Source organism: Thermoanaerobacterium sp. R66 (assembly GCF_028895185.1).
In the GTDB taxonomy this organism is placed as follows: Bacteria; Bacillota; Thermoanaerobacteria; order Thermoanaerobacterales; family Thermoanaerobacteraceae; genus Thermoanaerobacterium.
The window spans coordinates 1,612,792-1,670,462 of sequence record NZ_JAEUWW010000001.1 but is presented as its reverse complement, the minus strand read 5'-3'; the positions used below and the strand labels follow the sequence as shown (position 1 = coordinate 1,670,462).

47 protein-coding genes, 2 pseudogenes and 1 other annotated feature (2 of these 50 only partly in view) are annotated in these 57,671 nt (G+C 34.8%); of the genes and pseudogenes, 41 read left to right on the top strand and 8 right to left on the bottom strand.

The window, feature by feature from the left end; all coding sequences use genetic code 11:
* From JJQ93_RS08470 to JJQ93_RS08435, 8 genes are all read left to right on the top strand, one after another.
* On the top strand, positions 1-174 hold the end of the coding sequence (locus JJQ93_RS08470; protein WP_274893451.1) for a response regulator. 1,422 nt of this gene lie to the left of the window's left edge; 174 of the gene's 1,596 nt are visible here — the last part of the coding sequence; its start codon lies off the left edge, out of view; it ends in the stop codon at positions 172-174.
* Positions 175-244: 70 nt separating this feature from the next.
* Positions 245-1,231 carry a sugar ABC transporter substrate-binding protein gene (locus JJQ93_RS08465; RefSeq protein WP_503010261.1) on the top strand — a complete coding sequence of 329 codons (987 nt, stop codon included), beginning with the start codon at positions 245-247 and terminating at the stop codon, positions 1,229-1,231.
* A 177-nt stretch (positions 1,232-1,408) separates the two neighbouring features.
* Positions 1,409-2,584, top strand: coding sequence for a sugar ABC transporter substrate-binding protein (locus JJQ93_RS08460; RefSeq protein WP_274893450.1), 1,176 nt, complete (start codon positions 1,409-1,411; stop codon positions 2,582-2,584).
* Between the two features lie 120 nt (positions 2,585-2,704).
* Positions 2,705-4,204: an ATP-binding cassette domain-containing protein gene (locus JJQ93_RS08455; RefSeq protein ID WP_206199045.1), complete on the top strand. Its 1,500-nt coding sequence runs from the start codon at positions 2,705-2,707 to the stop codon at positions 4,202-4,204.
* Between the two features lie 19 nt (positions 4,205-4,223).
* Entirely contained in the window at positions 4,224-5,396 is a 1,173-nt protein-coding gene (locus JJQ93_RS08450; protein ID WP_085113128.1) for a sugar ABC transporter permease, read from the top strand.
* 401 nt (positions 5,397-5,797) lie between these two features.
* Positions 5,798-6,964, top strand: a complete 1,167-nt coding sequence (locus JJQ93_RS08445; RefSeq protein WP_274893449.1) for a pyridoxal phosphate-dependent aminotransferase — start codon at positions 5,798-5,800, stop codon at positions 6,962-6,964.
* Between the two features lie 137 nt (positions 6,965-7,101).
* The gene (locus JJQ93_RS08440; protein ID WP_274893448.1) at positions 7,102-9,678 is read left to right on the top strand and encodes a transglycosylase domain-containing protein; all 2,577 of its coding nucleotides are present in this window, start codon (positions 7,102-7,104) and stop codon (positions 9,676-9,678) included.
* A gap of 317 nt (positions 9,679-9,995) precedes the next feature.
* Entirely contained in the window at positions 9,996-11,189 is a 1,194-nt protein-coding gene (locus tag JJQ93_RS08435) for a M28 family peptidase (protein ID WP_274893447.1), read from the top strand.
* A gap of 14 nt (positions 11,190-11,203) precedes the next feature.
* Here JJQ93_RS08435 and JJQ93_RS08430 read toward each other — a convergent pair whose 3' ends face one another.
* Entirely contained in the window at positions 11,204-11,716 is a 513-nt protein-coding gene (locus JJQ93_RS08430) for an ECF transporter S component (RefSeq protein WP_274893446.1), read from the bottom strand.
* A gap of 188 nt (positions 11,717-11,904) precedes the next feature.
* On the opposite strand from JJQ93_RS08430, the gene JJQ93_RS08425 reads away from it, so the two are divergent.
* Together JJQ93_RS08425 and leuS are read left to right on the top strand one after the other, a co-directional pair.
* Positions 11,905-12,609 (top strand): YjgB family protein, encoded by a 705-nt coding sequence (locus JJQ93_RS08425; RefSeq protein WP_274893445.1) that lies wholly within the window; start codon positions 11,905-11,907, stop codon positions 12,607-12,609.
* Between the two features lie 55 nt (positions 12,610-12,664).
* Positions 12,665-12,858: a binding site (T-box leader), on the top strand.
* Between the two features lie 48 nt (positions 12,859-12,906).
* Positions 12,907-15,351, top strand: a complete 2,445-nt coding sequence (gene leuS, locus JJQ93_RS08420; RefSeq protein WP_274893444.1) for a leucine--tRNA ligase — start codon at positions 12,907-12,909, stop codon at positions 15,349-15,351.
* Between the two features lie 22 nt (positions 15,352-15,373).
* On the opposite strand, the gene tlp is transcribed toward leuS, so the two are convergent.
* Positions 15,374-15,643, bottom strand: coding sequence for a small acid-soluble spore protein Tlp (gene tlp / locus JJQ93_RS08415; protein WP_085111837.1), 270 nt, complete (start codon positions 15,641-15,643; stop codon positions 15,374-15,376).
* A 162-nt stretch (positions 15,644-15,805) separates the two neighbouring features.
* Between tlp and JJQ93_RS08410 the strand changes: the two genes are divergently transcribed.
* From JJQ93_RS08410 to JJQ93_RS08395, 4 genes are all read left to right on the top strand, one after another.
* Positions 15,806-16,651, top strand: coding sequence for an aldose epimerase family protein (locus JJQ93_RS08410; protein WP_274893443.1), 846 nt, complete (start codon positions 15,806-15,808; stop codon positions 16,649-16,651).
* A gap of 82 nt (positions 16,652-16,733) precedes the next feature.
* Positions 16,734-17,732 carry an inorganic phosphate transporter gene (locus JJQ93_RS08405; RefSeq protein ID WP_274893442.1) on the top strand — a complete coding sequence of 333 codons (999 nt, stop codon included), beginning with the start codon at positions 16,734-16,736 and terminating at the stop codon, positions 17,730-17,732.
* Positions 17,733-17,745: 13 nt separating this feature from the next.
* On the top strand, positions 17,746-18,360 hold the full coding sequence (locus JJQ93_RS08400) for a DUF47 domain-containing protein (protein WP_085111835.1): 615 nt from the start codon (positions 17,746-17,748) through the stop codon (positions 18,358-18,360).
* 191 nt (positions 18,361-18,551) lie between these two features.
* A complete protein-coding gene (locus JJQ93_RS08395) occupies positions 18,552-20,183 on the top strand; it encodes a peptide ABC transporter substrate-binding protein (RefSeq protein ID WP_085111834.1) in 1,632 nt (543 codons plus the stop codon).
* 31 nt (positions 20,184-20,214) lie between these two features.
* On the opposite strand, the gene JJQ93_RS08390 is transcribed toward JJQ93_RS08395, so the two are convergent.
* Entirely contained in the window at positions 20,215-21,603 is a 1,389-nt protein-coding gene (locus JJQ93_RS08390) for an APC family permease (protein WP_274893441.1), read from the bottom strand.
* A gap of 168 nt (positions 21,604-21,771) precedes the next feature.
* On the opposite strand from JJQ93_RS08390, the gene JJQ93_RS08385 reads away from it, so the two are divergent.
* From JJQ93_RS08385 to JJQ93_RS08275, 23 genes and pseudogenes are all read left to right on the top strand, one after another.
* Complete coding sequence (locus tag JJQ93_RS08385) at positions 21,772-24,474, top strand: sigma-54-dependent transcriptional regulator (protein ID WP_274893440.1); 2,703 nt, start codon at positions 21,772-21,774, stop codon at positions 24,472-24,474.
* A 166-nt stretch (positions 24,475-24,640) separates the two neighbouring features.
* Entirely contained in the window at positions 24,641-24,946 is a 306-nt protein-coding gene (locus JJQ93_RS08380; RefSeq protein ID WP_274893439.1) for a PTS sugar transporter subunit IIB, read from the top strand.
* A 38-nt stretch (positions 24,947-24,984) separates the two neighbouring features.
* A complete protein-coding gene (locus JJQ93_RS08375) occupies positions 24,985-26,298 on the top strand; it encodes a PTS sugar transporter subunit IIC (RefSeq protein WP_274893438.1) in 1,314 nt (437 codons plus the stop codon).
* A gap of 119 nt (positions 26,299-26,417) precedes the next feature.
* Entirely contained in the window at positions 26,418-27,509 is a 1,092-nt protein-coding gene (locus JJQ93_RS08370; RefSeq protein WP_274893437.1) for a DUF871 domain-containing protein, read from the top strand.
* Between the two features lie 25 nt (positions 27,510-27,534).
* On the top strand, positions 27,535-27,858 hold the full coding sequence (locus tag JJQ93_RS08365; protein WP_274893436.1) for a PTS sugar transporter subunit IIA: 324 nt from the start codon (positions 27,535-27,537) through the stop codon (positions 27,856-27,858).
* Between the two features lie 41 nt (positions 27,859-27,899).
* Positions 27,900-29,210 (top strand): 6-phospho-beta-glucosidase, encoded by a 1,311-nt coding sequence (locus tag JJQ93_RS08360; protein WP_085111826.1) that lies wholly within the window; start codon positions 27,900-27,902, stop codon positions 29,208-29,210.
* A 129-nt stretch (positions 29,211-29,339) separates the two neighbouring features.
* Positions 29,340-30,182, top strand: coding sequence for a MurR/RpiR family transcriptional regulator (locus tag JJQ93_RS08355; protein ID WP_085111825.1), 843 nt, complete (start codon positions 29,340-29,342; stop codon positions 30,180-30,182).
* Positions 30,183-30,193: 11 nt separating this feature from the next.
* Positions 30,194-30,676, top strand: coding sequence for a PTS sugar transporter subunit IIA (locus JJQ93_RS08350; RefSeq protein ID WP_085111824.1), 483 nt, complete (start codon positions 30,194-30,196; stop codon positions 30,674-30,676).
* Between the two features lie 117 nt (positions 30,677-30,793).
* Positions 30,794-32,167 carry a PTS transporter subunit EIIC gene (locus JJQ93_RS08345; protein WP_274893435.1) on the top strand — a complete coding sequence of 458 codons (1,374 nt, stop codon included), beginning with the start codon at positions 30,794-30,796 and terminating at the stop codon, positions 32,165-32,167.
* A gap of 37 nt (positions 32,168-32,204) precedes the next feature.
* Positions 32,205-33,287, top strand: a complete 1,083-nt coding sequence (locus tag JJQ93_RS08340) for a DUF871 domain-containing protein (protein ID WP_274893434.1) — start codon at positions 32,205-32,207, stop codon at positions 33,285-33,287.
* A gap of 4 nt (positions 33,288-33,291) precedes the next feature.
* Positions 33,292-34,218: an N-acetylmuramic acid 6-phosphate etherase gene (murQ, locus tag JJQ93_RS08335; protein WP_274893433.1), complete on the top strand. Its 927-nt coding sequence runs from the start codon at positions 33,292-33,294 to the stop codon at positions 34,216-34,218.
* Positions 34,219-34,678: 460 nt separating this feature from the next.
* Positions 34,679-38,305 (top strand): 5'-nucleotidase C-terminal domain-containing protein, encoded by a 3,627-nt coding sequence (locus tag JJQ93_RS08330; RefSeq protein ID WP_274893432.1) that lies wholly within the window; start codon positions 34,679-34,681, stop codon positions 38,303-38,305.
* Between the two features lie 151 nt (positions 38,306-38,456).
* Complete coding sequence (gene dusB, locus JJQ93_RS08325) at positions 38,457-39,428, top strand: tRNA dihydrouridine synthase DusB (RefSeq protein ID WP_274893431.1); 972 nt, start codon at positions 38,457-38,459, stop codon at positions 39,426-39,428.
* A gap of 31 nt (positions 39,429-39,459) precedes the next feature.
* Entirely contained in the window at positions 39,460-40,218 is a 759-nt protein-coding gene (locus JJQ93_RS08320) for a TSUP family transporter (RefSeq protein ID WP_274893430.1), read from the top strand.
* Positions 40,219-40,319: 101 nt separating this feature from the next.
* Positions 40,320-41,054 (top strand): YiiX/YebB-like N1pC/P60 family cysteine hydrolase, encoded by a 735-nt coding sequence (locus JJQ93_RS08315; protein WP_085111863.1) that lies wholly within the window; start codon positions 40,320-40,322, stop codon positions 41,052-41,054.
* A 111-nt stretch (positions 41,055-41,165) separates the two neighbouring features.
* Complete coding sequence (locus JJQ93_RS08310) at positions 41,166-41,354, top strand: hypothetical protein (protein ID WP_274893429.1); 189 nt, start codon at positions 41,166-41,168, stop codon at positions 41,352-41,354.
* 279 nt (positions 41,355-41,633) lie between these two features.
* Positions 41,634-42,188, top strand: a complete 555-nt coding sequence (locus tag JJQ93_RS08305) for a hypothetical protein (RefSeq protein WP_274893428.1) — start codon at positions 41,634-41,636, stop codon at positions 42,186-42,188.
* Positions 42,189-42,231: 43 nt separating this feature from the next.
* The gene (locus JJQ93_RS08300; RefSeq protein WP_274893427.1) at positions 42,232-42,654 is read left to right on the top strand and encodes a hypothetical protein; all 423 of its coding nucleotides are present in this window, start codon (positions 42,232-42,234) and stop codon (positions 42,652-42,654) included.
* 311 nt (positions 42,655-42,965) lie between these two features.
* A complete protein-coding gene (locus tag JJQ93_RS08295; protein ID WP_274893426.1) occupies positions 42,966-43,493 on the top strand; it encodes a hypothetical protein in 528 nt (175 codons plus the stop codon).
* Positions 43,494-43,777: 284 nt separating this feature from the next.
* A complete protein-coding gene (locus JJQ93_RS08290) occupies positions 43,778-46,333 on the top strand; it encodes an ABC transporter permease (RefSeq protein WP_274893425.1) in 2,556 nt (851 codons plus the stop codon).
* Between the two features lie 18 nt (positions 46,334-46,351).
* Positions 46,352-47,013, top strand: a pseudogene (locus tag JJQ93_RS08285) (ABC transporter ATP-binding protein).
* Positions 47,014-47,049: 36 nt separating this feature from the next.
* Complete coding sequence (locus tag JJQ93_RS08280; protein ID WP_274893424.1) at positions 47,050-49,605, top strand: ABC transporter permease; 2,556 nt, start codon at positions 47,050-47,052, stop codon at positions 49,603-49,605.
* A gap of 17 nt (positions 49,606-49,622) precedes the next feature.
* Positions 49,623-50,300, top strand: coding sequence for an ABC transporter ATP-binding protein (locus JJQ93_RS08275; RefSeq protein ID WP_274893423.1), 678 nt, complete (start codon positions 49,623-49,625; stop codon positions 50,298-50,300).
* A gap of 18 nt (positions 50,301-50,318) precedes the next feature.
* Here JJQ93_RS08275 and JJQ93_RS08270 read toward each other — a convergent pair.
* Positions 50,319-50,726: pseudogene (locus JJQ93_RS08270) on the bottom strand (IS1380-like element ISTps2 family transposase); the annotation flags it as partial.
* A gap of 596 nt (positions 50,727-51,322) precedes the next feature.
* On the opposite strand from JJQ93_RS08270, the gene JJQ93_RS08265 reads away from it, so the two are divergent.
* Complete coding sequence (locus JJQ93_RS08265) at positions 51,323-51,883, top strand: VanZ family protein (RefSeq protein ID WP_274893422.1); 561 nt, start codon at positions 51,323-51,325, stop codon at positions 51,881-51,883.
* Positions 51,884-52,101: 218 nt separating this feature from the next.
* Here JJQ93_RS08265 and JJQ93_RS08260 read toward each other — a convergent pair whose 3' ends face one another.
* From JJQ93_RS08260 to JJQ93_RS08245, 4 genes are read right to left on the bottom strand one after another with little or no spacing between them, the layout of a single operon-like run.
* Positions 52,102-52,902, bottom strand: a complete 801-nt coding sequence (locus tag JJQ93_RS08260) for a metal ABC transporter permease (protein WP_085111814.1) — start codon at positions 52,900-52,902, stop codon at positions 52,102-52,104.
* A gap of 14 nt (positions 52,903-52,916) precedes the next feature.
* On the bottom strand, positions 52,917-53,690 hold the full coding sequence (locus tag JJQ93_RS08255; protein WP_274893420.1) for a metal ABC transporter ATP-binding protein: 774 nt from the start codon (positions 53,688-53,690) through the stop codon (positions 52,917-52,919).
* Between the two features lie 19 nt (positions 53,691-53,709).
* Positions 53,710-54,594 carry a metal ABC transporter substrate-binding protein gene (locus JJQ93_RS08250; protein WP_274893419.1) on the bottom strand — a complete coding sequence of 295 codons (885 nt, stop codon included), beginning with the start codon at positions 54,592-54,594 and terminating at the stop codon, positions 53,710-53,712.
* Positions 54,591-55,016, bottom strand: coding sequence for a Fur family transcriptional regulator (locus tag JJQ93_RS08245; RefSeq protein WP_274893418.1), 426 nt, complete (start codon positions 55,014-55,016; stop codon positions 54,591-54,593). The genes JJQ93_RS08250 and JJQ93_RS08245 overlap by 4 nt, the downstream gene beginning before the upstream one ends.
* A 151-nt stretch (positions 55,017-55,167) precedes the next feature.
* Here JJQ93_RS08245 and JJQ93_RS08240 point away from each other — a divergent pair, with 151 nt between their 5' ends.
* The 3 genes from JJQ93_RS08240 to feoB form a co-directional block, all read left to right on the top strand.
* Positions 55,168-55,719: an undecaprenyl-diphosphatase gene (locus JJQ93_RS08240; RefSeq protein WP_274893417.1), complete on the top strand. Its 552-nt coding sequence runs from the start codon at positions 55,168-55,170 to the stop codon at positions 55,717-55,719.
* A gap of 95 nt (positions 55,720-55,814) precedes the next feature.
* Complete coding sequence (locus JJQ93_RS08235; protein WP_274893416.1) at positions 55,815-56,042, top strand: FeoA family protein; 228 nt, start codon at positions 55,815-55,817, stop codon at positions 56,040-56,042.
* Positions 56,043-56,063: 21 nt separating this feature from the next.
* Positions 56,064-57,671: the 5' portion of a ferrous iron transport protein B gene (feoB, locus tag JJQ93_RS08230; RefSeq protein WP_274893415.1), read on the top strand. 207 nt of this gene lie beyond the right edge of the window; the window shows 1,608 of its 1,815 coding nt (coding positions 1-1,608); the start codon lies at positions 56,064-56,066; its stop codon lies beyond the right edge, outside the window.

Below are 57,671 nucleotides of genomic sequence, written 5' to 3'. Positions count from 1 at the left end.
GAAAAGGCGAAAGAGTTTTTGCAGGACGAAACCATAAGTGTAAAGGAGGTTTGCTTTAAGGTAGGATACAATGATCCTAACTATTTTAGCAGGATATTTAGAAAGGAGACAGGCATGACTCCTACGGATTACAAAAATAGAGTATCAAAAGGAGGTGTTGCGTTTGAAAATTAAACTAAGAGATGTGATATTAGTGCTGCTTACGTTGATATTGCTAGTTCTTCTGGTGTTATTAGGGAACAGGATTTACAAATATTATGAAGCTAGCAAATATGTTGACGATACAAGTGATAAAAATGCGATAAAGATAGGATTTTCCCTTGGTACTTTAAAAGAAGAAAGATGGGTAAAGGATCGGGATATATTCATGGCAAAAGCGAAAGAGTTGGGAGCAGAAGTTTTTGTGCAAAATGCAAACAATGATGACGAGGATCAGCTAAAGCAAGTGAAATATTTGTTGGACAAGAAGATTGACGTGCTTGTCATTGTTCCAAACGATCTTAAGAAAGCTTCTGCAGCGGTGGAGATGGCTAAAAAAGCAGGTGTTAAGGTTATTTCATACGACAGGCTTGTCTTAAATTCAAATGTAGATTTATATATTTCATTTGATAATGTAAAGGTCGGAAAGCTAATGGCAGAATATCTTATTAAAAGGTATCCAAAAGGCAATTATCTCATAATAAATGGTGCGACAAATGACAACAACACAAAGATGATTAAAGAAGGGTATGACAGCGTATTGCTTCCAAAGGTTAAAAGCGGAGACATACGCATATTAGGAGAGGAATGGTCTCCAAACTGGATGTCAGAATACGCATTTCAATCTACTGAAAAATATATACAGGAAAATTATAAGATAGATGCAATAATTGCAGGTGACGACGGATTGGCAAATGGCATAATTGAAGCATTGTCAGAACACAGGCTGGCAGGCAAGGTGGCTGTTGTGGCGCAAGATGCCGACCTTGCTGCATGTCAGAGAATAATAGAGGGTACTCAGCTTATGACTATATACAAGCCAATTGATAAACTTGCTGGAGATGCGGCGAAGTTGGCAGTGAAATTGGCAAAAGGGGAGAAATTAAACGTAAGCAATACGATTTACGATGGGAAGTACAATGTTCCATATTACAAGCTGGAGCCAATAGCGGTTGACAAGACTAACATAGACGATACTGTGATTAAAGATGGCTTTCATAGCCGCGACGATGTGTACAGATATACCAATTGATTTTTTTAAGGCTTAAAGCCTTTATTTTTTTGTCATAAAATAATCCAGATAAAATTTCAAATAAAATTATTTAAAGCAAAAAAATGAACGAAAACAAAAAATGGTTTAGAGGCGAAATAAAGATGTTTGTAGAATATATATAGCGAAAATATAAACAACAGAAAGGAGATAGTATTTATGAAAACATTTAGGTTATGGCTTGTAGTTGCTTTGATGGTTTTTGCAACTTTTGCATTTGCAGGTTGTGGAAATAGCACAAGCTCAAGCAGCACAGGCTCAAGCAATACAAGTTCAAGTAATACGAGTTCAAGCAATACAAGCTCAAATAGTACAGGTAAGTATTCAAATGTTGGTATAGTGCTTCCAACAAAAGCTGAATCAAGATGGCCAATGGCACAGAAGCAATTCGAACAAGCATTGCCAGGTGCTACAATTCTTTATAGTAACGGAGATACCGCTACTGAAAAAACAAATGTTGAAAGTCTTATATCTAAAGGTGTAAAGGTTCTTGTTATTGTTCCGCAGGATGCAACTGCAGCAGCGGCTGAAGTAAATGAGGCTCATAGTAAAGGTATCAAGGTTATTTCTTATGACAGACTTATAATGAATACACCAAATGTTGACTACTACGTAACATTTGACAGCGTAGCTGTTGGTGCAGCTCAAGCTCAATATTTGGTAGACAACGCTAAAGGTACAGGCAATCACTTGTATTTATACGCAGGCGCTCCATCAGATAACAATGCATTCTTATTCTTCCAAGGTGCTTGGAGTGTTCTTCAACCAAAGATCGCTGATGGTACATTTGTAATAGAAAATTCAAGTATTGCTGATTCATTAAAGAACACAGCAACACTGACACACAGCCAATTAGCTCAAATTATAGGTCAGATTACAACAAACTGGGATCCAGCAACTGCTAAGACATTAGCACAAGCTAACTTGGCAAAAGCAAAGGCGGATCAGAAGGGCGTTGTTTATGTTCTTGCTCCAAATGATGATACATCACGTGCTATAACAGATACATTCAGAGCAGACAAAGATGTTACTCAGATTTATTCAACAGGTCAGGACTTTACACAGGCTTCGTTGCAGTACATTCTGGATGGCAAACAGAGCATGACAATTTGGAAATCAGATGCAAAACTTGTTGCTGACGTTAAAGATATAGTTGATTCTATCAGCAACAATACAAAGCCATCATCTATCGTAACAACTTATAACAATGGCAGCACGGACGTTCCTGCAACAAAAGCTCCTTTGATTATCGTTACAAAGGATAATGCTGAAAGCGTTATTAATTCTTCAGGATTGTATAAACTGGATAACGGTAAAGTTACTCCAATACAATAATCGACTGTTTATTATTACGCTATACAATTTGGAAGGGTAGGATAAACTTTTGCTTATCATACCCTTCGACTTTAATTTAGGAGGTGCAAACTCTTGAAAGATGCTGAATACATTCTTGAAATGGATAATATCGGAAAAACATTTCCTGGCGTTAAAGCACTGGATGGTGTAAACTTCAAGGTTAAGCGAGGAGAAATTCACTGTTTGGTTGGTGAAAATGGTGCAGGGAAATCAACGTTGATGAAGATTCTCTCTGGTGTTTACCCATCAGGCACATTTACAGGAAGAATCATTTTAAATTCTACTGAACAACATTTTAGAAGTATTGAAGATAGTGAAAAAGCAGGAATTGCTATAATACATCAGGAGCTTGCTTTAATACCGGAACTCACAATTTATGAAAACATATTTTTGGGACATGAAATCAAAAAAGGTCCGTTTATAGATTGGAATGAAACGATTATTAAAGCCAAAGAAGTGCTTAAAAGAATTCGCGTAAATATTAATCCTGAAACTAAAGTTAAGGATGTTGGTGTTGGAGTTCAGCAGCTTGTTGAAATAGGCAAAGCCTTAAGTAAAGACGTTAAACTTTTGATTTTAGACGAGCCGACAGCAGCGCTTAGTGAAGTTGATTGTGAGAATTTGCTGCAAATCTTAAGAGAATTAAAGAAACAAGGCATAACATGTATAATGATATCGCATAAATTAAAAGAAGTTATCTCTATTGCCGACACAATCACGGTTTTAAGAGATGGAAAGACAATTACGTCGATTGATGCTACTAAACGCAAAGTTGAGGAAAAAGAAATAATTAAGTATATGGTTGGCAGAGAGATAGAAGACATTTATCCAAAGAGGGAAGATGTTAAATATGGAGATGTATGCTTTGAATTGAAAAATTGGACAGCTTTTGATCCAAGCAAAGGGCGTGAAATTCTCCATAATATTAATTTTAAAGTCCGCAAAGGTGAAATTGTTGGTATTGCAGGGCTTATGGGCGCAGGGCGTACCGAAATGGCCCTAAGCATTTTTGGCAATACAAAGCATTATAATATAAAAGGCGAATTATACGTTAATGGAGTCAAAAAGCATTTAAGTTCTCCTGAGAAAGCCATTAAAGAGAAAATTGTATATGTTACAGAGGATAGAAAAGGGAATGGCCTCGTATTGATTCAAGACATAAAATTTAATATAACTCTTTCCAATCTCAAGCAGTTACTGAATGGGCTTTTTATTGATCAACATGAAGAAGTAAATGCTGCCAATAAGTTCTTTAATGAGTTAAATATTAAAGCACGCTCTATCGAGCAAGTTGTTGGGACTTTGTCTGGTGGAAATCAGCAAAAGGTCTCAGTAGCGAAAGGACTTTTTACTTTGCCAGATCTGTTGATTTTGGATGAACCAACTCGAGGAATTGATGTTGGAGCCAAGTTTGAAATATACACAATTATGAATGAACTTGTTAAGAGGGGTATGAGCATCATAATGATTTCCTCTGAGTTACCTGAAATATTGGGTATGAGCGATAGGATATATGTTATGTCTAATGGTACTATGACCGGTGTTATAGACGCCAAGGACGCAACAGAGGAGAAAATTATGGAAATGGCTACGGCCTGATATTTTAAGGAGGGATATTATGAAAGAACTAGGTGTAATTCTTAGAAAAAACATACGTGATTATGGTATGTTTATTGCATTAGCTGTGATTTTCGTTTTATTTACTATTTTAACTAATGGTACGTTTATTTCTCCATATAATATATCAAGTTTGATAAATCAAACAGGTTATATAGCAGTGTTAGCTACTGGTATGACGCTTGTCATTATTGTTCGGCAAATTGACTTGTCAGTCGGTTTCCTTTCAGGCTTTTTAGGAGCTATAGCTGCAATATTGATGATGAATTATCATGTTCCAGCTATTCTCGCAATACTAATTGTACTGGCTTTAGGTGCAGTTATTGGTTTGTTCTTTGGTGTACTGATTGCAAAGGTTGGTATACCTGCGTTTGTCGTAACTCTTGCAGGTATGATATCTTTCCATGGATTATTGCTATTCGCTACTCAGGCAGGCGGTACAATTAACATTACTGATAAATTCTTTAATGAAATAGGTAATGGTTTTATACCAAGTTTCGGAAAAATTGGCGGATTTGCAGTGTCAACTCTTGTAATTGGTTTAATTGGTATAGTATTGTTTATTTATTTTCAGTTTAAGGCTCGGAACACAAAGAAAAAATACAATTTTGAAGTTTTACCTATGCCTTTCTTTATTGCTAAAATCGCTTTTGTTGTTGCCTTGATTGCAGCATTAATACTTGTTTTGGCGATGAATAATGGTATTTCTTGGACATTTGTTATTGTCTTTGTAGTTGTTTCTATATTTACGGTGATATTAAATAAAACAGCATTTGGGCGCCACATTTATGCTGTTGGTGGTAACCCTGAAGCAGCTGAACTTTCTGGTATCAATGTGGCAAATGTTTTAATTTATACATTTGTTATTATGGAAACTTTGACTGCACTTTCAGGAATACTTTTTGCATCAAGAATGCAAAGTGCTTCACCGACAGCAGGCACAGGTTTTGAGCTCTTGGCAATTGCCGGTGCATTTATCGGCGGATGCTCTGCAAACGGCGGTGTTGGTAAAGTTACAGGCTCATTAATAGGTGCTTTAGTTATGGTATCACTAACTAATGGTATGGATTTAATGGGACTTGGAAGTTCTATTCAATACGTAATACAAGGTATAATACTTGTTTTAGCTGTTGTATTTGACATCCTTACACGTCGTTCTCAAGCTGTTGGCTGATTAAATGGTGTCAGTCAATTGAGTAGAGCTTAATAATTATTTTATTCAGCGTCATCAAAGTATTTACTTATAATGATCGTTTTGAGTATTTGGCTATTGGATATTCTCCAGTAGCCTTTTCTTATATTGGCGTATGCCTATGCTTTTTGTCTTTCTACTCCTAATTTTGTACTTTTTCAGTCACGGTAGTGCTTTTTTACATTTGCAGCAAACCATACCAAGTTTGGCAATGGCGTTATGCGATTGGTGGAAACAAAAAAGCTGCAGTGTAGTTATTGTTCTTGTCATCGCAGTATTGGTAGATATTTCCCTAAAAAGAGGAAAAAATTATGATGCTTTAAATTGTTGAAATTGTGTATTATAATTGAATAAAGAGTTTTTATTGAAAGTGGGGGAGCATGGTGGGTTTCGAAGATAGAGTTTCAAGACGTGCAAAATCTATAGAGATATCTACAATAAGGTATTTTTTTAATATGGCAAAAGAAGTGCCTGGCGCCATATCGCTGACGATTGGGGAGCCGGATTTTGTTACACCAAGGCACATAATCGATGCAGCGTATGTCTCATTGTTAGAAGGCAAAACAGGATATACTGTAAATGCTGGGCTTATAGAATTAAGGCAAGAGATATCAAAATATCTTAAAAGAAGTTGCGATGTAGATTATAAGCCTGACGGTGAGATACTCGTCACAATCGGTGCGACGGAGGCTATTTACATAGCACTGAATACTCTTGTGGAAGATGGTGACGAAGTTTTGATACCTGAGCCGTCATTTGTGGCTTACGATCCATGTACGAAATTGGCTGGTGGCAAATCTGTTTTTGTCCCTACATATGAAAAAGATAACTTTGTCTTAAAAGCAGATGTATTAGAAAAGTATGTGACAGATAGATCGAAAGTTTTGATTTTGCCATATCCCAATAATCCAACAGGAGCTGTCATGCCTTATGAGGAAATGGTGAAATTGGCTGAGGTAGTATTAAAGCACGATTTGCTGGTTGTGACGGATGAGATATACTCTGAACTGGTTTACGATGGCTTTAAGCATGTAAGTTTTGCATCACTGCCTGGAATGTGGGAAAGGACTGTTTTGATAAATGGTTTTTCTAAGTCTTATGCCATGACAGGATGGAGGCTGGGCTATATAGCCGCACCGGAGTATTTTGTAAAGCACATGACAAAGATACATCAGTACGATGTCACGTCAGCATCCACCCAATCGCAATATGCAGGTTTGGAGGCTTTAAGAAACGGCGATGATGATGTGAAATTCATGCGGGAGAAATACGATGAAAGAAGGAAATTTTTGTACGCAAGCTTAATTGATATGGGCTTTAAGTGCTTTGAGCCTAAAGGAGCATTTTACATATTTCCATCGATTAAAGAGACTGGACTAACCTCATTGGAATTTGCCAAAAAGCTTTTATATGAGGCGAAAGTTGCAGCAGTGCCAGGAAGCGCATTTGGTGAGCATGGCGAGGGATACATAAGAATGTCTTATGCCACATCCATGGAAAATCTAAAAGAGGCGGTAAAAAGGATAAGGGAGTTTATGAAGGAATTTTAGGAAAAACCATGGGATCTTTAAGGTCCTGTGGTTTTTTAATTATTTTTTAATAATTTCGACATTTGCCTGAAAATAAAATATGATATAATATGATATGGTATAATATTAGTATTAAAATTTTTTTGAGGGGATATGTTATGGAGAATAATACACAACTTAGGCGTAGTGATAGAAATAAAAAGAAAAAAAGCAAAAAAAGCGCCTTTAAGAAAGCCTTCAATGTTGTGCTGTGGGGTGTCATTATACTGATTTTGATAGGTATTGGCGCTGTTGGCGGTAAAGTTTTAGCTATAATAAAAAACACGCCTCCACTGTCGCAGGATGCTTTGACGAAGATGAAACAGTCGTCCATAGTGTACGCTAAAAACAGCGATGGAAGCTGGAGCCAAGCTGCGATTTTACACGGTTCTGATAACAGACTTTGGGTTTCTATAGATAAAATTCCTGAAAACTTGCAAAATGCCGTTGTGGCCATAGAAGATCAGAGGTTTTACAAGAATAATTTAGGCATTGATCCAAAGAGGATAATTGGTGCACTTTTAGTTGACATAAAGGCCGGTGGCAAACCTGTGGAAGGTGCCAGCACCATAACGCAGCAGCTTGTCAAGAATACTATGCTTACAGATGAAAAGACATTGACGAGAAAGATTCAAGAGGCTGTATTAGCATGGCAATTAGAGCAGAAGTACACGAAAAAGCAGATACTGGAAGCATATCTTAATACCATTTATTTAGGCGGTCCACATATAAATGCGTATGGTGTTCAAGCAGCAGCCCTTCAGTATTTTGGCAAGGATGTAAGCCAGTTGGACCTTGCAGAATGTGCTATGCTGGCAGGCATTACCAACAATCCTTCTATGTACTCGCCTGATTCCAATATACAGCAAGCGACGGAGAGGCAGCACCTCGTTTTGAGTGAAATGTTGAAACAGGGCTTTATCACTCAAGAACAGTACAATGCTGCCATAAATGAAAAGCTGCATTTTGTCTTTAAAAATCTTAATTTGTCTACGTATAGTCACGGCTATTTTATAGATCAAGTCATAAATGATGCTACAGATGCTCTTGTCAAAAAACTTGGCATAACTAAATCTGAAGCATTAAATGAAATATACAATGGCGGTCTTAGGATATATTCAACAATGGATCCAAATATACAGACGGTAATGGAAAATGCGTTTAAAAATCCAAAGCTTTTCCCTGTAGATCCGACTACAAAAGAGGCTGTACAGGGTGCGATGGTAGTTATAGATTGGAAGACTGGAGAAATTAAGGGTATTGTAGGTGGTAGAAATACAAATGACTTTAAGTATGTCACAAGAGGTATAAGCTTTGCTGACTCAAAGAGACAGCCAGGGTCATCTATAAAGCCTTTGACCGTTTATGGACCTGCATTACAAAGCGGGCTTACTGCTGCTACAGTTGTAGATGACGTTCCTACCACATTTACGCTTCCTGGTGCAAAACCTTATACACCTCACAACTATGAAAGCAATTATTACCATGGGTTAGTTACATTAAGGGAAGCAATTACAGATTCGTTGAATGTGCCTGCTGTTCAGGTTGTCAATAAGATAGGCATAAATGTCTCCGCAAGTTACGGAAAAAAATTTGGCCTTGACATAACTAAAAACGATATGTACCTTCCAGCATTGGCATTAGGTGGTTTAAGTCAAGGCATTACGCCTATACAAGAAGCGGCTGCTTATGGAGCAATAGCCAATAAAGGCATGTATATAAGCCCTATTACTTTTACAAAGATTACAGACTCTACAGGGAAAGTATTGGTAGACAATAAACCTGAAGAACATGTGGTGCTAAGTGAGCAAAATGCTTATATATTGAGAAGCATGATGATGGATGTTGTAGACCATGGGACAGGTACTGCTGCGAAGCTTTCAAATATGGATGTAGCAGGTAAGACAGGCACATCTGAGAATTCAGGCAACATTTGGTTTTCAGGTTTCACGCCTTACTACGTTGGCACTGTGTGGATGGGTTATCCATCATCAAATAATCCTGTGAAAAATTACGGTGTGCCGCAGGTAGGCGGTACTTTCCCGGCTCAGATGTGGAGGACTGTCATGGCACAAATACATCAAAATCTTCCACCAACACATTTTACAGATAAACCATCTGGAATAGTATATGAGACGGTCTGCAAAGATTCTGGAGAATTGCCGACTGATTTGTGTAGACAAGATCCGAGAGGGGACAGGACATATACTGAGATGTTTGCTGCAGGCACACAGCCTACAGAGTATTGTACTGTTCACGTATCAGCCCAGATAGATACATTGACAGGGAAACTGGCATCTTCATGGACGCCGCCTTTCCTTGTGAAACAAGAGGTGTTTATCAATCCGCCAGGAAGGACGCCAGAGCAGAATGCGTACGCTGCCGATGGCAAATACGTATTGCCTACACAGTCGGACAGTGGAAGCGATGTATTGCCGGGAAATAATCAGAATGACAACGGAGCACAAACTGGGAATCCATCGACAAATAGTGGCGATACTACTGCTCCGACAAATGGCACGGAACCGGGAAACACGAATACTGAAAATACGGGACAAAACAGTACATCCGGCAATGGCGGGCAAAGCAATAGTAGCGGTACAAATAGCAGTAATGCTAATAGCAGTGGACAAGGAAATTCTACCACGAATCAAAAGGGCATTGGAAATATAATAAACTCTATACTTGGCCACTAAATCATAACCACTATACTTAGTAGTGAATAAATGTGGTATTGGCACATCTATTTTGTGCATGCCATTTTATCTCGTTTATTAGCCATTAAATCACCTTTCCTTTTGTTATATAGTAGCTTGAACAACTCTATAATAACGGAAAGGTGATTTTTTGTATAACTCTTGTCACGCACCTGCATAGTAGGTGTTTTTTTATTTCGCTGGCTTTGGAAGCTCAAGTAATTTCCCTATTGTGAATAATGTATCAACTCATAGGAAAAAATTATTGAAGGAATATTGAAAAGTCTGTAGAAATATATAGTTAGGGGGCGAATACTATGAAAAGTATGGATTACTTAAAAGAGCTTTCGAGGTTTGAACACCGTGGTTCAGCCACAAAGAATGAAAGAAGGGCAGCAGACTACATCGCAGAAAAGCTTAAAATTTTAGGCTATGATGTGGGTGTACAGGAATTTAAAACGACACGAGACAATCTTTACATTTTGCCTCTTCAGTTTGGTATCCTTCTTTTCATTATGGGATCGGCATCGCTTGTATACGATAAATTTTTAAATGTCGTGGAGTTTTTAATTTCCATTATTGCAGTATTTTTGCTGGTTTTAGAGCTAAGCGGCAGGTCTTTTGAAACAAGCATAATGCCTAAACACAGATCTAAAAACGTATTCACAAAATTCGAAAAAAACGACAAAAAGAAGATAATTATATCTGCCCACATTGATACTCAAAAAGGCAGCCTGATGTTTAGTCCCAAAATTGTTGGCAGATTAAAAATGATTTTTAACGTTGGCTATGTGGGATTTGCTTTGATACCATTAGGTATCGCATTTAAAGTGATGAACATTTCTTTTGTATCAAACGTTTTATTGGGGTTAGGCATACTTATAACATTTGCAATGGTCGTGTTTTTGCTTATATGCCAGTTAGGTGGAAAGTACACAAACGGCGCTAATGACAATGGTTCTGGTGTATCTTTGGCATTAGCAATTGCAGATCACTATGCAAATAACATGGATAAATTTCCGGACGACGTGCAACTAATTTTCCTCTTTACAGGCAGCGAGGAGACTGGCGAAAGGGGAATGAAATATTTCTTAAAAAAATATAGAAAGTTGTTAAGTGGTGATACACAGTTTGTAATACTGGATAATCTTGGGGCAGGAAAGTTGACATACCTTGAAGGAGAAGGTATGTTAATATACAGGAAAGCAGGCAAAATGCTTTTAGATGTTGTAGATCTTATGGCAAAAGAGTATCCAAAAAATACGGTTCAGAGAAGGAAAAACTTGCTTTTGCCCACAGATGCACTGCCTGTCTTAGCAAGTGGATTCGACGCTATAGCGTTTTTATCCATGGATGAAGACGGATCTATAAAAAATTATCATTGGTTTACAGATACTATAGAAAACGTTGATTCAAAGCTTTTAAGGTATGAAGAAAGCTTTTTGATAGAATATGTTTTAAGGGTTTCAAATAAGATGACCAATTTAAAAAATGTTGAAGCAATTGAGTAGGAGTAGGTATGTACCTACTCCTTTGATTTATTGAAATAACCTGTCAAGATGAATATTAAAAAGATGGATAGTATTCCACCGATTATAGCAGTAGCTAACTGCGGGAATGTAAAGGCTGCTGCAATTTTTTGCGGTACTTTTACGCCAAACATTACGAGAATGTACTTTACGGAAGCTGCCAGCCATAAAAACTTTACAACTGCCCCTGTTATCATGCCTATGATGTTGTTTTTAATAGCCGAGAAAAGCACTACGTACAGTGCATTGCCAATCATTATAAATGGTATAAGCATTGGAAATCCCATAAGTCCTACTAAAAAAGCGATGATTGGCGTCAAAAGCCCTATTGTGATGCCAGACCAGACACTTACAAAGTAAGCCGATACAATAAGCATCGCATTTACGATTGAGCCTGTTACAAGCTGTGGCATCTTGATAAATTGTACGATTATAGTCAATGCCAGTAAAATAGCTGTTCTTGTTATAAATTTTGCGTCAAATTTTTTGGGTGATGTGCCATTTACCATAATATCACCTCCAACATCAATCTATTTAACTATATTTTAACACTATAGTGTAATGTTGTTAAGCAATTATCAAAAAAGTATTAAAAACATTAATTATGTATTAAATCTCCCTTAAAGCCATTGACGAAAGGCATTGCATAAGGTTATCATTTGTGTGGGGGAATAAATAAAAAATTGGAGGATTGATTATGAAAAAATACATCTTATTGATAACACTTGTTGTTGCTGTATCGATTTTTGCCGGATACCTGCTTTACAATAATTCTAATACAGCACAAAGAAGAAACCAACAATCGCAAAGCCAAAAAACTGCAACAAATGATAATTCAACTTCTGATAATAATGCAAAAGATGAAAATAAGAGCAGCAATGATAATAATAATGGCAATAGTGATAAACGAGATCAGAATCCTGTTGTAGACAATCGCAACGTTGGTTTGTTAAATCAGATAGTAAGCCTTGCTAAAGAAGGTAAAGTAATAAACTGCGATTTTGTCACAGGTAAAACTACTATAGATGACATAGAAAAGGTGTATGGAAACCCTGACAAGCAAGAGTATATTTCATCTGCAAAGGGAACTTATACGACTTTTACAAAGAAGGATCTTGTATTTGGATTTAATAAAGGAATGCAGGTTTTTGAGACAAGGTCATTTGATCCTAGATTACAAGCCATTTCAAGAAGCGATATTGAAAATGTATTGGGAAAAGCCTTGTATAAAGCCACTATAAGCGGCACTACAAGCCAAACTGTTTTAGGATATACGATGAATTCTGACTACAAGCTTGAATTTGTCATATCAGATACGACAAATCTTGTTGACCATGTAAATGTGCTGTATCCTGCGGCAACAGTTAATTCTATGGCAGACGATCCAGGTCGCCAATGGTGATTTATCATATTGCATTTTAAGAGCATTTGTAATAAAATATTGATAAATATATATTGATAATGCAATGATGTGGAGTAGTAGGCTAAGACTTTTTCAGAGAGCCTTATGACGGTGGGAAAAGGCATTGTGTTAGCTGAACTCGCCATTGAGCATGCATATTAAAAGTATGCACGGTTGTACCGTTATATGAAACAAGTGGGCTTGCGTCAAAAAGAGTGGTACCACGGAAGCGTAGCTTTCGTCTCTTTGTGATGTAAAGCCTTTTTTATGCAAAAAAATATTAATAGGAGTGAGAAGATGGCTTATTCAAGGGATATTGATAAAAAATGGCAAAAGAAGTGGGAGGATACAAAACTATACAAGTTTAACCCGGAAAACATTGATAAAAAGCTGTACTGTCTTGAGATGTTTTCGTATCCGTCAGGTGCTAAGCTTCACGCAGGGCATTGGTATAACTACGGGCCTGCTGATTCATGGGCAAGGATGAAAAGGATGCAGGGCTATGAAGTTTTTCATCCAATGGGTTTTGATGCGTTTGGATTGCCAGCAGAAAACTATGCCATAAAGACAGGCATACATCCACAGGATTCTACCCTTCAAAACATAAAGACTATGGAAAGACAGTTAAGAGAGATGGGTGCCACATTTGATTGGGATTATGAGGTTATAACCTGTTTGCCTGATTACTACAAGTGGACACAATGGGTATTCTTACAACTGTACAAGAAAGGTTTGGCTTATAGGAAAAAGGCTCCTGTCAATTGGTGTCCAAGCTGCAAGACAGTCCTCGCAAATGAGCAAGTTGTAGAAGGCACTTGTGAAAGATGTGGCTCTGAAGTCACTAAAAAAGATTTGACACAATGGTTTTTGAAAATAACTGATTATGCAGAAGAACTTTTAGATAAGCTTGATGAGCTGGATTGGCCTGAGAAGACGAAGATGATGCAGAGAAACTGGATAGGAAAATCTGATGGTGCTGAGATAGAGTTTAAAGTCGATGGCAAAGACATATCGTTTAAAGTTTTTACGACAAGGGCTGACACGCTATACGGTGTTACATACGTGGTTTTAGCTCCAGAAAATGAGATAGTAGATCTCATAACGACAGATGAGCATAGAAGAAATGTAGAAGAATATAAAGAATACGCCAGAAAACAAAGCGAGATAGAGAGGCTTTCAACGGAAAAAGAGAAGACAGGCGTATTTACAGGAGCGTACGCTATTCACCCTATTACAGGTGAGAAAGTGCCTATATGGATATCCGATTACGTTCTTGCTACATATGGGACAGGCTGTGTCATGGCAGTACCTGCCCATGACGAGAGAGATTATGCATTTGCTAAGAAGTACGACTTGCCAATAAAGAGAGTCATCAAGGGAAATGATGGCGTAGACGACTCACTGCCATTTGTTGAATACGGTATTCTTGTAGACAGCGGTGATTTTACAGGAAGTAAATCAGAAGATGCAAGGATAGAAATAGTGAAGATGCTTGAGAAAGAAGGCAAAGGAGCACTTAAGGTAAATTACAGGCTTAGGGATTGGCTTGTATCAAGGCAAAGGTATTGGGGTGCACCTATACCAATAATACACTGTGAGAAATGCGGACTGGTGCCCGTGCCTGAAAAAGATCTTCCGGTTCTTTTGCCATACAATGTGGAGTTTTCACCGGATGGGGAGTCGCCCCTTAAAAAATCTGAGGAGTTTATGAATACTACATGCCCTAAATGCGGTGGCAAAGCATTAAGAGATCCTGATACACTTGATACATTTGTTGATTCATCGTGGTACTTCTTAAGGTATCCTGACAACAAAAACGACAAAGAGCCTTTCAACAAAGAGCTTATTGATAAGATGCTACCAGTTGACAAATATATAGGCGGTGCCGAGCACGCATGCATGCACCTTTTATATGCCAGATTTGTCACTAAGGCATTGAGAGATTTAGGATATCTGGACTTCGATGAACCTTTTAAATCTCTCATACATCAAGGCATAATTTTAGGGCCTGATGGAAACAAGATGAGCAAATCAAGAGGCAATACAATATCACCTGATGAGTACATCAATGAATACGGTTCAGACGTATTTAGGATGTACTTGATGTTTGGCTTTGCCTTTACTGAAGGTGGCCCGTGGAATGATGACGGTATAAAAGCTATGTCCCGCTTCATACAGAGAATTGAAAGGCTTGTAGATAAATTTATAGAAGACAGAGGCAAAGAAGGCAAAGATGAGATTTCAAAAGATGAGAAAGAGCTTAATTATGTGAGAAATTATACCATAAAGAGCGTCACAGAAGATGCTGAAAAGTTTCAGTTTAATACTGCCATAGCAAGGATAATGGAGCTTGTAAATGCTCTTTATAAATACGATGCTGACGTGGAAATTAAAAACACAAAATTGTACGAGGAAACTATTGCAGATCTTGTAAGGCTTCTGGCGCCGTTTGCACCGCATTTTGCAGAAGAGATGTGGGACAGATTGGGATACACCTATTCTGTTTTTAATCAAAAATGGCCAGAGTACGATGATAAAGCTTTAGTAAAAGATGTTGTTGAGATAGCAATACAAGTCAACGGTAAGGTAAGGGGACGTCTCGAAGTTTCTCCAGACGCGAGTGAGAAGGAAATTCAAGATGCTGCGCTTTCAGCAGAAAGCATAAAACAATACATTGACGGCAAAGAAATAGTTAAAGTCGTAGTTGTAAAAGGTAGGCTTGTGAATATAGTTGTAAAATAGGCAGTGAGAAACTGCCTATTTTTTAATCTTTTTTGTCTACTCCGTTTCCGGCTTCTACTTCGTCTACGATTTCGTCTCTCATGCCATGGATGCTTTCAAGTCTATGGCGATTTTTCTCTTTGATTCTTGCGATTTCTTCTGGAGAAAGTTCTTCAGCGTGCAATTTCAAATAATCTTCAGCTTCTCTGTAATTTTCTATCGTATCGTGAATCATATCCTGCAATTTTCCGACATTATCAGAACGATCATCCGGCTTTGGAGGATTTTTATAACGCCCTTTTCCCTCAGCCATCTCTATCACACTCCTAAAAAGTATTTTTTCAAAATTATTTTTAACTTTTATATTTAATATATGTATTGAAAAAATTAGAAAAGTTTATGGGTATTATAGTATAATAGGTTTTAGACAAAATAATAAAAGAGGTGCTGAAAAATGTATAAAGTGGAAAAATATATGGACAAATTTGAAACATACAAGCTTTATGATTTGAAAAATAATTCCTTTTTTGAAGTTGTGCCAGAGCGGGGAGGAGTTATAACGAAATTTGTATATAATGGAAAAGAGATTTTATACCTTGACAAAGAAACACTGTACGATGCGACGAAAAATTTAAGAGGAGGAATACCGATACTTTTTCCAATCTGTGGGTACCTAAAAGATGAGAAATATACGATAGATGGCAGAGAGTACAACATGAAACAGCATGGTATTGCAAGGCTTTATAAATGGGATGTAGTTGAGACAAATGCTAATGATTCTGCGTCGATAACATTAAAGTTTACAAGCAGTAGCGAGACAAGGAAAATATACCCTTTTGATTTTGAACTTATTTTTAAATATATTCTCAAGAGCGGAATGCTGACAATAGAACAACAATATGTAAATAAGTCAGAGAAAAATATGATATTTTACTCTGGATTTCACCCGTATTTTTATATTGAAAATAAGGGCGATGCCTTAATATCAGTTGATTCAGATGTATGCTATGATGCAATAGATAAAAAGCAGATTGCTTTCGATGGAGAGATTGACTTTAAAAAGACGGAGGTAAATCTTATTTTTGAGCCTAAATCAAATAAGTGTTCTATATTAGATAAAAAAAGAAGTATGAAAATTATTCTTGAATACGATGAAGTTTTTAAATACGTAGTTGTATGGGCATTACACGATAAAGAATTTATATGTGTTGAGCCTTGGATGGCTAAGCCTGACTCCATGAATACAAAGGAAGATGTCAAAATTTTAAAGCCTGGTGATGAGCTAAAAGCAGTGTTTAGCATAAGAGCTTCTATGGAATAATATTTATGGTTGTGGTACATTAACGTTTTGAGTCATTTGCACATAATATAATGTACCACAAGAAATATATTGAGGTGTCAAAATGGATTTGCACTATGCTTTAATAGCTTTTATTTTATTATACATCTTTATTACAGGGTTTCACGACGAAGGAAATCTCATAGCTACGATTATTTCGTCAAGATCTATCGGCATAAGAAGTGCCTTCATAACAGCGTCTTTAGCTCAATTTATCGGGACAGCTACATTAAGCACTACAGTCGCATCCACCATAAGCAAAGACGTGCTTAAGCTTAAATACATTACAATTGCTGGCAATGATCTTTATATCATGATATTTACAGGCTTGCTTGGTGCTGTTGTTTGGAATCTTATCACGTGGTATATAGGTATGCCTTCCAGCTCTTCACACGCATTAGTTGGAGGCATGATAGGGCCTTTCATAATTAAATATGGGATTGATTCTATTAACATCTACGGAATATTGCTAAAAGTCGTAATTCCACTTTTTTTATCTCCTGTTTTTGGATTTTTGATAGGGTATTTGGTGATGTATTCCACAAGCCGTATTTTGAGAAGTGCTGGAGTAAAAGTCAATACTGTTTTAAAAAAGCTTCAATATTTGACTCTCTTTATCTTAAATGCCGGTCAAGGCGCTAATGATGCCCAAAAAGGAATGGGTCTTATATATATATTGACGATAGGAAGTAGTCTCTCAAGAAGCAGTGAATTTCATAACATGATTAAGGTTTTATCGGCTTTTATGATATCCTTTGGACTTCTTTTTGGCGGTCTTAGAATGATTAAAAGCGTTGGAACCAGAATATACAGGGTTAAGCCGTTTCACTCTTTTAATGCGCAGATATCGTCCCTATTCATAGTTATAGCTGCTGCAGTATTTGGACTGCCTACAAGTGGAACGCAGATAATCAATTCTTCTGTACTTGGAGTTGGTGCAAGAGAAAGACCTACTGCTGTAAGGTGGCAGTTTGCAAGAGGCATGTTTGCATCTTGGTTTATCACAATACCGGCATCTTTTGCGATATCTTCAATTTTATTTTTGATTTGGAAAACTGTATAAAGGTGTGGTGCAAATGGGATTGTTTAATTGGCTATTTTCAAAAGGCGTAGATTTTTACAAATTGTTGCAGGAACATTCTGATTTGGCTTTAAAAGGTGTTCAGGCATTGGCTCTATATATGACAACTGGCAAAGATGACGATGGTGAAAAAGTGATAAATATAGAGAAAGAGGCTGACAATAAGAGAAAAGAGCTTATTGATGAGCTTGATAGCACATTTATTACACCTATTGAAAGAGAAGATATATACGAGCTATCCAGTGCCATTGACAATATATTGGATTACTGCGAGACGACAGTAAAAGAAATGGAGATATATGAGCTTAGTCCGACAGCGGAGCTTAGGGAAATGGTGGATGTCATATTGAGAGGTACAGAGCTTATAGATAAAAGTGTTTATAATCTCGATAAAGACAAAAAATCAGCAATGGATTACGCCCTAAAAGCTAAAAAACTTGAAAATGAGATGGAGTCATATTATAGAAAATATCTAGCGGAGCTTTTAAAGAATGATGATATAAAATACATTTTAAAAATGCGGGAGATATACAGACATTTGAGCAATTGCGCCGATAAGATGGACTTGGCTGGAGAAATATTAGGCCATATCCTTGTGAAGGAAATATGAATATTTATACTAAAAGGCATGATAATAAATGCCCATTTTTTATTAAATTATACACAAAATCAACGGATAGTTTAGCACAATATACAAATATTTTTTAATTATTAAAATATATTAGTAATATTAATAATTTATTTTGAATTAATATGCATTTGATGGTATAATTTTTTTAAATTTTGAATGGGGGGATTTAGGTGAGGAAGTTTATTGCATTTCTAATCGTGTCAATTCTTTTGACAGCAAGCATTTTATCAGGTTGTGGAAATACCAGCAACAAGACATCTACTCAAAGCAACTCAAATTCGACTCAGCAAGTCTTGCATTTGAATCTTGGTGATGAACCTCCAATGCTTGATCCAGCAAAATCAACAGATGGCGTTTCATTTCAAATACTTAATGCTGTGTTAGAAGGACTTGTAAGAATAGGCTCTGATGAAAAGCCTAAAGAAGGATCAGGGTTAGCAAAGAGCTGGGATGTATCAAATGATGGTCTTACATACGTGTTCCATTTAAAAGACAATATCAAATGGAGCGATGGAAACCCGATAACAGCTTATGATTTTGAATATTCTTGGAAAAGAGCATTAGACCCTAAAACTGCATCGGAATATGCCTACATAATGTATCCTATAAAAAATGCAGAAGCCTACAATTCAGGTAAGGCAAGTGCTGATTCTGTAGGTATAAAAGCATTGGATGACAAGACACTTAAAGTAGAGCTTCAGGAGCCTACACCTTATTTCTTAAGTTTGACGGCTTTTATCACGTATTTGCCACTTGAGAAATCTTTTGTAGAAAAAGAAGGAGATAAGTTGGCATCGAGTCCGTCTGATTTAATATACAGTGGTCCATTTGTATTGAAGACATGGAACCATGAACAAAACATTGTCCTTGTTAAAAATGATAACTACTGGGATAAGGATAATGTCAAATTAAGCGAGATAGATTTTGACATGGTAAAAGATCTAAATACTGTCGCACAGGGCTATGATTCCGGTCAATATGACGAAATCAATATAAGCGGTGATTTCGTGCCAAAGTATAAAGATCAGGTTAAAGTGCATCCAAATGGTTTTACGTATTTCTTAGGTTTTAATACTTTGAATCCGGTTTTCAAAAATGCTAATATAAGGAAGGCATTTACAATATCAATAGACAGAAAGAGCTTTACAGAAAATGTCTTGAAGGATGGTTCTATTCCTGCTTATGCGTTTGTTCCTAATGGCATCACAGGGTTAAATGGAGATTTCAGAAAAGAAGCTGGTGAAGCTTTATTCAAAGAAGATGCAAATGAGGCGAAAAGCCTTCTTAAAAAAGGCATGGAAGAATTAAATATAACACAGCTTCCAAAGATAACTTTGCTTACAGATGATACTGATGTTGCCAAAAAAGAAGCTCAAGCAATACAGCAGTTTTGGAAAAACAATCTTGGTGTAGATGTTGTCATTCAAAACGTGTCATACAAGATAAGGCTTCAAATGTTTTCAAAGCAGCAATATGATGTTTGCTTGACAAGGTGGGGAGCCGACTACAACGATCCTATGACGTTTTTAGATTTATGGACCACAAATGCTGGCAATAACAATGTGAAGTATTCAAATCCTAAATACGATGAGCTTATCAATGAGGCAAAGTCAACAAATGACAATGCTGTACGCATGGAAAAGATGAAAGAGGCGGAAAAGATATTGATGAATGATATGCCGGTAGGACCATTGTTCTACTCTGCAACGGCTTACGTTCAGAGAGACTATGTAAAAGGTTGGGTAAGGCATTCTGTCGGAGTTGATAGCGACTGGAAGTGGACGTATATAGAAAAGCACTGATTAAAAGGCATTCCACATTGTGGAATGCCTTTTACTTAAGTTTCTTTTCGTAATTTCTGTATATTAAGAAGCCTAATATCAAGAAGAGAAGTGTTCCTCCGACTAATTTGACTTCATACCAAAGAAGGCTTCCTAAATTCATGCCTGCAGGTGGAATAATAGAAAGGATTATTGAGAACAACACGACTAAGAAGCCTATTCCACCGACAAGCCAAGCTCCAAAATTTCCAAATGGAACCTTATAAAGCCTTTTGACATCGGGCTTTTTATACCTTAAGACGATCAGTGCAGAAAACATCACAAGGTATGGTATGAAGTAGAGTATTGATGTCATGGCTGATAAAAGCCAATACGCTGACTCTACAGTAGGAGTCGAAAAAGCCATAAGTATAAGAAGACTTACGATGACTGCCTGCGTAACCATGGCATTTACAGGCGTACCATATTTATCGTGGGACTTTGTAAAGAATTTAGGCATGATGCCTTTTGAGCTTGTGAAGATCATGTTTATTGGGCCTATTATCCATGCATTTATACCGCCAATGCCTCCTATGAATATCAAAAATGCAGCGACGCCTATTAAATATTTTAAGCCAATTTTGTCGAATATGATTTGTATTGCCTGCATTATCCCAGTCGCCAAACCTATTTCCTTTTGAGGAACTATGAAGGTTATGGATATAGTGCCCAGGATATACAATGCTGGTATGATGAAAGCAGATAAAACTATTGCTTTCGGGAAAGTCCTCTCAGGGTTTTGCGTCCTTTCTGCCAGCGTCGGTGCTAATTCAAGCCCTGCGTAAGCAAATATCATGGATGAAAAGAAGACGATATTGCTTAAACTTGATAGATTAGGGAAAAGCGATGGAACCGTGTACGTTGCTTGAATTTTCTGATGAAGCCCTGTAACCCAGTATATAGAAAAACCGATAAGCAGTATTCCCGGTATTATTGTTCCAAAAAGGCCGCCTGCATTTGAAAGCCATTTGCTTAAGCTAAGACCATTGACATTTACAAGCGTTATTATCCAAAAAAGTACAAATATGAATATGGATACGAATCGGTCATTATCTGCAAGCTTAGGGTTCACCATGTAAGCAGCGGTGCTGGCTATGTATATAAGCATAGACGGATAATACACTACATTTGTAAGCCAATATGACCATGACGTTAAGAAGCCGTATTTGTCGCCAAATGCTTCCTTTGCCCATACATACAAGCCGCCTTCATAAGGCCATCCTGTAGATAGCTCAGCTACTGCAAGTCCTTGCGGTATGAAGAACAAAATAGAAGCTAAGACCCACAGCATTATAGAAGATGCACCGTATTTTGCGGCAAGTGGGAGCCATCTTAAACCTATGATTGCCACTACATTCATAAGGACGATGTCACGCACTTTAAGAATCTTTTCTTTTTCCACAGTTTTGCCTCCTTAAAATTTTTTAATTAGCAAAATAATTTTATCATAGAAATATACCTATGTATATATTCTGCAGAAAAAAGAATCTTATAAATTTGATTTACACATGAAGAAGTGTTTTGATGTGTATTATGTTATGATATAATAGCCTTGTAGGAGGTATTTTTTATGAAAAGGATTGATAAAGTTTACGAGAAGCTTAAAGAGATATGCTTAAGACAGCTAAAAAATGATGGCGTGATAAAAGGATGCTCTGCAATTGATCTATCTAATGAGCTTAATATTCATAGAGCAAATGTATCAAGCGATCTAAATAAAATGTACAAGGATGGCAAGATAGATAAAATCGAAGGAAAGCCTGTCTTATTCAGCATAAGGCAAGATGAATTGACCAAAAATCTTAATACAGTGGAAGACGACGCTTTTAAAAAGATAATTGGTTCAAATCTAAGCCTTAAAAATGCTGTTCAACAAGCAAAAGCGGCTATCATGTATCCTCCACATGGACTTCATACATTAATATTAGGTGAAACGGGTACAGGCAAGTCGATGTTTGCGGAGACAATGTACGAATACGCCAAAGAGATAGGCAGGATCAAGACAAATGCTCCATTTGTGGCTTTTAACTGTGCTGATTATGCCAACAATCCACAGCTTCTCATGGCGCAGCTATTTGGAGTGAAAAAAGGGGCGTACACCGGTGCAGATAAAGACAAGATAGGGATAGTGGAGAAAGCGGACAAAGGAATACTATTTCTCGACGAAGTCCATAGATTGCCACCAGAAGGACAAGAGATGCTTTTTTATCTTATAGACAAAGGGATGTTCAGACACTTAGGTGAAACAGACGCACAGCATAAAGCGGATGTGCTTATAATATGTGCGACTACAGAAAATGTAGAATCAATACTTCTTAAGACTTTTACGCGGCGAATCCCGATGGTGATAAATTTGCCATCATTAAAAGAAAGAACTTATGAAGAGAGATTTGAAATAATAAAGAATTTTATGATTGACGAGGCATCTATAATCAAAAACGACATATCAATAACATCAAACGCATTGAAAGCATTTCTGCTTTATGATTGTCCAAACAACATAGGGCAGCTAAAAAGCGACATAAAGCTTTGTGCGGCAAAAGCATACCTTGGATTCATGATGAATAGGGACAAAGAAGTTGTTATACACACAGAAGATCTTCCACAGTATATAAAAAGAGGGCTTTTCAAATACAAAGAGGAAAAAGATAAAATCGATAAATTTGTAAAAGACGATAAAATAATGTTTTCTATAGACAAAATGGACATCATTCCATCTGAAGATAGTAAATCATTCAACTTTTACGAAGCGCTGGAGGAGAAGCGTAAATCTCTGGAGAAAAAAGGTATAAATGAAGATGACATAAAACTCATAATGAATTTGGATATAGAAACTTATCTAAAAAGGTATATTGATGAAGCTAAAAGGTACAATTTAGAGGAACTTTATAAAGTTGTCGACAAGAGAATTGTTGATATTGTGGATAATTTTCTGAATCATGCAGGAAAAATGTTAAAAAGAGAGTTTAGTGAAAAGACACTGTATGGTCTTTCTATGCACGTTGCCAGCTCAATCGAAAGGATATCAAGTGGTAAGAAAATAGAAAACCATCAATTAGACGATATAAAAAGGATATACAAGGATGAGTTTGAAGTTTCTAAAGAGCTTAAAAAATTGATAGAGAGAGAATTTGACATAGAGGTTCCAGAAGATGAAGTAGGCTTTATAACCATGTTTTTGTGCCTCGACATAAAACAAGAAAAAGATGAAGAAAAGGTCAGCGTCATAGTTGCAATGCATGGTGAGTCTACGGCTACATCCATAGCAGATGTTTCAAATAGATTGCTGGGGGAAAATTTTGTCGTAGGGTACAATATGCCACTTGACCAGAAGCCTGAAATCGCTCTTAACAACCTATGTGACCTAATTAAGAAGACGAATAAGGGAAAAGGTGTATTGCTTCTTGTAGACATGGGTTCATTAGTTTTCTTTGGTGATATGGTATACGAAAAAACAGGTATTCCAGTCAAGACGGTTGAAATGGCATCAACACCTATGGTATTAGAAGCAGGAAGAAAAGCATTATTAAATGCATCACTTGATGAAGTTTACGATTCTGCGCTTAATTTAAGCCCTTATATAGGAAGGATATATAAGGACAACTTTGAGATGCAAAACGGATTTAAAAATGACGTCATAATAACTGCCTGCATCACAGGTGAAGGCACAGCATTGAAATTAAAATCCATCTTAGAGAAAAAACTCGATCTGAAATCAGCAGGCATTGACATCATACCTTTAAATATAGAAGACAAAAGAGAATTTAAGCGAAAGCTACAGAATATAAAAAGGGAAAAGAATGTATTAGCAGTAGTAAGCGCATTTGACCCAGGCGATGATACAGTTAAATACATTTCAACTACTGATGTGTTTGACAACCGTAAATTAAGATCTTTAAAAGCTATGATTGATTCAAGAGATGCACTTGAAACCATAGACAACATGAAAGAGATAATCGCAGAAAACGTAAATATTGATGCGGGAAAATACATCAATGCGTTTAAAGAATTTTATCTAAACATTGCAGAAAACAATGTAACTCTCGATAATGACAAAATAATCGGTCTAATACTTCATCTTGCTTGTGCAATAGAACGTGTATTAAATGATGGCGAATTAATACGGATCAAAAACTGTAAATCAATCATAGAAAACAACACATCAAAATACGAAATGATAAAGACTGCCGTAAAACCAGTAAACGAAGCTTTTGACATGGCTTTATCAGATGATGAATATGTGAGCATAATGATGATAGTTTTTTCGCTTTAATACACATATGTGTATTGATTACGGTTACAAACAATACAGATTGATACAGGTTTTTTAACGATACGAAAAGCTATGAAATTCAAGCTTTTGCTACTCGAAATTGCTTTGGCACGGTATTTGCATTATCTATAAGCAGAAAATTAAATTGGAGGTGAAATGAAATTAGATGAAGATAGTTTTGGTTTGTTCAGCAGGGATGTCAACAAGTTTGCTTGTAAAAAAGATGAAAGATACAGCAGCCAAAAAAGGTGTAGAAGTTGAGATTGAAGCTTATGCCGAAGCTGATTTGAAGCGTAACTTAGAAAATGTAGACGTTATATTGATTGGACCACAAGTAAGATATTTGCTTGAAAAAATCAAGCAAATTGCTGAACCAAAGGGAATTGCTGTAGATGTAATTGAATCGAAACTTTACGGTAAAGTTGACGGTGAAGGAGTTTTGAATAAAGCTTTAAGCATCTTAAAAAAGTAGAGAACTAATTTAATATTTATAAGCAGGAGGAGTGTAATGTGAAAAAAATTATGAGTTTTTTGGAAAAGTATTTTGTTCCCATTGCTGCAAAGTTTGGTTCAGAAAGACATTTAGTTGCCATTCGTGATGGATTTGCAATGATAATGCCTCTTATACTTGCTGGTGCATTTGCAGTTTTGATAAACAATTTGCCAATACAAGCATATCAGAATTTTATGGTTGGAATATTTGGCAAATCGTGGACAACTTTTGGTGGGAATTTGTGGAATGGTACTTTTGCAGTAATGTCGATTATACTTGTTGTATCAATAAGCTATAATTTGGCTCTGTCATATGAGTCAAATGGAATAGGTGCCGGGTTAGTGTCATTTGCATCTTTATTGATGTTGTATACACCATCAGCCAAAGATTGGGCAATACCGTATGCATTTTTAGGAGCTCAGGGATTATTCGTATCGATAATTGTCGCTCTTATTTCTACAGAAATATTTGTGCGCTTATTAGGAAATCCAAAATTAGTTATAAAAATGCCTGAAGGAGTGCCACCTGCTGTTGCAAAATCTTTTGCTGCATTATTGCCATCTTTGATAGTATTATCTATTTGGGCTTTGTTTAAATCAATAACTGTAGCTCTAGGGTTAACAGACATTCATCAAGCTATATTTAATGCAATTCAAGCTCCATTAACTGGCTTAGCTGATACATTAGGTTCTGCAATTGTAGTTGCATTTCTTATACATTTTTTATGGTTCTTTGGATTACATGGCACAAATATATTAGGACCAATATTAAATGCAGTTTACTTGCCTGCTATAAATGACAATATAGCTGCATTAAAGGCAGGGAAAGCTATTCCACATATAGTGACAATGCCATTCTTTGACGCATTCGTTCATTTGGGTGGTGCCGGCACAACCATTGGATTAATTATAGCTATCTACATTGCATCAAGAAGAAAGAAAAAGAGAAATGAGATGCAGAATATAGCCAATTTAGCTATTGCACCAGGAATATTCAATATTAATGAACCGATGATTTTTGGTATGCCGTTAGTCTTAAATCCTATATTTTTCATACCGTTTATCTTGACACCAATTATTCTCACAATTATTAGCTATTTTGCCATATCATTGGGAATAGTACCAAGAACTATTGCTATGATGCCTTGGACAACACCACCGATAATAGGAGGCTTTTTGGTAACAGGATCGATTAGAGGTGCTATACTTGCATTAGTAAATCTAATTATAAGTGTAGTAATATATTTACCTTTTGTATTAGCGGCAGAAAAAATTGAAGAAAAATCTAATAAAACAAATGAAGAAGCATTAGTGGAAGAAAAAGTTAGATAGATATTAATTTTGATTGTATAATGGCGTGATAAGCAATGAATCTGCCTATTGACAATAAAAGGTTTTGCTTATCATGCCAATATTAATAATTATTTTTATTGAAATTGAGGTGTATTATATTGAAAAGATTAGGTATTTCAGTTTATTTGAATAGCAATAGTTTGCAAGATAATATGCAATATATTAATCTGGCATCAAAATACGGGTTTGAAATAGTGTTTACGACTTTGATATCTATAAATAATAGCAATTTTGATAAATATTACAATGATTTTATTAGCTTAGTAAAATATTCTAACGATATTGGAATGAAAGTAATTGCGGATGTGGAACCTGAAATATTAAAAAAGTTAAACATTTCTTATACAAATTTGAAAAAATTGTCTGAAATTGGACTTTACGGAGTAAGGCTCGATTTAGGATATAGCGGATTGGAAGAATCAATAATGACATTTAATAATCATGGATTAAAAATTGTCTTAAATATGAGCAATGGAACGGATTATTTAGAAAATATTCTATCATATAGTCCGAATATATACAACATTATTGGATGTCATAATTTTTATCCTCATAGATACACGGGTTTAAGTTATGAACATTTTTATAAATGCAGTCGTAAATTCAAAGAATTTGGAGTAAGGACTGCTGCATTTGTGAGTTCAAATGATGCAAACTTTGGGCCATGGCCTATTTCGGAAGGGCTTTGTACTTTGGAAATGCATAGAGATCTTCCTGTCGATATTCAGGCAAAACATTTATTTGCTACAGGATTAATAGATGATGTGATTATTGGTAATGCATTTGCATCTGAAAGTGAACTAAAAAAGCTTAGTCAAATAAATAAAGATATAATAGAATTTAGAGTAAACCTAGTTGACAACATTACGCCTATAGATAGGAAAATAGTATTGGAAGAATTTCATTTTGTTAGAGGAGATATTTCAGAATACTTATTAAGATCTACTCAAAGCAGAGTTAAATATAAAGACCATAAATTTTTACCATACAATGTGACAGATATTAAAAGAGGAGATGTATTAATAGACACATATTTATATCAAAATTATGCGGGAGAATTACAAATAGCGCTAAAAGATATTAAAAATACAGGTAAGACAAACGTTGTGGGTAGAATCGATGAAAGAGAAATATTTTTATTAGATTATTTAAAACCATGGTCAAAATTTAGTTTTGTAGAAGGCAAATAGTCATTATAGTTTAGGAGGCAAAACAATGGAATTAGAAGAGATTGTATTTCAAATTATATTAAATGCGGGGAATGCTAAAAGCAATTGTTTTGATGCGCTGAAAAGTGCTAAAGATGGTGATTTTAAATCGGCGGAAAATTATATTAATAAAGCAGAAGAAGAGATTATTAAAGCTCATAATATACAAACAAGTATGCTTCAAAAAGAAGCAAACGGTGATCATCAAATAGTTACACTTCTATTGATGCATGCAGAGGATCATATGATGTCTGCGATTTTGGCGAAGGATCTGATTACTGAGATGATCGATTTGTATAAATTGATTTATTCTGCAAAAGGTGTAAAATAACCGTAGGATCAAAAATAACTACGGGAAGGAGAGTTCTTTAAATGTCTAAAAAAGGTTTGAAAATAGCTACCATAGGTGGAGGTTCAAGCTATACGCCTGAATTGGTGGAAGGCTTCATAAAAAGGTATGATGAGCTGCCTGTAAAAGATTTATACCTTGTGGACATTGAGGAAGGAAAAGAAAAATTAGAGATTGTGGGAAATCTCGCAAAGCGAATGGTTGAAAAGGCTGGTGTGGACATTAATATTCATTTAACTTTAGACAGGCGTGAGGCAATAAAAGATGCAGACTTTGTGACTACACAGTTTAGGGTTGGACTTTTGGATGCTCGAATTAGAGATGAGAAAATACCTTTAAGATATGATGTGATAGGACAGGAGACGACAGGTCCTGGTGGGTTTGCAAAAGCTCAGAGGACGATACCGGTGATACTCGATATATGCAAGGATATAGAAGAATTATCTCCAGATGCATGGCTTATTAACTTTACAAATCCGTCAGGTATAATTACAGAAACAGTTTTAAAGCATACAAAGGTGAAAGTGATAGGCCTATGTAATGTTCCAATAGGTATGGTATATGGCGTTGCAGAAATGCTTGATGTAGATGTAAAGCGGGTGTCAATAGATTTTGCAGGGCTTAATCATCTTGTATGGGGTACCCATGTGTATTTGGATGGTGAAGACATAACAGAGAAATTGATAGATAGCTTTGCAGGTGGCAAGTCTATGTCTATGAAGAATGTGCCTGACTTACCATGGGAACCAGAGTTTATCAAATCTCTTGGAATGTATCCGTGCCCATATCACAGGTATTATTATCTTACAGATAAAATGCTGGAGGAAGAAAAGAAAGATGCAGCAACGATAGGGACAAGGGGTGAACAAGTCAAAAAGCTTGAAAAAGAGCTGTTTGAATTGTATAAAGATCCAAATCTCAATGTAAAACCACCACAACTGGAGAAAAGAGGTGGAGCTCACTATTCCGATGCAGCATGTTCACTGATAAACTCAATATACAACGATAAAAAAGACATTCATGTGGTAAATGTCAAGAACAATGGCACAATTTTAGATTTGCCAAATGATGTGGTTATTGAGACAAATGCCGTGATAGATAAAAATGGTGCACATCCAATAAATATAGGGCATGTACCGACAAAGATAAGAGGTTTGATGCAATCAGTGAAAGCTTACGAGGAATTGACAATAGAAGCTGGTGTGACAGGCGATTACTATACTGCACTTCAAGCTTTAACAATACATCCGCTTGTACCATCATCAACAGTAGCTAAAAAAATCTTGGACGATATTATCAGAGAAAACATAGATTACTTGCCACAATATAGGTAACAAAAAAAGCCGGGTTTTCCGGCTTTTTATAGACATTTTGTGAAACTAAATTACAAAATAATAAAATACACTTGAAATTTTATTTCACATGTAATATAATTATAAATAGGAAGAGGTGAAAACATTAACATGGCAGGAGATATAGAAAAAATTAAAGCAGTTATAAATAATCTAAAGCCGTCGGAAAAGAAAGTTGCAGAGTATATAATAAAAAATGCTGATAAAATTTCGGAACTATCTATAGGTGAACTTTCGAAAAATAGCGGTACAAGCGAGGCAAGTGTCGTAAGATTTTGCAAAAATCTTGGATACAAAGGTTATCAAGATCTTAAAATAAAAATTTCAGCAGATTATACATATAAAACAAAAAGCATTCAAGGTTTTGTAAATATAAACGATGATATAAATTCTATCGTTGTTAAAATATCAAAGAATAATATGCAGGCAATAGAAAAGACGATGGATATGCTTGATAGAGATGAGCTGCAAAAAGCTGCTGATGCTATATTAAATGCTAATAGAATAGATATTTATGGTGTTGGAGCATCTGCTATTGTTGCACAAGATATGTTACAGAAATTTATGAGAATAAATAAATCTTGTACAGCTTACAGCGATTCTCACATGCAACTTGCATCTGCTGCAAATCTAAGCAATGGGGATGTTGCGGTAGGAATATCTTATTCCGGTGAAACAATGGATACTGTAGATGCTTTGAAAATAGCGAAAAATTCAGGTGCTACGACAATTTGCATAACAAGATTTGGAAATTCATCCATAACAAATGTTTCAGATATCAAACTTTTTGTATATTCTACGGAAGCGATTTTTAGAAGTGGTGCAATGGCATCACGTATAGCACAATTAAATGTCATAGATATACTGTTTTCTGTAATTGCTTGTAGAAAATATGAAGATATAATTAAATATTTAGAAAATACAAGTGAAGCTGTTTCATCAAGAAAATATTGAAGGAGGATTTTATGTTAAATATATTCAGAAAAAGTTGCAGAAGATTATTGATAAAGGCACCAGTTGATGGCGAGATAGTAGATATAGTAGAAGTTCCAGATGAAGTATTTGCTCAAAAGCTTGTAGGCGATGGAGTAGCCGTAAATCCTAAATCGGATATTTTTGTATCACCAGTTGAAGGTGTCATAACAACTGTTTTCCCAACAAAACATGCAATAGGCATCAAGACAATAGAAGGAATCGAGATAATGATACACGTTGGTGTAGATACCGTAAAATTAAACGGAGAGGGGTTTACGACATTTATAAATGAAGGCGATAAAGTAAAAGTTGGAGATAAATTATTGCAAATAAATAAACTGATTTTAGAATCAAAGGCAAAGTCGCTCATATCGCCAATCATCATAATAAATACGGAGCGAATTAAAGAGATGAATAAAATCATTGGTAGTGTAACTGCTGGAGAAACAGATATTATAGAAGCAGTTATTTAATTGTTTAATCATGAATTAAATTTTCATAAATATAATTTATTTATGAAGTAATGTAACATGAAAGGGGGATAGTAAAGAATATCAAGTTTTCAAAGATAAAAAAAAGGAGGATGAAAAATGTCAAGAGAAAAAGACATAGCCGAAAGTATCATTAGGGAATTGGGTGGCAAAGAAAATGTCGTATCAATCACTAATTGTATGACAAGATTAAGAGTGTTAGCAAGGTATTATGACAAAATCAATTATGAATCACTTAAAAAAGTCGAGGGCGTCATTAAAGTCAACGAAGAAGGAGGAGAGCTGCAGATTATTTTAGGACCAGGATTGGTGTCAAAAGTAGCAGGTGAGGCATCTAAAAAAATAGGAATTAAATTGGGAGATGCACAAGAAATCAAAGCTGCAATAAATGAAAAAAACAAAACACCCTTTAAACTTCTTTTAAGAAGAATTGCCAGCATATTTATTCCTTTGATTCCAGGATTAATAGGTGGTGGATTAATACTTGGCATAACCAATGTTGCCACAAAGTTTAACTGGATTGCTGATAAAAATTTGCTGGCTATGTTAAGTTTGTTTGGAAGCACAATTTTCACTTATATGGGCATAATGATAGGCATGAATACTGCTAAAGAATTTGGAGGTTCACCTACGCTTGGTGGTATACTTGCGGGTATCATCTATAATCCTGTTTTGGCGGATATAAAAATAGGCGGCAGTGCACTTGTTGTCGGTAGAGGTGGAATAATCTCTGTATTAATTGCAGCCGCATTTGCAAGTTGGCTTGAAAAAAACATTAGGAAGAGGATGCCAAACAGTATAGAATTACTTGCGACTCCTTTATTGACAATTTTGATAGCAGGCTTTGCAACACTTTATGTATTGCAGCCACTTGGTGGTTTTATAGCCGATGCCATAGGCAAAGCTGTGACAGTTGCGATTGCAGGTAAAGCTGGTATATTTACAGGATTTATACTTGCAGGTACTTTCTTGCCGTTAGTTATGACAGGTTTACACCAGGGGCTTACGCCTATACACATGCAGCTTATTCAATCTACAGGTGTTACAATACTGCTTCCAATTTTAGCAATGGCAGGTGCTGGGCAAGTCGGTGCGGCAATTGCAGTATATGTCAAAACAAAAAGCAAACAGCTTAAAAAGATTATAGAAGGTTCAATACTTGTTGGAATTTTAGGTATTGGTGAACCACTTATTTACGGCGTTACTTTACCTCTCGGACGACCTTTTATAGGAGCATGTATTGGGGCAGCTTTTGGAGGTGCATTTGAAGCATTAAAAGTTGTAGGAGCAAGAGGATTAGGAATATCTGGTATACCTCTTGCTGCTTTAATAGAACCAAATAAAATAATTTATTATATTATCGGTTTAATTATATCATATATTGCAGGATTTATAGCAACTTATTTGCTGGGATTTGAAGATCCAGTAGATGAAGAGATAAAAGATACTCAACCATTTAGTTTTGATGCATAAAAAAAGGGGCGTTTTGCCCCTTTAAGGAGTTGATTGTATGGCATTTGGCGTATCTGTTTATACTACGGATGACTTTTCAAGTCAAAAAAATAAAGAATATATTAAAATGGCAAAAGGTTTGGGCATATGTTCTGTATTTACATCAATGCATATTCCGGAGATAGAATATGGAAGAAAAATAAATGAGATTAAAGATTTAGTGGAGTATATTAAATTATTAGACATGAAACTTACAATAGATATTTCACCTGTTACTATGAATATATTAGGGTCGTCACCAAACAACCTTAAATTATTTTATGAGTTAGGGATAGATTGTTTGAGACTTGATTATGGATTTACGATAGATGAAATTGTTGAAATGACTAAAAATGAATACGGCATAAAAATCGAATTAAATGCAAGCACGATAACAAAACAACAAATAAATGATTTGATAAATAGGAATGCTGATTTGAAAAATTTAAGCGCCTGCCACAATTTTTATCCTAAACCATATACAGGGCTTTCGTACGAGTTTTTTAGAGAAAAAACTTTGATGATAAAAAGCTATGGACTTAAAGTTTCGGCATTTATTCCATCTCAGAAAGGTAAACGAGGTCCAATATGTGAAGGATTACCGACTCTTGAAATTCATAGAAATATAAAACCAGATATAGCCGCAAAACATTTAATCTATTCAGGGATTGATGATGTATACTTTGGAGATGCGTATGCATCTTTTGATGAGATGAATGATGTTACGTCAATTGATAATAATGTCATTGAATTAAAAATTAATTTAGTTAATGATATTATAGATTGTGAAAAAGATTTGATTTTTAATTGTATCCATACAAATAGGTCTGATTCGTCAGAATATATTGTAAGATCAGAAGAATCAAGAGGATATGCAAAAATTGGAATGAAAATAAAAGCCCATAACTGTATCGATAGAAAAAAATACTGTGTAACAATAGACAATGAAAATTTCAAAAGGTATTCTGGAGAGCTAAATATCTGCATGGTTGATTTACCTAAAGATGAAAGGGTAAATGTAGTAGGATATATACCTGAAGAAGAGCACATTCTAGCAGATTTAATCAAACCAGGCGCAAAATTCAAGTTTAGAAAGGGCTGATATCATGAACTTAGAAGTACTAATGACCGAAGGAAGGAATCCGGATACAGTGGATATAGATAAGTTAAGCACAGAGGATATGTTAAGAAAAATAAACGAGGAAGATAAAAAAGTTCCGATGGCTGTAGAAAAAGAAATACCCAATATTGCAAAAGCTATAGATATTGCAGCGGAAAAATTAAAAAAGGGCGGAAGGCTTATATATATTGGTGCTGGTACAAGTGGCAGGCTTGGAATACTTGATGCTTCTGAATGCCCTCCTACATTTGGCGTATCTCCAGAAATGGTACAGGGAATTATCGCGGGTGGAGACATAGCTATAAGAAAAGTTGTCGAAGGCGCAGAAGATAATATAGAACTTGGCAGATTGGACTTGATTGAAAGAAATTTATCCAACAATGATGTTGTGGTAGGAATTGCAGCCAGTGGAAGAACACCTTATGTTTTAGGCGCACTTCATTATGCTAAAGAAATTGGAGCAGCGACAATAGGCATATCGTGTAATCCAAACTCTGAGATGAAAAATCTAGTTGATATAATGATAGCACCTGTTGTTGGACCTGAAGTTATTATGGGGTCCACTAGGATGAAAGCGGGAACTGCTCAGAAGCTTGTATTAAATATGATTTCTACGGGAGTTATGATAAAGATTGGTAAAGTGTACAGCAATTTGATGGTTGATGTACAGGCGACAAACGAGAAATTAATTCACAGGGCAAGGAGGATAGTTAAACTTGCAACAGGAGCTGATGACGTTGCTATTGAGAAGATATTAAATGAGACAGGTTATGATGTTAAATTGACTATACTAATGATACTTACAGGCCTTAAAAAGCCTGAAGCTCAGGAACTTTTGGAAAAGGCAGAAGGTCATATAGAAAAAGCGTTGAAAGAAAATAGGTTGAAAAGAAATTTTACTATCAATGCATAATGCAAATATGATGTATAGCGTTGTTTTTAGCTGAAGAAAATATTTTCTTCAGCTTTTAAATTCATAGCAAATTGGAATAATTTTTTAATATTGAGAGGATTTTTAAGATATATGTACATAAATTTTGGATAGAAGCAATTTTTGGAGTTTGTAATTGTTTTTATAAAGATATAAAATTATATTAAAAGTTGTCTGACATCTGATATATTACAATTAAAATCTTACACAAGTTTAAGTTTACACGGTCTTAACGCTTGCTTAATAATAACTTTACAATTGTCTGTTATATTAAATATGTAAGAAGTTGCACCATTCATCAAAGCAGCTAAAATTTCTTGACTTTAAGTTAATGCACATCTACGTTTCCAATGCATCAGTGTTTAAACGAATATGACATAAGGGGGGATTGTGTTTATACTTAAAAATATTTTCAAATAATAAGAGGAGTAGGAGGGTTCATATGTTGAAAGGTAGAGGCAAAGTTTTAAGTATCATTTTGACATTTGTGATGGTATTTGGCATGGTATTTTCAAGTATGTCTCAGATATCATACGCAGCTACATCAAAGACATTTGATTTTGTAGAAGTCACTGATTTCCACGGGTATCTGCAAGCATCAGGTAAATTAAGCGATGGAACGCCTATCACTCAGGAGAGAGGATCGGTACTGGCAAAAAGGATAAAGGACATAAAGGCAGCAAATCCTGATACTGTCATACTATCTGGCGGAGATATGTTTCAGGGTACGCCTCTTTCAAACGTTTTAAAAGGACAGCCTGTCATCGATATGATGAAAAGCATAGGCTTTGATGCGATGGCATTAGGAAATCATGAGTACGACTGGGGCATTAATTCTGTCATCGATACAGGAAACGCAGTCTTAAAAGGATCCACGATACCTGTTTTAGCAGCTAATGTATACGACAAAACTACAGGCAAACCTGTAAGTTACACGAAACCATACGTTGTAATTGAAAGAGATGGAGTAAAGATCGGTATCATCGGCATCGTTGATAACAAAGAATTCCCATCTATAATTTTGCCATCTCTTATAAGCAATGTAGATTTTAAAGATCCTGTGCCGATCGTAAATAGTCTTGCACAGCAGTTAAGAAATGATGGCGCGCAGATTGTAGTCGTCTTAGCACATATGGGAGCTACGACTGATAAGAATACAGGTGAGACAATAGGTAATCTCATTGATTTTGCAAAGAGCGTAAAAGGCGTAGACGCCATATTTGGCGGTCATACACATACGATTGTCACAACGAGAGTAAATGGAATCCCTGTAGGTGTCGCCAACAATGCAGGTATGGGCTTTATAGATCTTAAGATAACAGTAAATAGTGATGGAACTGTAAGCACAGGAGATATGGTTTACAACGATGATTACAGCTATTACAATACGAAGACACCGATAGTTGACGAAGATGTTCAAAGCATAGTCGATAAAGCCATACAAGATGCTGGACCACTATTTAGCCAGGTCATTGGCACTGCAGATGTAGATTTGACGAGAACTCAAAGTGCAAATCCTTTTGGAGATTCGATTTTAGGAAATTGGACGTCAGAAGTCGTTAAGGACGCTGTAAATGCGGATTTTGCTTTTGGAAACAATGGCGGACTTAGAACAGACGTATTAAAAGGCGATATCACTGTTGGAACAATGTATACGTTGATGCCATTTGACAATACCATTGTCACAGTAAGCATGACTGGTGCAGAGATTAAGAAGGTATTGGAACAAGCTGTTCAGGATGGTGGCAAAGGGATTCAGGTTGCAGGTCTTTCATTTAAGTACGATCCGAATAAGCCATCTATGAATAGAGTATTTGACATGAAGAAATCTGATGGTACACCAATAGATATGAATGCAAGATATCTTGTAGCGACCAATAATTTCATGGGAACTGGTGGAGATGGCTTTACAGAATTTACTGATCCCGATGTACAGAAATCTTACATAGATACGCAGAAATTGGTGAGAGATGCATTTATCGATGCTGTAAAAGCACAAGGTCATATAACGGCAAAAATAGACAATAGGATATCTCCAGCTACAATGATAGCTTCTAATGAGACGACTATAACAGTCTTAGCCACATCTGACGTACATGGGAATCTGGTACCATGGGACTACAGCAGTGCAAAAGAAGCTAATCAGGGCCTTGCGAAAGTGGCAGGTTATGTTGACAAAGTAAGGTCTGAAAATCTAAACGTCGTATTAGTAGACAATGGCGATACGATTCAAGGCACGCCACTTTCATACTACTACGATAAAATTGACACGAAGACTGAATATCCGATGGCAAAAGCTATGGGTGCTATGCACTACGATACGTGGACATTAGGCAACCACGAATTCAATTATGGATTGGATGTATTAAACAGAGTAATCGCTGATATGGAGAAAGAAAACATTCATGTCTTGTCTGCAAATACTTACAAAGATGATGGTACCAACTTTGTAGAGCCTTACTATATTAAGACGATAACTACACCTATGGGTGATGTGAAAGTAGGCATATTAGGACTTACTACAAAAGAAATTCCTTCATGGGAGGACAAATCTCATTATGCAGGGCTTAAATTCAATGATCTTGTAGAAGAGGCAAATAAATGGGTGCCTAAAGTGAGAGCTGCTGGCGCAGACATAGTTGTTGTTGCTATGCACTCCGGTGAGGAAAGCCCATCAGATACCATACCGGAAAATCAGGTAAAAGCTGTAGCTCAAGGTGTAAATGGGATAGATGCGATAATAGCGGGCCATACACATGCTGTAATACAAATGGATACATTTAAAAACCCAGAAGGCAAAGATGTAATAGTGACAGAGCCAGGCAAATGGGGGCAATACGTTTCAAGGATAGATTTCAACATATCTAAAGATGAAAATGGAAAATGGGTAATTGACAGCAAGACAAGCAAAGCTGTTGCAATGGATAGCTCTATACAGCCTGATGAAAACATAATGCAGCTTGCAGAGCCATACCAAGAAGCGACGCTTAAATACGTAGGAACAAAGATAGGCACAGCTTCTGGTGACTTCTTAGGGAAAGATCAGTTGACAAAGGAAACGGCCTTGATGGATCTTATAAACAAGGTGCAAAAATACTATGCAAAGACAGATCTTTCAATAGCTGCACCATTAAGTAGCACTGCTCAGATATTAAAAGGCGATGTTACAATACAAGACATGATGAGTGTATATGTGTTTGAAAATTATTTGTACGGAATAAAGATGACTGGTAAGCAGTTAAAGGATTGGATGGAATGGTCTGCCCGATATTATCAGCAGGTCAAATCTTCAGATGATCCTATAACAAAGGATAAGACCCTCAATATACCGGATTACAACCTTGATCAGCTTTATGGAGCAAGTTACACGATAGATCTTACACAGCCTGTCGGAAACAGGATTAAGAACCTTACGGTAAATGGTAAACCGGTGAAAGACGACGATGTGTTTACAGTTGCAATAAACAACTACAGATTTAATGGCGGCGGAGGTTTCATGAAGGCAGCAGGCATAACAAATCCTGTTGTAGTCTTTGACTCGGCTAAAGCTTATGGTGATGATGGACAGGTAAGAAATTTGATGATAAGTTATATAAAGATGAAAGGAACTATAGATCCCGTTGTCGACAATTACTGGACGATATCTAAGACACCAGTTTCAGAAGGAAATGTTGTAAGTAAAGGCATTGTCACAGCGTCAGCTTTAAATGTGCGATTAGGTGCTGGTACAAATTACAAAGTTATAGGCGTATTAATGGCTGGACAATCTATCAACATAGTAGGCGAAAATAATGGCTGGTATCAAATTGACTACAATGGAAAGACAGGTTATGTATACGGCAAGTATGTAGCTTCGTCCCCAGATTTATCAAATGTAACCGTATTAAAATCGGTGAAGGTGACTGCTAAAGACGGACTTAATGTCAGATTAAATAATTCCATAAGCGCGTTAAAAATAGGAGCAGTACCGTACGGCTATGAATTAAAAGTAGTCGGCGAATACGACGGATGGTATAAGGTTCAGTATAACGGCATATACGGATTTGTTTACGCAAAATACACAAAATAGAAAGATAAACTTAGCAAAAAGGGAAAGCTTTAAGATGGCAGCTTTCCCTTTTGCCATACATAAACAGCATAAAAGTCAGTTGGATAGAGACAAATATAATGATAGAATAATAGGAGAATAAATATGATAATGTTGACTTAGCAAGAAGGGAATGAAGAGGAAGTTGTACATAGGAGACGTAGAAATCAAAAACAATGTGTTTTTGGCGCCTATGGCAGGTGTCACAGATAAGCCTTATAGGCGTATATGCAGTGAGATGGGTTGTGGATTTACATACACTGAAATGGTCAGCGCTAAAGGCCTTTACTATGGCAGCGAGAATACAGAATTCCTTACAGACATAGATGATGATGAAAATGTGGCGCTTCAGATATTTGGCTCTGATCCCTATATAATGGGTGAAATTGCAAAGAGATTAAATGCGTCAAATGCAAAAGTGATAGATATAAACATGGGATGCCCAACGCCTAAGATAGTGAAAAACGGCGATGGTTCTGCTTTGATGCTTAAACCTGATTTGGCAGAAAGCGTGATTAAAGCGGTAGTGAAAAACTCTATTAAGCCTGTAACTATAAAGATAAGGAAAGGATGGGACGATGATCACATAAATGCTGTTGAGATTGCTAAGATGGCTGAAAATTGCGGCGTAAAAGCTGTAGCGGTTCATGGCAGAACGAGAGAACAGTTTTACTCAGGCAATGCTGACTGGGATATAATAAAGAAAGTCAAGGATAATCTAAAAATACCTGTAATAGGCAATGGAGATGTGTTTTCACCGGAAGATGCAAAAAGGATGATAGACGAGACAGGCTGTGACGCAGTGATGGTTGGCAGAGGGGCAGAAGGGAATCCATGGATTTTCAAAAGAATACTTTACTATCTAAATACAGGTGAAATTCTGCCAGAGCCGACCGTAAGTGAAAAGATTGACATGATTTTAAGGCATCTTGACATGATGATAGAATACAAAGGTGAACAAATAGGAATATTGGAGATGAGAAAGCATATAGCATGGTATCTAAAAGGTATCCGGGGTGCATCAAAGATAAAACAGATGGTATTTACGATGTCTAACTATAAAGAGGTTAAAGACCTGTTACTTAGTATTAAAAGTTCTATATAGAATTACGCCAAGTATTTTGGGGGAAGATATCTTGTCATTAAAATATGTACTGTCATTATGTGTAATAGGATTTATTGCTGCATTTATTGATTCTATAGCAGGTGGAGGAGGCATAATAAGCCTTCCTGGGCTTATGGTTTTAGGGGTACCTCCTGCATATGCTCTTGGGACTAATAAATTTGCATCGACGTGTGCGTCTTTTACAAGCTCTATGACTTTCATAAAATACAAAGTATATGATATCAACTTATTGAAATATCTTGTTTTCGGGACATTAATAGGAGCAATTTTAGGTGTTAAAGCGGTTTTGTCATTGGACAGTTCAAAGTTGAGAATCATCATAATAATATTGATGATATTTGTTGCAATATATACATTGCTATCGAAAAATGTTGGTAATGTAAATAATTTTAAAGGTGTTAATAAAAAGACGATAGCAATTGGACTTATTATATCAATAGTTTTGGGCTTTTATGATGGCTTTTTTGGACCTGGTACAGGCTCTTTTTACATTTTTTTATTTATAATATTACTGGGGTATGATTTTAGAATAAGCGCTGGAAATGGGAAGATACTTAATTTTGTAAGCAATGTTACATCATTAGTTCTATTTGCTATAAGCAGTAAGATAATTTATTCTGCAGCAATTCCTATGGCAGTAGCTATGATAATTGGTGCCAGATTTGGCACGAAAGTAGCAATAAAAAATGGCGCAAAATTGATTAGACCTATACTCATATGTGTTGCTATTGCGTACGCAATAAAAATGGTATTTGATATTGTTAAATGAGACATGCACAAAACCCTTCTATGACAGCATAGATTATGAAGAAGGGGGATGTAGGAATGCTCATACTGCCTAACAGTAAGTATCTATCAAGTAGCAGTGAAATGCCGAAACAGATTGAAATATCTGGTGTGGATATTGAAGAGTTTAATTTTAAAGAAAACTTAAAGAGGAAAAACCTCTTTAAAAAGGAGGACTTTTATAAAAGATTTCTCACCTTAAATGGAGCTATCATGATATCAAAACCATTTGATGCAGGAGAAGTAAATAAATTCTATGTAAGTTTATACGATTTAATTAAAAATATCAACTCTGAAGAAGTATTTGGTGTGAAATTTCCTTCAAGAAGCAGTGAAAAGATTGTTTATAAAAACAGTATATCATTCGACAAGTTTACAATTGGAGACATAATAGTTGCTACAAGTCCAGGTTTTCACGTGCAAGGTGCAATAAGACATGCTGCGATATTTGACAGCAGGAGATATCATGGAAGCATCGACGATAAATGCCTATTGACGGCAGAACCAGACCAAGGCGTGATTTATGAGACAATAAGGTTTTACAGAGAAAATTTCAGTGAGGCATGGGGTCTGACAGTTCCAAAGGCCACAATAGAAGAAAGAGTAAAAGCTGTTGATGAAGTGTCAAAGTTTGTTGGAAAGCCATACAATTGGAGGGCTGACAAAAACGATGATGAAAACTGGTATTGCTCAAAAGTACCATGGTCCGCATACAAAAAATCATCAGGAATAGACATAGATGGAAATGGAGGCTTTTGGGTGTTGCCAATTGACATCTTCACATCAAAAGAAACAGAAGTGTTTGAGTATTCTAATTAATAAGGCAGGATTTTAACCTGCCTTTTAAAATGCAATCGAATGTTATAGGTTTGTGATGTATAATTTAGGAAATTATAATTTTGTTTTGTTATTGTAATAGGGGGATGTTTAATGCATTACGATAAGTGGAAATTCAGGTTTGGTGGAGGGCTTTTAATATTGGTTGGGCTATGGAATGCGTTTGGGTTTGTGATGAAAATAGAATATGCCAAGTTTTCTTTTAGCATAAATGATATAGAGAGTATTATTATCACCATATTGATGCTATATTTAGGATATATAATAGTAAGACACAGTTGATGAACAAAAATTATGATATCTTTTAGACTTGTAGAACCAAGATATGTGGAAAATGTATTAATGGCCTTTAATGGTCTTTTTTATTTTGAAAAAAATTTTATAAAAAACTGTAACAAATTCCTTAGAAATTTGTTTTATATTGTGAGAGAATGAATTTGTAAAATAAATTTAATCCAATTGATAAGTATTGCAAACATGGAAAAGATGTGATTGCATTTTTCCATCTGTTTTAGATTGGAAAGAATGATAATGGATTTAAACGGAAGGCAGGTGATATTAGTGAATAGTTTAGTTCGAAATAATAAATACATTATCCATATGACTCTATTGGCTATTTATATTTTATGGATATTGAATTTAGATTACTTTTATCCTTTTATAAGATTTAAGTCTTTAAGATTAAACGATATTTTTTCTTTGTGTATTCAGATAATACCATTAATACTGTTAATAAATGGCTTTAGATTTAAACATATTTCTGCAAAGATAGTGAATAGTGTGATTTCAATAATATTAATAGTAATAAGTGCAACAATTGCAGTCATTATTTTATTTACCACTATTACTCTTAATGTAAATGAGGCGTTTATGCCAATTCACAATATTAGGTTTGAATCAAGTTCTGTTGTGGTTTATAGAACAAATTTTGGTGCTACTACTGATTATGGAATAACAGTTAGACAGGAAAAAGAAGTCATAAAAGGTGTTTTGCTTGTTAAAAATTTACTTCGAAAAGATCATGTTTATGATATTTCAGTAAAGAAATTAAGTGGTAATGCTGTGGAATTAATGGGCAAAAAAATATATTTAAAGCGAAATGTGTATTTCCCATAAATTTTTGTTAGATGATTGCAAATATGTTAAGGAGGCTTTCTCGATGAATAAAAAATTTTCAAAAATATTTATTGCTATTATGATAATAATTTCAATATTTATGTTAAGTGCATGTACGCCGCAATATCCACCAGATACTTCAGTAAATTTAAAAGGTGCTAATCATTATTGGTTAGTATTTCTGACAATTTTTGTACCTCATTATAGTGAACTAATAATTCAACCTTTTAATGAGGATTTTGTGATACCTGATGAAATCAATGTTGACATTGTTATTAACAATAAACGTTTATTTACCGGTAGACTAAGATACATTCCTGATCCAAAGTTTAAATTTGGGCAATACAAAGTCGAATTAAAGTCAGACGAATTTTATAAAAAATATAAAAATCAAAAATATACAGTGATTATAAAATACGATAATAAAAGAAGTTCGGTATTGCTAAATCAATGTGAGATATATTAATCCATTTTTTATAGATAAATTTTAAGGAGCGTAATCCATGATCATTTTTAGAACTTTGATAAGTATAGCATTAATAGCATGTAATATTGCAATTTATGAATTGTACGTGTATCATAAAAACATTAGAATGGCTTTACTAAGTATATGGTTCTTCATTATAATAAATGGCGTTTTAATATATCTTTTAGTCAGTACATTTTATCCTAGTTAAAAGCTTAATTGTGCAATTTCCTCATTTAAAAAAATTTTTTATAAAAAACTGTAACAAATCTTTTAAAAATTTGTCTTATATTATGAGAGGAGGTATGTAAATGAATCGATTATTTATTTTGCTATTTTCAGTCATATTCTTGTTGAGTTTTACATCTTGCTCAAATGAAACCAAAAAACTTAACACTAATCATGAACAGCAATTGAATCAATCCCCAAATACACAATTGAAACAAAACATTCAGACCGATTTTTATCAAATCTCAATTCCAAAAGAATGGACAGCAGAGAAATTAGATGGGAATATGCTTGCATTCAAGAAAGAAAACAAAAAGATAGGTGGACTGGATATTCTGGGATATTATCCAGAACAACCAATTTCACAGCTTGAGCCAAACCATTCAGAAGTTATCGAATCAAAAACACTTGAAGGATTTTTTACGGAAGTAGTGAAGGAAAAACTTAAAATTACACCTCCGGCTGCATCTGGTGAAACAACTGTAACCGAGCAGGTAAACCTGTTTTTTATTATCAAGGAAAAAAAGATTGCTTATGACCTATATTTTAATACTGCTGATGTTAATGAACAAACTGCTTTAAACATTGCAAAAAGTTTAAAATTAAAATAATATACTATAGATGAGAAAATTCACTGACATAAACTACCATAATAATAAACTTACATGAAAAAATTTAATAAAAAATAAAGACAAATGCTCACTTCTATGGTATTAATATGTTGTTATCACACTATAACAATATTAATCATAGGAGTGGAGCAAATGTCTCATAATAAATGGCGTTTTAATATATCTTTTGGTTAATACCTTTGATTATCCTATAAAAGATGCGTAAAAGCAGGGCTTACCAGTTCGATGACAGATCCTACAATAAATTTAAAATGGAGGCAAAAATGAATAAATATCTTTTTAAAGTAATTTCAGCATATATAAAAAAGTATAGATCAAGATCATTAGCTATTTGTCTTGGCATTATCTTATGTACAGCATTAATAGTAGGAGTTGGAACTCTAGCTGATAGTGCCAAGCATGCTAATGTAACTAAAACAAAATATGAAAGCGGAATCTACCATGTTAGGTATAATATCGATATAGATGAATCAAAACTCAAAATGATAAAAAATGAACCGAATGTTGAAAAAGTTGGCATCTCTTCATATTACGATTCTACTGTACCTGATGGGCGAATAATTCTAAATATAATAAAGGCAAATAAAGATTATGTACAGTTAACTAATTCTAAGGTAATAAAAGGAAGGTTTCCGGTAAAAGATGATGAAATAGCTATAGAAGAATGGGTTTTAAAAAACATGGGGGTAAATCCGGAGCCAGGTACTAAGATTAATTTCAATTTATATGGAAAAAAGACTAACGAAACATACATTTTAACCGGGATTTTACAAGACAGGCCACGGTTAAAATCATCAGGGCAGATGGAAGCCATCCTTAATCTAAATGAAAATGATTCTTATAAAGATGCACAAGTTTATGTAAAGTTTGATGAAAATACTGACATAAATAAAGATATACAAAACATAGCCGAGGACTTGAAAATAGATAATAAATATGTGAGAAAAAATAATATGCTTCTGGAATCATTAGGAACCAGCGAAAAATTAGATCCTACTTTTTTATTGATATCACTTATTGCAGGGGTAGTATCATTAATAGTAATTTTAGGCATTTTCAATATAGCCATATTACAAAGGCTATCTGAATATGGAATAATGAGGGCAGTTGGAGCAGGTTCCTTACAAATTTTGATGCTGCTTTTTTATGAATTATTAACCTTACTATTTATTAGCACACCAATCGGAATTGTGGGTGGTCTTGCGGGAGCGAAACTTTTAAGTTCAATAGCAGGAAATCTATTCACAGAAGGAAAAGTCGACATAAAAAATATAGTTCTATCTCCGAGAGTTTTCTTGATGTCCATAATAATTAACCTTATTTCTATAATTATAGTTACGTTGGTTACATATAGAAGCGTAAAAAGGCTAACGCTTATTGACTCAATAAGAAAAAATTTAAACACGGATATAAAATACAAAAAAGTATTAATTAAGACAGATTTCTTATATAGAATTCTACCATTTTCAAAATACATTTCACTTAGAAACATCTTTAGAAATAAAAAAAGTTTCTATATGATAATTCTATCTATGTGCTTGGGGAGCACTATATTCATAGTATCAAATTTTTATGCAGAGCTTACAGCAGCTCAAATAAATAAAGAGGCCGAAACATCAAAGATAAATACCGATTATAAAATAGAAATAGTACCCGGTACAAATTTATCAGTGGGTATTCCCCTTGAAGACATCCAAGAAATAAAAAACTTAGAAGGTATAGAAGAAGTTAAAACAATACAGCCGATATACGGGAGAATGAAACTGAAAAAAGAAAATATAGCTGAGCCTTTATATTTTGAACAGATAAATGACTCTCCTTATTTTAAAGAAGTACTTAATGGCCTGCTTGTTAAAGAACAAAATAGTGACGAGTACATATTGAAAAATGATATTTATGGATATGATGATAAGCTTCTTAAAGAGATGAAAAAATATGTAAAAGAAGGACAGATAGACATAGAAAAAATGAAAAAGGAAAAAATTGCTATCATTGCTATACCTCATCCAATGAACACTAAACATTTAAGTCCTGATGTGGTGAATTTAAAAGTTGGAGACAAGATAACGGAAAGTTTTAGAAAAGATGGGGATACAGGAGAAGAATTTTTTAGAATGGAAGATGCAAATGCACAATTTAAAGAGGAAGAATTTACTGTAGGAGCAATAGTAGAAAAATTAATAGATTCTTCCGATTATTATGCAGGCAATAATAGTGTTCAAGTTGTCATATCTAACGATATTTTACAGAAAATAAGCGGATTTAAAAATTATAGACTCATTGATATAAATGTAAAACCAGGTTATAACAGTGAAAAATTGTACAATCAGATTTTAAAAATTGCTAAAAGAACACAGGGAGCAACAGTTTTAAATCTAAGCAATGAAAAGCAGAAGATAAAAACATTTGCGACAAATCAGCTTATATTTATAAATACCATAGTAATAGTACTATTTGCCATAAGCTTCTTAAATATAATCAATAATGTAAGTTACAGTTTAATATCGAGAGTAAATGAGTTTGGAATGATAAGAGCCGTTGGCATTACAAATAAAGAATTCAGAAAGATGATAACATTTGAAGGTATGACATATGGAATATTTTCAAGTATTTTGTCTGTGATATTTGGACTGACTGGACAGGTGATATTATTTAAATACTTAGGTCCAAATTTAATCACTCCAAAATTTACAATTGATTGGAAAATATATCTTTTCATCATAATAATAAATATCCTTTTAGGATTTTCAGCTACATTTATTGTATCAAGAAGAGTAAAGCGTATGAGTATAGTAGAATCTATTATCGCAATAAATTAGGAGAGGAGCACTTTATATATGGTTATATTAAAAACGATAAATTTAAACAAAGTTTACGGAAAGGGTGAAAATAAAGTACACGCACTAAAGGATATAAACATAAATGTAGAAAAGGTGAATTTTTGGCAATCGTAGGACCAAGCGGAAGTGGAAAATCAACATTGCTCCACTTATTAGGAGGACTTGATAAACCAACAGAAGGAACAGTTGAGATAGATGGTGTGGATATATATAAGCTATCTGAGGACAAATTAGCTATATACAGGAGGAGAAATATAGGATTCGTATTTCAGCAGTACAATTTGATACCAGTATTAAATGTAAGAGAAAATATAGAAATGCCAGTAAGACTAGATAAAAAAATACCAGATAAAGAATATATAGATGATTTGATAGAATTTTTAGGGTTAACAGAAAGACAAAGACATTTACCAAATCAGCTTTCAGGAGGGCAGCAGCAGAGAGTGGCAATAGGCAGAGCATTGGCAGCAAAGCCCAGTATAATATTAGCAGATGAACCCACGGGGAATTTAGACACAAAAACGACAGGTGAAGTAATGAACCTGATAAAAAGTTCTATTAAAAAATATAATCAGACACTTGTATTGATAACACATAATGAAAATATAGCACAAAGTGCAGACAGAATATTATCTATCGTTGATGGAGAAATACAATAGAGATAATATTATTTAAGTTTTAATCGGGGGATAGAGATGATATATATACATTTAGCATTAGCATATCTGAAAAAACAAAGAGGAAGGACGATTGCTTTAGTATTAGGTGTCGCCTTGGCAGTAATGCTTGTATTTGGTACTAACGTTATATTTGAAAGCCAGAGCAGAAATCAGCTTGCTAATATTTACAAAATGTATGGAACATATCAGGGCATATTTACTAATCTAAATAAAGACTTGACTGAGAAAATAAAAAATGATAAAGACGTAAGTAAATCTGCAGTAGCAGCTAATCTAGGAAATCTCGTTACTGATAATGGAATTTCAATGATATTAAATTCAACAGACAAAGACTATATAGAAATGAATGGATACACTCTTACAAAAGGTCATTTGCCAAATAAGCAAGGAGAAATAGTATTAGAATCACAGGCTTTAAAAAAGATGGGACTTAAAGAAAAGCTGGGTGAGACAATAAATTTTAAAATCAAAAAGGAATATAAAGATGAAAACGGCCTGAACCAAATATGCATGGAAAGCAAGTCCTTCAAATTGGTGGGGATATTAGATAAGCCCAAACAATATTATGAGGGGTACTATTCACTGAGAGGATTTACATACTTTAAAGAAGGTGAAAATAATGTACTGCCTAACAATTTTATAACATATGAAGAAATCGTCAAATTGAAATCAAAGGCTAATCTATCGGGTCAGTTGAATCAGATAAGAGAGAGGTATAATATAGGAAGATGGGATTATGATCTAAATATACAACTGGTAACAGCACTTGATGATTACAGTTCTCAAAATACGAATGATTCTGTACGTCATTTTAATATTTTGATAGTAATTACAGCGATTCTTCTTATATATAACATGTTTAATATATCTTTAATAGACATGATAAAACAAATAGGCATGATGAGAGCTATAGGGTCGTCAAAGAAACAAGTGAGACTGATAGTAGGATTTCAAAGCTTATTTATTCTCATCATTGGATTATCTCTTGGTCTATTGATGGGTATTGCATTTTCATATATTGGGATGAAGTTGTTTAACTTTGCATTTTTAGATGTATCACAATCAACAGTGTGCATAAGTGGGAAAAACATGTGGAATGCAGTAATAGTTGGAGCCTTAACTGTCATAGTTTCAAGCATAATACCGATATGGATGTCAGGCAGGATATCACCAATAGAAGCTATGAGAAAGAGCGATAGATCAGGTGGAAAGCAAAGAAATAGAGGATACCATAAGTTTATAAAAAAGATATCTGGCATAACAGGTGAGATGGCATATAAAAATGTGTGGAGAAATAAGTGGAGGACTATAATAATAGTTGTATCAGTAGCAATGGCAGGATATTTATTTATAGATGATATTGCATTTCTTAACAACCGAGATGCGGTGTATAATACAACACCATATGTTTTAAACATGCAGGACTATGATTTTAAATTGTTGTTTGGTCCAAATATAGATCTATATTTTACAGGTTATACAAATGATGATGTAAAAGCCATATCTCAGATAGAAGGAGTGAAAAAAGTAGGTACAAAAGTATCTATGGAAGGTTTTTTGGAATCTGATGTAAATGATTTAGAAAATGACTTTAAAAAGTACAATGGAATTTCAGATACAAATAAAAATGTGGAAACAATGATAGAAGTAAAAGGCTATGATGATGATCAGTTGCAGGGATTTAAGAAGTATATAGATAAAGGGGACATGTCATCGCTGAATAATTCATCAGATAAATATCCAAATGCAATAGTATTTAATTACTATTATGATATTTTTAAACATAAGCTCGAGGGAATTAGAAAAGATTTAAAAGTTGGTGATACCATGGCAATAAGGATTCCTGTTATCAGAAATGGCAAAATAGCATATGAAGAGGAAAATATCAGAGTAGGTGCACTATTAAAGCAGGAATGGACAGCTAAAGGTGACAGTACACGGGGAGCCAGGATGGAGATAATCCTTCCTCAAAAGTACTTAATGAACATTTCAGGGAAAAGTACATATGACCAGATCAGCGTGCAGTCTGAAGCGGGAAAGGACACTTATGTGTATGATAGTATAAACAAGATTCTAAAGGACAAGCCTTTTGCAGGTGTGGAAAGCAAGCTAAGTTATATAGAAAAGAGCCAAAAAGGATTTACGGGAGTATTGGAATCAGACATGGTGATCGTAGCATTGATATTACTAATAGCAGGCATGAATGTATATAATACGCTAAAAACCAACTTATTGATACGTACAAATGAGTTTTCCACACTTAGAGCAATAGGCATGACAGTCAAGCAGCTTAAAAGCATGATAATAAAAGAATCGATTATTTATGGTGTATTGAGCAGCATAATAGCGGCTTTAATAGGCAGTTACAACGTTTATTCATTTTACAGTTTGGTAAACAGGCAGTACAAGGCTGGATTTAACATAAGCGAAAGGCTGCAATTTAAATTTCCAGTTATACCAATACTATTGTACAGTGCTATAGTTATAGTTATATGCATATTGTCATCTTATGTATCTGCAAAGAAAGTAGAAAAGCTTAATATAGTAGAAGGCTTAAATATAACCGAATAAAAGATGAGGTGGAGATTATGAGCATATTAGAGACAGTAAAATTGACTAAGATATACGGTAAAGGTGACAATAAAGTAGAGGCTTTAAAGGAAGTATCAGTTTCTATAGAAAATGGAAAATTCACTACTATAATAGGCCCCAGCGGTTCAGGTAAGAGTACGCTGCTTCACTGCATGGCAGGACTAGATGTGCCTACATCAGGTGAAGTATTATTAAATGGTGAGAATATATTTAATCTATCAGAAGAAAAACTTTCGATACTGAGAAGGCGAAACTTCGGATTTGTATTTCAAAGCTTTAACCTTATACCAGTTATAGACGTGTATGAAAATATAACATTGCCAGTATCATTAGATAATAAAAAAATAGATAAGGACTACATATCGGAAATAATAGAAATTTTAGGACTAGAGAATAAGATAAAAAGCTTTCCAAATGAACTCTCAGGAGGACAGCAGCAAAGAGTAGCAATAGCAAGGGCACTATCAAACAAACCAGATATAATATTTGCAGATGAACCAACAGGTAATTTAGACAGTAAAACAGCAGAGGAAGTGATGAAATTCTTTAAACTCTGTGTAGAAAAATTTGGACAGACTTTGATTATGGTAACTCATAATAAAGATATAGCAGCATCAGCAGATGTATGCATAACAATACAAGATGGCAAGATTCTAAGCTACTTGAACAATTAGGAGGGTATTTTTACAGCTTGATTGCAATGAAAGCAAAGGTTTGTTTATAAGTCTTAATTCTTCAAGAGAACTTTTAGGCATGGCTTTAATTAAGTCTCTGCATACTTTTTTGCTGGGGGCTTTATGTCATTTAATTTTTGTGTACGCATTATCATATCTCAATTGGTCCATGTGAAGAAAGCGAGTATTTCCTTGAATTACAGAATCAGTCATAAAGTCAATAACTTCGGCTGGCTGAAAGACAGCATTTGGCGCTTTTTTAAAGGATAATATACTTGAAAGAATTTTATCAAAGCCGATTTTTTCTTTGAATGCTTGTATATATGTGAAGGTTACATTATTTGATACTGTAAAATTGTCAAAAATTGTTGGTAAAATATATTTTAAAAACCCCTTTTCTCTTGTAAGATTAAGTGTTAAACCCATATTATGGAGATTCTCCTTTCTGTTAATTTTTTTGTTTGACACTTAAATTTTATCAGAAAAAGGAGAATTTCCATATATTTTTATATTTTTTGTAAAAATTTTTTTCACATTTTTTAGTCTTTAAATAGCTCTATTTGGACATTTTGTAAATTCATCTGCTGAATCCAAGTTTAATAAAAGTAAGAATAAATATGTTGAAATCAAAGGCTTTAAAGATTTTTAATTAAATATTGAAGTGTGTTTTATGTTCCCGCAGACTTATTGTTTGGGGAATTTTCTGTTTGAGGAGGTAAAGGATTTTCATAGAATTAGATATTCGCGAAAAGGTGTGGGAATTTGTGTACTTGTTCACAAAGATACAATTGATTGTTTACTATAAAAAAATATAAAAATTTTTATAAAGAACTGTAACAAATTCCTTAGAAATTGTTTTATATTGTGAGAGAATGAATTTACAAGTTTTGCGTGGGGGTTTATATTGGAAATATGAAAATATATGATGAAATACTTTATTCATACAAAAGATGCGTATAAGCGGGGCTTACAAGTTCGATGACGGATCCTGCAATAATTTTCAAGGAGGATGCTCTTGCGATATGTTGGAATTTAATATTCTTTTTAAAATTTTATTTCTTGTTATTTATGTGATAATAGTTCTTAAATTATATTATAAAAAAGCTAAATTTGAAAAATATATTATATATGCGGCTTTAGTTGTTTATATTGCAGTTTTAATAAATACCGTGTTTTTTCCTATACCAATAGAAAGTGATATGATTCAGTTTTTAAAAGGCACAAAAAATAAGTCATATAATTTAATTCCGTTATTACCAATGCTACATTACACAAAAATACAAATAATAGGAAATATTGTACTTTTGATGCCTTTGGCATTTTTAATGCCTTTTATTAACTATAAATATATTTCATTTAGAAAAAATATATCTTTATGTGCAATAACATCTTTTTGTATTGAAATAACACAATTGCTTGTTTCATTAATATACGGTTTTGCATATAAAATTTGTGATATAAATGATTTTATATTAAACGTATTTGGAGCATTAGTTGGCTACATCTTTTTTAAGATGTTGCTACCTATATTCAAAAAAGATAATCATTTATTTTGTGAATCGTCACAGCATAACATTGAATAATTATTGATATTAATGGATTTTTTTCAGTTAGGAGGTTTTATGAGTTGGAATACATAGAGCTTTTTGCAAATATGTCTAATATAATAGATTTGATTGCTACTTTGTTGTTTTTGTATGTGGGATATATATTTTTAAGATATAGCCAATAGAGAAAGACTTAAACGAAAATCTTAAAATCAGTACATTTTATTATCCCAGATAAAAACAAAAAAAGCAGGTTAGTTACCTGCCTTCTTTATACTTGCTAAACCCATGATTATGAGAGAAACTATTACAATGCTGCCGCCAGGCGAGAGATTTAGATAAAAAGACAGTATTATGCCTGCGAATACAGATATGAAGGAAAACAGTATGGCATAAAAAATAGTCTGTCTGAAGTTTTTGGCGATTTTAAGGCTGGCTGCTGCAGGTATTACCATCAATGCCGATACCAACAAAGCTCCCACTATTCTCATGGATACTGCTACAGTTATGGCCACAATCATGGTAAATATTATATTAACCATGTTGACAGGAATACCTGATATCAAAGCGGCTTCTTCGTCAAATGTAATGTACAAAAGCTCTTTGTAGAAGATGTAAATAACAGCTATTATAACAATGCTTAGTATGAATGAAATCAAAACGTCTGTGTTGTTAATTGATATTATGCTTCCAAAAAGGTAATTCATTATGTTTGCAGGACTTCCGCTGGATAAACTTAAAAGTATTACTGCGATTGCCATTCCTGCAGACATGACAACTGCAATAGATATTTCCGAATATCTAAAGTAGGATTTTCTCAAGCGTTCAATTCCGAAAGATGATAGTACCACAAAGATTATAGAGCCTATTGTAGGATTTATACCTATGAGAAATCCTGCTGCTACGCCTGCCAGTGCTACGTGGGATAGCGTATCACCCATCTGTGATAGCCTTCTTAATACTAAGAAGCTTCCTACTAATGGTGCTATTATCGATATAAATCCGCCTGCAAGAAATGCCCTAATCATAAAGTCGTATGTAAAAATATTAAGCATTATAACACCTCAATCTAAAGTCGATTATTGATATTTTCACTTTGGTGATGGTGCATATCCAGTTTGACAGGGTATCCGTATATTTCAGCCAATTCTTTTTTTGAAAAGTCTAAAGTGTCGCACCTATCATATAGTCTGCCATTTCCCATGCATACGATTCGAGATACCTTGTCGGATATGGCCCATACATCATGAGTGACCATAATAATCGTTATTTTATTTTGTTTATTTAAAGTATCAAGGATTTTGTAAAGCGTGTCTTCTGATTTTGCATCTATGCCTGTTGTAGGTTCATCTAAAAATAAAATCTTAGGATCGCTGACAAGCGCTCTTGCTATAAATACCCTCTGCTGTTGTCCTCCAGACAGATTTCCGATAAGCCTGTCTTTGTAATCAATCATGTCGACAGTTTTTAGAGCATTATTTACGATTTCCCAGTCGTCTTTGGAAAGTTTCTTAAATAGCCCTAATTTCCCGTAAAGCCCCATCGATACAACTTCTTTCACACTTGCCGGAAATGAAGCGTTGAAAGAATAAGATTTTTGTGGGACATATCCTATTATAGATCTTTTTTTTATGTCTTTTACGCTTATCCCGTTTATAAGGACTTCGCCTGATGAAGGCGTAAGATCTCCTATCATGATCTTTACGAGAGTGCTTTTGCCTGAGCCATTTGGCCCGATAAGGCCAACAAATTCACCATCATCAATAGTTAGATTGATATTATTAAGCACCTTTTTATCATCATAAGAAAAACTGACATCTTTAAGTTCAACAATTTTACTCATAAAAATCCCTTTCGTTAAATTAATAATTTAATGCTTTCTGAAGATTGTCTAAGTTTTGCTGCGTCAATTTTATATAATCGTAGCCTTTCTTCATTTCATCTTTAGTAAGCCCTTCAATAGTATTTAATGGAAGTACTTTTGCACCTGTTTCGCTGGCAATTGATTGAATAGGCTTAGGTGATGTCAATGGCTCTGTAAAGATGTACTTGATGTTTTCTTTTTTTATGAGATGTATGACTTCAGCGACTTTAGCGGGACTTGCTTCAGCTTCTTCGCTCATACCGACAATAGATACTTGGTTTAAACCGTAATCTCTCGCTACATAGTCAAAGGCGCTGTGGTATACTATAAATGTCTTAGTTTTGGTGTTTTTAAGTTTTTCAGTGTATTCACTGTCTAACTGCTTTAATGTATTTAACAAAGTATTATAGTTATCTTCGTAGTATTTTGCGTTTTTATTGTCAGCACTTACCAAAGCATCTTTTATATTTTTCGCCAATATCTGTGCTTCTTTTGGAGAAAGCCATACATGCGGATTTACAGCATTTCCGACTTTTATAGCATCAATACCGTTTGACACTTCTACAAATTTGGGTCCTGATACAGATGATTCTACTTTGCTTATCCATGAATCCATGCCAAGTCCTAAATACACGACGAGAGAAGCTCCTTCTATGTCTGCTATCTGTTTTGTCGTAGGTTCCCAATCATGTGGCTCCACGCCTGGCGGTATTATGTTTTGGACTGTTGCTTTATCACCGGCTATTTTTTTTGTAAGATCATATAAAGGATAAAATGTTGCATATACAGCTAATTTGCTGGGTTTTTTTGAAATTTTTGTATTGCATGACGTCAAGCTAAATACTATCAAAACTATCAAAATAATTGAAATAAATTTTTTCATTTTCTATCCTCCTCATGATTTTTGCAATTTTTGCAGTATCCAGTGATTTCGATTTTGTGGTCTACAACTTCAAAACCATCCAGTTTGTTTCGGCAAAGATCTACGGGACATATATTAAGTTCAAAGATTTTGCCGCATTTTAGACATTTCATTATATGTTCATGCATGTCTTTGTGGATTTCATACATAATATTGTTGCCTATAGTTGCTTCACTTAATACATTTATATCTTTTAGAAGACTTAAATTTCTGTATACAGTATCTAAACTTACTTGTGGAAATGAACTTTTTACTTTTTCGTAGATTTCCCTTACAGATAAGTAACCATTGGAATTTAGCATTATGTTTATGATAAGCTCTCTTTGGGGAGTTATCTTAAAGTTGTTGGATTTTATGGTTTTTAAAATATCTTCCTTTGTCATAATCCCTCATTCCTTCTAAATAAGAATAATTTACTATTTAGGATTATATAATTGTTTATCGTATTTGTCAAGAAATTTTAATTATTTTTTAATCTGTATCTAATTTTATTTTAAGAATTGAAGGTTAAAATCTTAATACGAGGTGATGAAAATGAATTACGCTATTTTTCAATTTATCAATGGATTTGCGGGTCATCATAGCATATTAGATAAGGTGATGATATTTATTGCTTTGTATTCTCCTATTATATATGGGCTGCTAATGGTTATCCAATGGTTTGTTGGAGGTGATGATGGGAAAAGGGTATCGATGGAAGAGTTCTTTGCTGCGGTCATAGCATTGAGCGCAAATTTTATCATTTCAAGATTTTATTTTGAACCAAGACCTTTTGTTACACATAAAGTGAATTTGCTTGTTAAACATCCAAGTGATGCGTCTTTTCCAAGTGATCACCTATCAGGAGGTTCTGCCATTGCATTCACTCAGTTAAAAGGAAATAAGCTTATTGGTGCTATCATGATGGTTTTGACGGTTTTACTGCTTATAGCGAGAGTATATGTTGGAGTTCACTATCCTGTGGATGTTGTGGCTGGATTTGTCATAGGATTTTTGATGAGCAAGCTTGTGAAATATCTAAAGGGCATTTTGGATTCCCTTGAAAATCAAATTCTTAAGATATGGCATAGATTTATAAAGATATGATAAATATTATTTTTATATTTTATTGACACGAAGGGGAATATATAGTATCATAGAATTAGGAATTGAGAATGATTATCAATGAAGGGGTGGTAATGATGAGCGTATACGACTTAAGACCAGGGCAAACGGCTTTAGTAAGTGGTATTTTAGGTGACGAAAAGTTAGCCAAAAGATTGCGTGCCCTTGGAGCAAATGAAGGCGTAAAAGTAAAAGTCAAAAGCTTTGCGCCCTTAGGAGATCCTATAATAATAAATTTTATGGGTTTTGATTTGGCAATTAGAAAAAGAGATGCAAAGAATATCGTCGTAAAAGATGTCTTTTAAGATATGTGAAGGAGGGGGCGTATGGCAGTTACTGATTCAAAACGAATGACAACCGCCGCTTTGATTGGCAATCCCAATGTTGGCAAGACAACTCTTTTTAATTTGCTTACTGGATTAAACCAGCACGTAGGCAATTGGCCTGGTGTCACCGTTGAAAAAAAAGAAGGCTTTATAAATGACAATGTAAAAATTGTCGACTTGCCAGGCATTTATGCAATGGACACTTACTCCAATGAAGAGAAAATTTCCAAGTCTTTTCTGGAAAGCGGTCATGTTGATTTTATATTAAATATAGTAGATGCTTCAAATCTTAAGAGAAATTTGTACTTAACTATGCAACTTAAAGAATTCAACATACCTATCATATTGATATTGAACATGGTTGATGTTGCCGAGAAAAAAGGAATAAAGATTGATTATGTAGAATTGTCTAAATTACTTGGTGTCATGGTTGTTCCTATTGTGGCTTCAAAAGGAAAGGGTGTAGACGAGATTAAGGAACTTTTAGTGAATGACATTTTTTCAAAAGCAATCAATGATAATGAAAATCATTATCGTGACGATACACGCTTTAAAAGTGAAGCTGAAACGTATAAATATATAGAAGGCATTTTATCACAGTGTGTTACGTACACATCTGAAAATACAGTTACTATCACAGAGAGATTAGATAAAATCCTAATAAATAAATTTTTGGCTTATCCGATTTTTATAGCCATCATATATTTAATCTTTCAGTTTACTTTTAGCTGGGTTGGCCAACCATTGGCAGATTTACTGGACAGTTTTGTCAATGTTTGGTTTGTACCGCATGTTAACATATTGCTGTCTGGTGCAAATGGCTGGTTTAAGTCACTTATCGTTGACGGCATTATTGGCGGCGTAGGATCGGTAATAGTATTTCTTCCTGTAATCTTAGCCTTGTTTTTGTGTATATCGTTTTTAGAAGACAGCGGATATATGGCAAGAGTAGCTTTTTTAATGGACAAGATAATCAGGAAAATGGGGTTATCCGGAAAGGCGTTTATTCCACTTATAATTGGCTTTGGATGCAATGTTCCTGGAGTGATGTCAACAAGAACTTTAGAGAGTGAAAAAGACAGAAAGATGACGGCTCTTCTTTTGCCGCTTATGTCTTGTAATGCAAGGTTGCCTATTTATCTGGTTATGGCAGGTGCTTTGTTTAAAGGCCACGAAGCTTTGGTTGTTGCATCTTTATACGTATTAGGCGTCATTATGGCGTTTTTCGTAGGCATACTTTTCAAAAATACCATATTCAAGAAAGATGATGAGCCGTTTATAATAGAACTTCCTGAGTATAAGTTGCCTGAACTTAAGTCATTGGCAGTACACACGTGGGAAAAAGGCAAGGGATTCTTAAAAAAAGCAGGTACTATAATCTTTTCTGTGTCTATAATTGTTTGGATTTTATCAAACTTTAATTTTTCAGGTATGACGGAAATAGACAAAAGCTTTATCGCATATATAGGGAGATTCATAAGTCCTATCTTTATACCATTAGGTTTTGCTTCATGGCAAAATTCAGTATCACTTCTTACAGGAATAATGGCAAAAGAAGTGGTAGTAGGAACTATGGGGGTTATATACGGCGGAAATTTGACAAAGATT

Coding starts and splice junctions, on each gene's coding strand:
- JJQ93_RS08460 (WP_274893450.1), top strand. CDS start 1,409: ATGAAAACATTTAGGTTATGGCTTGTAGTTGCTTTGATGGTTTTTGCA.
- JJQ93_RS08455 (WP_206199045.1), top strand. CDS start 2,705: ATGGATAATATCGGAAAAACATTTCCTGGCGTTAAAGCACTGGATGGT.
- JJQ93_RS08450 (WP_085113128.1), top strand. CDS start 4,224: ATGAAAGAACTAGGTGTAATTCTTAGAAAAAACATACGTGATTATGGT.
- JJQ93_RS08440 (WP_274893448.1), top strand. CDS start 7,102: ATGGAGAATAATACACAACTTAGGCGTAGTGATAGAAATAAAAAGAAA.
- JJQ93_RS08435 (WP_274893447.1), top strand. CDS start 9,996: ATGAAAAGTATGGATTACTTAAAAGAGCTTTCGAGGTTTGAACACCGT.
- JJQ93_RS08430 (WP_274893446.1), bottom strand. CDS start 11,716: ATGGTAAATGGCACATCACCCAAAAAATTTGACGCAAAATTTATAACA.
- JJQ93_RS08425 (WP_274893445.1), top strand. CDS start 11,905: ATGAAAAAATACATCTTATTGATAACACTTGTTGTTGCTGTATCGATT.
- leuS (WP_274893444.1), top strand. CDS start 12,907: ATGGCTTATTCAAGGGATATTGATAAAAAATGGCAAAAGAAGTGGGAG.
- tlp (WP_085111837.1), bottom strand. CDS start 15,643: ATGGCTGAGGGAAAAGGGCGTTATAAAAATCCTCCAAAGCCGGATGAT.
- JJQ93_RS08410 (WP_274893443.1), top strand. CDS start 15,806: ATGGACAAATTTGAAACATACAAGCTTTATGATTTGAAAAATAATTCC.
- JJQ93_RS08405 (WP_274893442.1), top strand. CDS start 16,734: ATGGATTTGCACTATGCTTTAATAGCTTTTATTTTATTATACATCTTT.
- JJQ93_RS08400 (WP_085111835.1), top strand. CDS start 17,746: ATGGGATTGTTTAATTGGCTATTTTCAAAAGGCGTAGATTTTTACAAA.
- JJQ93_RS08385 (WP_274893440.1), top strand. CDS start 21,772: ATGAAAAGGATTGATAAAGTTTACGAGAAGCTTAAAGAGATATGCTTA.
- JJQ93_RS08380 (WP_274893439.1), top strand. CDS start 24,641: ATGAAGATAGTTTTGGTTTGTTCAGCAGGGATGTCAACAAGTTTGCTT.
- JJQ93_RS08365 (WP_274893436.1), top strand. CDS start 27,535: ATGGAATTAGAAGAGATTGTATTTCAAATTATATTAAATGCGGGGAAT.
- JJQ93_RS08360 (WP_085111826.1), top strand. CDS start 27,900: ATGTCTAAAAAAGGTTTGAAAATAGCTACCATAGGTGGAGGTTCAAGC.
- JJQ93_RS08355 (WP_085111825.1), top strand. CDS start 29,340: ATGGCAGGAGATATAGAAAAAATTAAAGCAGTTATAAATAATCTAAAG.
- JJQ93_RS08350 (WP_085111824.1), top strand. CDS start 30,194: ATGTTAAATATATTCAGAAAAAGTTGCAGAAGATTATTGATAAAGGCA.
- JJQ93_RS08345 (WP_274893435.1), top strand. CDS start 30,794: ATGTCAAGAGAAAAAGACATAGCCGAAAGTATCATTAGGGAATTGGGT.
- JJQ93_RS08340 (WP_274893434.1), top strand. CDS start 32,205: ATGGCATTTGGCGTATCTGTTTATACTACGGATGACTTTTCAAGTCAA.
- murQ (WP_274893433.1), top strand. CDS start 33,292: ATGAACTTAGAAGTACTAATGACCGAAGGAAGGAATCCGGATACAGTG.
- JJQ93_RS08330 (WP_274893432.1), top strand. CDS start 34,679: ATGTTGAAAGGTAGAGGCAAAGTTTTAAGTATCATTTTGACATTTGTG.
- dusB (WP_274893431.1), top strand. CDS start 38,457: ATGAAGAGGAAGTTGTACATAGGAGACGTAGAAATCAAAAACAATGTG.
- JJQ93_RS08315 (WP_085111863.1), top strand. CDS start 40,320: ATGCCGAAACAGATTGAAATATCTGGTGTGGATATTGAAGAGTTTAAT.
- JJQ93_RS08310 (WP_274893429.1), top strand. CDS start 41,166: ATGCATTACGATAAGTGGAAATTCAGGTTTGGTGGAGGGCTTTTAATA.
- JJQ93_RS08300 (WP_274893427.1), top strand. CDS start 42,232: ATGAATAAAAAATTTTCAAAAATATTTATTGCTATTATGATAATAATT.
- JJQ93_RS08295 (WP_274893426.1), top strand. CDS start 42,966: ATGAATCGATTATTTATTTTGCTATTTTCAGTCATATTCTTGTTGAGT.
- JJQ93_RS08290 (WP_274893425.1), top strand. CDS start 43,778: ATGAATAAATATCTTTTTAAAGTAATTTCAGCATATATAAAAAAGTAT.
- JJQ93_RS08280 (WP_274893424.1), top strand. CDS start 47,050: ATGATATATATACATTTAGCATTAGCATATCTGAAAAAACAAAGAGGA.
- JJQ93_RS08275 (WP_274893423.1), top strand. CDS start 49,623: ATGAGCATATTAGAGACAGTAAAATTGACTAAGATATACGGTAAAGGT.
- JJQ93_RS08265 (WP_274893422.1), top strand. CDS start 51,323: ATGTTGGAATTTAATATTCTTTTTAAAATTTTATTTCTTGTTATTTAT.
- JJQ93_RS08260 (WP_085111814.1), bottom strand. CDS start 52,902: ATGCTTAATATTTTTACATACGACTTTATGATTAGGGCATTTCTTGCA.
- JJQ93_RS08255 (WP_274893420.1), bottom strand. CDS start 53,690: ATGAGTAAAATTGTTGAACTTAAAGATGTCAGTTTTTCTTATGATGAT.
- JJQ93_RS08250 (WP_274893419.1), bottom strand. CDS start 54,594: ATGAAAAAATTTATTTCAATTATTTTGATAGTTTTGATAGTATTTAGC.
- JJQ93_RS08245 (WP_274893418.1), bottom strand. CDS start 55,016: ATGACAAAGGAAGATATTTTAAAAACCATAAAATCCAACAACTTTAAG.
- JJQ93_RS08240 (WP_274893417.1), top strand. CDS start 55,168: ATGAATTACGCTATTTTTCAATTTATCAATGGATTTGCGGGTCATCAT.
- JJQ93_RS08235 (WP_274893416.1), top strand. CDS start 55,815: ATGAGCGTATACGACTTAAGACCAGGGCAAACGGCTTTAGTAAGTGGT.